Here is a 57,671-nt window from a genome sequence, read left to right on the forward strand (position 1 = left end):
CAACAATTAATCCTAAACCTTGTACTGTAATTGCAGAAGCAATCGCTGCAAAAACTGCTATAGGTGCAAATTTCATGACGTAATCAGTAATACGGAACATAATTTTACTGAGTTCATCTGTTAGACGAATAATAACGGAGTCTTTTTCTTTACCCTGATTGACATATGCGAGTGCTGAACCAAAGAAAATAGCAAAAACAAGCACTTGTAAAATATCATTGTTCGCCATGGCTTCTGCAATACTGCGTGGAAAAACATGGCTTAAAAATGACTGTAGTGTAAAGCCAGTAGTCGCTGGGAGAGAGGCGCTACTGAGTTCTTGAGCTGTTGGTAATACTAAATTTAATGCCGCGCCAGGTTGAAAAAAATTGACTAAACCCATACCGATTGCAAGCGATACAAATGACGCAGTAATAAACCAAGTCATTGACTTAAGCGTGATACTACCAATAGAAGTTGATTTACCCATAGATACAATGCCAGACACAATTGTGGCAAATACCAGTGGTGCAATAATCATTTTGATGAGACGTAAAAAGATATCTGTGACGATATTGAAATAAGAAGCGATTTGCTTCAGTTGCTCACCTTCATTAAAGAAGTGGTGACAGATCCAACCTGTCAATACTCCTAATAAAATAGCAACCACAATATACTTGAGCAATTTCTTTTGCTTCATATGAACCTCTATCCTTTGGGTTCAATCATCTTTTAGATGGGCTAGAGATGATTGAAAAGCTTTCCTTGTAAGTTCAGTTCGGTCCGTTAACTGATTTCATCTTCCTAAATCTGCATCAGTGTTAACCGAATCGAATATGGTGATGTTGTTATGGAAAGGGATTGTTGCTCGATTTTGAAGCAGTGTGAAATGCAAAAAAATATCAACTCATGCATTTTTTGCATAATAGCGAGAAGAGAAATACAGGAAAAATATAAGAATTTAATCGAATGGTAAAAAATATTATTTTCTTTTTAAGAAAAGACTAGAATGAATTTGTTTTATAAAAAACATATTTGAATCAACATACTAAGTTGTTTTTCAAGTATGCTTAAAATGAAGTGGTTAAGTTTTTAACTACCTGCATAAATGGTATAAAAATAAAAAAGGCATCTAATTGAGATGCCTTTTTTAATTATGCATTTTTTAACGGCGATTTGCTAAGAAACGACCTAAGCGACCAATTGCTTCGCGTAATTCATTTTCTGCAGGTAAGAAAACAACCCGGAAATGATCTGGTGTTGGCCAGTTAAATCCCGTTCCTTGTACCAAAAGTACTTTTTCGGCACGAAGTAAATCTAACATTAGCTTTTCGTCGTCTTCGATTGGGTAAATGTTAGGATCAAGTCGTGGGAAACAATACATTGCACCTTCTGGTTTTACACAGCTTACCCCAGGAATTTCATTTAACATTTCCCATGCGATATTGCGCTGTTCATATAGACGACCACCCGGGCGGATTAAGTCATTAATGGATTGATAGCCGCCAAGCGCAGTTTGAATTGCATATTGAGCTTGTACGTTTGCGCATAAACGCATAGAAGCTAACATATCTAAGCCTTCAATATAGTCTGCCGCACGACTTCTATCGCCTGTGATTGCCATCCAACCTGAGCGGAAACCAGCAATACGATAAGCTTTTGATAAACCATTGAACGAAATACATAACTGATCGCCAGCTAAAGAGGCAACCGAAACGTGCTCAATTCCGTCATAAACAATTTTGTCGTAAATTTCGTCAGCAAATAAAATCAAATCGTATTTCTTGGCAAGAGCCACAATTTGTTCAAGCACGTGGCGTGGATATACCGAGCCAGTTGGGTTGTTCGGGTTAATAATCACAATACCACGGGTATTTGAAGTAATTTTACTTTCAATATCGGCAATATCTGGATACCAACTATTTTCTTCATCACATTTATAGTGAATAGCAGTACCACCCGAAAGATTAACGGCTGCTGTCCAAAGCGGATAGTCCGGCATTGGAATTAGCATTTCATCGCCATCATCAAGTAGACCTTGCATAGCCATTACAATAAGTTCAGACACGCCGTTACCGATATACACGTCATTAACGTGCATATTTAAGATACCTTTTTGTTGGTAGTACTGGCAGATCGCTTTACGTGCAGGGAAGATACCTTTTGAGTCAACATAGCCAATTGCATTTGGTAGGTTTAAAGCAACGTCATTAATAATTTCTTGTGGTGCTTCAAAACCAAATGGAGCAGGGTTGCCGATATTTAGCTTAATGATTTTATGTCCTTGCTCTTCCATTTCATTGGCGGCTCGTAATACAGGTCCGCGAATGTCATAGCAAACATGCTCAAGCTTCGATGATTTCTTAATTTCCCGAGAAGTTGGCATGGATTGGAGAGTAGCAGTATTTTTAGACATAGCTGGGTTCACTTTTGCATATCGGTATAAATAACTTTTAAATGTTTTAACCGTTACCAAATTTAGATCATGTTGATCTTTTAGTAATTCAACAATTTTTTCATGGGTAAAACCCGATTGCTGATACTCTTTGATAACTGGTAATAGTTGCTGGAAAAGCACACTTTTTTTCTGAGACATGTTTTGTCCTATACAACCGTGCCAAACAAGAATAGCACCATCTTTGCTTCCTTGAAAGAAAATAAAGCATAAATATGCTTACTTTTGTTTTTGTAATTTGCTTACTTTTTGCTTTCTATTGCTTAGATGATTAAATTCCAACAAATTTTACGTTCAGAGACTAGTGTTTTTTTGATGAATGGCGTAAATATAAAATACGATTATCAATTTATGTTTACATCAGAATAAAAGGTGCATGTCATGGGAAAAGTTAATAAAACAGACCGGGAATGGCAAAGAGAGTTATCACCAGAAGAATATCGGATAACACGACAAAAGGGCACTGAACCAGCTTTTACGGGGCAATACTGGAATACTAAGCAGCACGGTACTTATGTTTGTCGTTGTTGTGGCGCGGAATTGTTCTCGTCAGATGCAAAATACGATAGCGGTTGCGGTTGGCCAAGCTTCTTTCGCCCAGTAAATGGAACTGTTATTGATGAACATGAAGATTTAACACATGGTATGGTCAGAACTGAAATTGTTTGTCATGATTGCGAAGCCCATCTTGGGCATGTTTTTGAAGATGGACCACAGCCGACAGGTTTACGCTACTGTGTGAACTCGGCATCATTACAACTTAAAACACAAGAAAAAAATGACGAGGAAACTTATCCATGAGTAACATTTATCAGTTTGAAGCTGAATTGTTAGAAGGTGATATTAAGCAATTTGCTGATTACAAAGGTAAAGTTTTATTAATTGTAAATACTGCCAGTAAATGTGGTTTTACTCCACAGTTTGCGGGCCTCGAAAAACTTTATGAAAAATATAAAGATCAAGGTTTGGAAGTTTTAGGTTTTCCCTGCAACCAGTTTGGTGGGCAAGATCCAGGAAATAATAAAGAAATCGGGGCTTTCTGCCAGCGAAATTATGGGGTGAAATTCCCTATGTTTGCCAAAGTCGATGTGAAAGGGCCTGAAGCTCATGTGATTTTTAGATATTTAACACGTGAAGCAAAAGGAATTTTGGGAAGTAGTAGTATTAAATGGAACTTTACCAAGTTTTTGGTTGGCAAAGATGGTTCAGTTTTAAATCGTTATGCACCTACAACTAAACCAGAGGCATTGGAAGCCGATATTGAAAAAGCATTAGCGGGCTAATCGATTCAATGAACGCTATTCCTCAACCTTTCGAGTTTTGGCAAGATCGGCGAATGCCATATGTTGAAACTCGAAGGTCGTGTTTTAGCCGAACATGTTATAAGTCTCATAGCCATCCAACATTTTCAATTGGTGCTGTAGACGAAGGGAATAGTATTTTTAAAAGTTCTTTTAGCACTGCGCAAGAGATCTCCGCGGGTACTTTAGTTATTGTACCCGCCCATATTGAGCATTCTTGTAATCCTAAGCCAAATATGGCTTGGAGTTACCAAATGTTGCATTTAGATCTGACTTGGTTAAGCCAGTTATATTCAGAGTTTCAACAGCAAGGTTTTGATTTGCATCTGCCACAGCATAAGCCGATCATTATAAAAGATGAAACTTTATACAAAGCTTTTACTGAAATGAATAAGACACTTTTTGATACGCAAAAGCTAATTCTTGAAAAGGAACAGGCGCTTTTTGATTGTCTTATAGATTTATTATTGCCTCATTTTATTTTAGAAGAAATACAAAAACCGCAGTACTTATATAGAGATTTTCTAGATTTAATTAATGTAATTACCTCTTCTGAGGATTTTATTTCTTTAGAGGTACTTGCCCAGCAGATTGGTCTGAGCCGTTATGCGATCATACGGTTATTTAAAGCAAATGTCGGTCTAACACCCCATGCTTTTCAAATAAATTTAAAAATTAACCAAGCTCGAGAACTCCTTAAACAGGGAATTTCACTCGCAGAGCTGGCCGTCAACTTAGGTTTTAGTGATCAAAGCCATTTTCATAAAGCTTTCAAAGCGCATACAGGGGTAACTCCTCGGCAGTTCCAGCTCGCAGCCGCGCAATAATTTACAAGAAATTGTTTAGCTCTATTTCTAAGATTTTCCAGACTGTTTTATAGATGAAGCCGTTATGGAAGTTTTTTTAGTTATTGCATTTACTCATTTTTTGGCACTGTTATCACCGGGTCCGGATTTCTTTTTAATTCTCACTAGTCTTTTGCAAAAAGGGCGCCGTTATACCTATGGTGTTGTTTTGGGCATTACTTTCGGAAATGCTTTAATTTTAGCTGCATGTTTATTTGGTTTTATGCTGCTTGGAGATTTGAGCAGTAGCATTCTTACATTATTGAAATGGCTTGGTGCAGCGTATTTAGTTTATTTGAGTGTTCTTTGCTTTAAGGCAGCCAGATCTAGTGTTTTATCTTTTTCACCTGAAGACAATAATTTAAGTGATCAAGCCAACCTTAAGAAAAACAAAATTAAAAGTTTAATGTTAGGTGTGCAGTCTAGTCTTCTAAATCCTAAAAATATTATGTTTTATAGTAGTTTGATGCTGCTTATACAATATAAGTTTAGCTTAATTCAAAAACTGCTCATGAGTGTATGGATGGTTGGAGTTGTTCTTGGTTGGAATATTCTGCTGATTGGATTACTTGCTCAGGGGCGGGTTTTAGACAAAATTAAGCGCTCTGCGACAGGTTTATACTATTGTTCTAGTATTGCTTTTATTATTTTTGCTGTGCTTTTGATTACATATAAATAGCTTTATAGCCTAGTTGTACAACCTGAGTAAAGGCTGTACAACTAAGTAAGAAGAAGCTTACAGAATCGCTTTTAAACGTTTAACCACTTCTTCACATTGTGCCAAGTCTGCCACTAAAGCCATACGTACATGGTTGGCTCCTGGGTTACCTTGTTCAGTGTCACGAGATAAATAACGACCCGGTAAAACTTTAATGTGTGCTTTTTCCATGAGCATCTTGGCAAAAGTTTCATCATTATCAACTTTTAGCCAATAGTAAAAACCAGCATCAGGTTTTTGTAATGGAAGCAAATGGCCTAGTTCAGATTGGAATAAGTCAAATTTTGCACGATATTGCTTACGGTTTTCTTCAACATGATTTTCATCATTCCATGCAGCAATTGAAGCAAGCTGATGTTGTACGGGCATTGCTGCACCGTGATAGGTTCGGTATTGCAAATATGGTTTTAACAAATCAGCATCACCAGCTACAAAACCTGAACGCATGCCCGGTAAATTTGAGCGTTTTGAAAGTGAATGGAAGACGATACAGTTTTTGTAGTCATCACGGCCAAGTTCAGCACAAACTTCTAATAAACCTGTAGGGGCTTGGTCAAACCAAAGTTCTGAATAGCATTCATCAGAAGCAATAACAAAATTATATTGATCAGATAGGGCAATCAGCTTTTTAAATTGCTCTTTAGAAAGTACAGTACCTGTTGGGTTGCCCGGTGTACATACAAAAAGAAGCGCTGTCTTTTCCCAAACCTCTGCTGGTACTGCGTCAAAGTCACCTAAATAACCATTTTCTTCTGTGCAATTAATAAAGTATGGCTTAGCACCTGCGAGTAAAGCAGCACCTTCATAAATTTGATAAAACGGATTTGGCATCACCACATAGGGTGCATCTTCACGGTTAATCAAAGCTTGAACAAAAGAGAAAATACCTTCACGTGTACCAGATACAGGCAAAATATGGTTTTCAGCACTAATACTATTAAGTTTAAAGCGCTTAGTTAACCACTCTGCAATACTTTGGCGAAGCTCAGGTAAGCCTTTGCTGTTTGGATAAGTGGATAGATGATTAAAGTTATCAATAATAGCCTGTTTAACAAACTCTGGTGCTGGATGCTTAGGTTCACCAATTGATAGTGGAATCAAGGGAAGGTTAGCAGGAGTAGTATCCTTAAAAAGTTGGTTTAACTTTTCAAATGGATACGGATGTAATAACGACAAGCTAGAGTTCATTAAACAGTTACCAAGTAGTTGAGTTTCAGTGCTGACAAATTTGATTAGATGCTTCATCTAATGCAGCTTTCAGTTTTTCCGAGAAGAGTTTGACCTCTTCGTTATTCAGCGGTTTTCCATCTTTTTTGGTGACAAAGAAAATATCTTCGGCACGTTCACCTAAAGTTGCGATTCGGGCTGAATGGATGTCTAAACCTTGCATCATAAATAAACCACCTACACGTGCAAGTAGGCCAGGATGGTCAAGTGTTGAAATTTCGACCATGTTTTGCTGTAGAGCTTCATTCAATGTAACGTCGACTGTATTTTCAATATCGAAGTGACGTAATTGACGTGGAATACGGCGTTGCATTAGCCCAGGGTATTGGTCTGGTTGGCTAAGTGCCTTCACTAATGCATTTTTAACAGTTTCTTCGCGTTCTGGGTCGGTAAGTAATGTACCGAAACGATCGAGTACAACATAAGTGTCTAAGCTAAATGCTGTACTTGCCGTGATAATTTTTGCGTCCTGAACGTCTAGGTTCATTCGGTCTAAAACAGCAACGGTTGTGGCAAAGAGATTAGGTTGATCGCGTGTATAAATAAAGATTTGCACAGCATCCTGAGCTGCTTTACGGTGGGCACGCAAGAGGACTAATGGCTCCGGATTATCACCATGTTTTAAAATTGCTTGTGTGTGCCATGCAATTTCGTCTGCTGACTCTTTAATGAAGTATTCATCACCAAGTTCTTGCCATACTTTTTCGACATCAGCTAATGCAAAGTTATTTACCAGTAATTCACTTGCTGCAAACTTAGTGTCTTCAATCAGCATTTGATAGTCAACAGGACGACCTAAACCAGTACGGATTACATCACGGGCATGGGTATAAAGCTGACGCATAAGTGATGCGCGCCATGTATTCCAGAGTTTTGGATTTGTCGCATTAATATCGGCAACCGTCAAAGTATAGAGATAATCAAGATGCTCCATATCACCAAGTTTTTCAGCGAAATCTTTAACAACATCCGGATCGGAAATATCTTTTTTCTGAGCTGTCAAAGACATGAGTAAATGATTTTGAATGAGCCATGCGATTAATTTGCATTCACGCTCTGTAAAGCCATGTGCACGTCCAAACTCAATCGCGTCTTCTGCACCAAGTTCGCTGTGGTCACCACCACGGCCTTTTGCAATGTCATGGAATAATGCAGCAATAAAGACAATATCTTGACGGGCAAGACGTTGGAAAACTGAGCTTACCACAGGGAACTCTTTGGCAAATTCAGGTTCTCTAAAACGATTTAAATTACGTAGTAGTAATAAGGTGTGAGCATCGACCGTATAGATATGGAATAGGTCATATTGCATAAGACCCATAATTTGCCCAAAAGCAGGAATATAGTTTCCTAAAACACCATAACGTTTCATCGCAACTAAGGTATCGTATAGACGATACGGTGAGCGAATAATCGACATAAACAGTGCTTGGTTTTCTGGGTTATTACGGTAACTTTGGTTAATTCTTTTTGCTGCAAGAATAAGTAAGCGCAAAGTTCGAGCACGAATACCTTCGATATCTGGTCGATTCGCTAAAATATAGAACAACTCTAAAATCGCACTTGGATGTTCTGCAAATATTTTATGATGCTGTACGGCAAGTTTATTATCGACAATCTTAAAGTGATCGTTAACAACTTCAATTTTGCGTTCATAGTTGGGGAGTCGAGGAGTAATGACAGACTCACTAAAATACGCCAGCAACATTTCATTCAGTGTTGAAACCTGTTGTGCCGTACGATAGTAGCGTTTCATGAATTGCTCAACGCCATAATTTACAGGTTGGCCTTCTTGGCGCACATATCCAAATTTAGCGGCAATTTCCCTTTGGTGATCGAAAAGCAAACGGTTTTCATCACGTTTGGCTAAACGGTGTAAGTGGTGACGGATTTCCCAAAGAAAACTTTCTGCTTCTTCTAAAACACCCAATTCAAATTCTGAAATAAAGCCTAAATGTACTAAGTCATAAATACGGTTTACACGGAAGTGGCGTTTAGCAATCCAACCAATCTGGTTAATATCACGAATACCACCTGGTGCATTTTTAATGTCAGGTTCTAAATTACTTTCAGTATTGTTGTGTTGGTGGTAACGCTTGGCTTGTTCTGCCATTTTTGCGTCATAAAAGGTTTTATCTGTCCATGTTTGTGAAACAATGCGGCGAGGCCATCTTGCAAGTTGAGTATTACCTGTTATTAAACGCGCTTCAATTAAAGTGGTTGCAACCGTTAAATCGGTAGCGGCTTGTTCAACACAGCTTTGAATGGTACGAACGCTAATGCCGGGTTTAAAGTTTCCAACGTCCCATAATGAAGAAATAAAAGTAGAGATGCGTTTTCCATTTTCTTCGTTAATTTCATGTTCCGATAGGATCATGATATCGACGTCGGAATAGGGCAGCATTTCACGGCGCCCATAACCACCTACAGCAAAAAGACCCAATTCAGTCTGATCAAGTTCAGCATGTTTCCATAAAAAGATCAGTGCTTCATCAACTAAATCTGAACGAGCTTTAATAATTTCACGAATAGATTGCCCATTTTCATATGAATCTTGCAACTGTTTTTCTACATCCGTTCGCCACTGATTAATGGCTTTAATATCATGATGACTTGAGACATAGTTCAACAATGGCGATGTATTGATCATGAAAATGGGTCTACCAATAAGTAAAAATTAAGAGTTTGTTTGAACGCTTACTTGATCAGCGGTTTCTTTCGCTAAAGTACGGGCAATATCAGTATTTTCAGCACGAGCCGTTGCGACACCCATACGGCGACGCTTGAAACCTTCAGGTTTGCCAAATAAACGTAAGTCAGTATCTGGGTGAGCTAAGGCTACATTCAGATTGCTATAACTTAAATTATTAGCATCGACTCCAGCATAAATTACGGCACTTGCGGCCACACTGTGACGTGCTGTATTTACAGGTAAACCTAAAATGGCGCGTGCATGTAATTCAAATTCACTTTGATACTGAGACGCTAAAGTTACAAGTCCTGTGTCGTGTGGACGAGGAGAAACTTCACTGAACCAAACTTTATCACCCTTGATAAACAGTTCTACACCAAAAATACCACAGCCACCAAGTGCTGTTGTCACTTTATTTGCAATACGTTTTGCTTCTTCAAGTGCAGCAGGTGTCATTGGTTGAGGTTGCCAGCTTTCTACATAGTCGCCTGCATCTTGGCGGTGACCAATTGGGTCACAGTAGTGAGTTTCAATTTCACCGGTTTCAGGGTTTTTAGCACGAACAGTAAGTAAGGTAATTTCAAAATCAAAATCAATTTGAGATTCAATAATGACAGTGCCTTGGTTAACACGACCACCTTGCATTGCATATTCCCAAGCCGCGTCGACTTCATCGAAACTTTTTACGCGAGACTGACCTTTACCTGAAGATGACATGACTGGTTTTACAAAGTTCGGATAACCAATATCATCACAAGCTGCGCGGAAACTTTCTAAAGAGTCAGCAAAACGATAAGCAGAAGTAGGTAAACCAAGCTCTTCAGCAGCAAGTCGGCGAATACCTTCACGGTTCATGGTGAGGTTTACAGCTTTAGCAGAAGGAATGACAGTTGCTGTTTGGTTAGCTTCAATCTCAAGCAAAACTTCTGTCGCAATCGCTTCAATTTCTGGAACAATTAAATTCGGTTTAACTTTTTCAATGAGCTGTTTTAATTGAGTAGGGTCAGCCATGTTTAACACATAAGAAAAATGTGCAACTTGCATAGCTGGTGCGTGATCATAACGGTCGGCTGCATGTACTTCTACACCAAGGCGTTGTAGGGAAATTACAACTTCTTTGCCAAGCTCTCCTGAACCTAACAATAAAACTTTAAATGCAGAAGATTGAAGTGGGGTACCGAGTGTCACGCTCATGCGAATCATCCTGACAAAATTATTTTTTTAAGCATAGCAGAACTTATGGTGGAGTTAAGCCTTATAACGCATAAAAAGATGAATTTTGTCAGACAATGAGGTAAGTCGTTTTTAAACGTTAACTTGATAATTTAAATGTAATTCATCTGCGTTTTGACCACGGATACCCCAATTTTCTTTAGGGGTTTCGAAAATTGTGATTTCAATGTCTTGAGGATTAATTCGGCAATACTGTTGAATATTACGAAATAAGGTTTGGATTAATCTTTTCTTGGCTTCGGTGCTTCGGCCAGTAAACATTGAAAGTTCAATAATAACGTAGCGCTGGCTTCGATCTGAAGGATAGATAAAGTTTTCTGGTTTAAGGCTAATAAACCTTTGAAATCTTTTCTCGATTGGGTATTTCAACTCTTCAATGAGCGCTTGATGAATCGCATGAGAAAGCATTTCTCGATATTGCATGATCGTTTGTTCATTTGCATAAATTTTAACTTGTGACATTTTTATCTCTAATCGCTAGATGGTGTTATCTTTTAATAAATTTCAAAAATGAGTTTTTCATGCTAGAAGTCATTATTTTTAATCACTTCTAGCATTTATATATTATATAATGTTGATAAGTTTATCTATTTATAAAGGTAAATAAGTGTAGATCAAGCCATAAACGAGTGCAGCAGTTAACGTCGCAGGAACAATTTTCTTAAATTTAAAATAAAGACCTGCTAAAACCAGAAAGCCGATGAGCATTGCTAAACTTTTATCTGGATTTTTAAGAAGTGGGGGCAGGGTGGCAACCACAAGCATTGCACTAATTGCAGATATACCAATACTTCCTAAAGCAATTTTTATCCAGACAGCCCCACGTTTTTGATGAGTAACTTGTAGTTTCTGTATAACAAAAAATGGTCCGAAGCGGGAAGCAAAATTAGCAATACCAACAATAATGCCGACCAAAATAATTTCTAAGTTCATATTAGGCTTCAACCTCATCAAACTGTTTCAGCACATAATGTTTAAATAGACCCGCTAAAATGCCTGAAAAAATACCAATAAAAATAGCAGCAGATAAGTTAATCCAATAACAGGCCAAGGCTGAAACGATTAAGGATACACCGACGACTAAAGTATGTTTACGTTCAAAAGCCGCGAGTAAAAAACTTAAAAATAAAGCAGGTAATAAGAAATCTAAAGCTGCTTGTAAAAACTTTGGAAGATGAGCGACTTGATCTGCAAATAGCCCACCTAACAATGAACCACTTGCCCAAGACATCCAGCTGAACAGACTTAAGCCTAACATCCAAGATTCAGACCATTGCTGCTTGCGCTGTGAAAGCTGAATCATTCCACTCGCAAAAACCTCATCTGTAAGGCCCCAAGCCCAAACAGCCGTCTTTTTTAAGTTCAGTTTATTTGGAATTAGGTTATATAGTGCTGGACCATAAAGTACATGGCGAATATCAAGTGCAATAACCGTTAGGGCAGTTAGCCAAATAGAGGAGCCGCTTGCTAAAAGAGCCACCACTAAAAATTGGCTAGCACCTGCATACATTGAACATGAAAGAAAAAATGCTTCCCATGGGCTAAAACCAAATTGAGATGCAGAAACGCCAAAGGCAAAAGAAACCGGTAAATAAGTAAGTACGATGGCTTGACTATCTTTGGCACCCTGCCAAAAAGTTGCTGTTTGAGCAGCCATCTGTTGTTGATTTGACACAAGACACCTTGGCAGTAAACCAATTATAATAACTTGAAAGATTGAGTATTGTAGCCGAATTTAATAGCATAGTGCCGAAATGTTTAATTCGGCAGTTTGATATGTTCAAGTCAAAAACTCGTTTAGTTTATATCGCCATCCTGAGTGCGAGCGTATTTATATTGCAAGGCTGTGATAATGGAAATCAGAGCACGGATAAAAAAGTTGAAATTAAACCAGCGCCGAAATTAACCAATGATGCAACGGCCTATGCAAACAAAGCATGGACACTCATTAATACCGTTGATCCTTTAGTCTATGGAAAACAGCTTAGTCAGATAAATGATAAAGTTCGTAAACCACTGCGTCAGCTCAGTACGGATTGGCGTATTAATGTGAAAATGACGGATTCGGTCACTGAAGGAAAATATGCGCTTTGCCGCAAAGCCTTAACCAGTTTAGATGTGTGGGCGAGAGAAACTGTGGAAAATGCAAATTCTGTTGCTCAAAAACAGGCTGATTATGAGCGTGATAAGCAGCAATGTAAGGACGCGATTGATAATCCTAATTTAGGAAATACATCTCCGAAATAAAGAGACTACATATAAAAAAGCGAGATTTTAAATCTCGCCTTTTTATATCCATAAATTAATCAATATTAATTATGGTTTTGTTGCGGTTTTAGCAGTGTTCGCAGTTTTTACAGCATCTTGTTTCATTTGATGAGTAGCTTGATTTGCTTCTTGTTTAGCGTGAGTTGCGCTAGTCATTGCAGCATGTTTCTGCTCATTCATATCTTTTTTAACATCTGTTTTTGTTTTTTCAGCTTCTTTTTTTGCTTTTTGAGCAGTAGTCTTGCCGCTTACAGCAACACATTTACCGCCTTTATGATGTGGTCCAGTTCCTCCTTGGAGTTGAGTTCCTTTTGGACATGCAAATGCCGAAACACTTAACATTGCCAATACGCCAGCTGTAAGAATTGTTGATAATTTTTTCATGTTAATCAGCGCCTTGTTGAGTATTATTGCTCAGTTTGAGTGTAAGATGAAAATTTCTGTTTTGGAATACTTATTTTGTGAAATAGAGTTTGAACAATGTTTTATTTTGCAGTGTTATCTGATTTTTTAATTTAATTTTAAGTTTTTATTATATAGCACCTTTAAGTATGCGATTTTGCAATTAAATTTAATTTTTCAATATCTAAAATCTCAATTTTTCTAAACGAAATTTTAATAATATTTTGTTTTTCTAAAAGGTTTAATTCATGATTAATGGTTTGTCTTGAGACGGTTAGCATATTAGCTAATTGGTCTTGAGAAATATGAATTTGTCTTTCTTGGACAATAAGATGATTGCCGTAACCCTCTAAAATAAATAAAAGACGTTGAGCAAGTCTTTGAGAAAGACTGCGTGTTTGTATGGCAATCTGTTCTAAAAAAACGTACCTGAGTTTTTGGCTGGTTAAGCGTGCAAAATAGTACCAATAATACGGATTATCTTTGAGTAAGTCATTTAATGGTTTTGCAGGAATATGTAGAACTGTACTTTTTTTCAAAGCAATCGCATCGTGCGAACGTGGTTCATGGTCAATTAAAGATATTTCACCGAACCACATAATCGGCTCAGCAATTGCAGAAAGTGCTTCATTACCATTTACATCGACATAACCCAAGCTAATTGAGCCTTCAAGGACGGTATAAATACCATCAAACTCATCTTGAGCGTGGAAAACGTAGCTATTTTTCTCAAAAGTAATTTGCTTGCCATATTCTAGAATAAACTTTTGGAATGTTTCCGGCAGCACACTAAACCATGTGTTTTCTTTTAATCGGTTAATATAAATAAGATCCAATATCAGCCCATCCATGAAAAAATTCATTACTTTGTCAAATAGCTGACAACTTTAAATTTTCCTTATTTGTACAGTATGGCTATAGTTAGGTGAATAGGGAATAACTTATGTCAAATCTGGAACAGAAACTGAGCCAATATGCGGCTTATCATTTAAATCATCAAAATATTTTGACGCACTTTGTTGGTATTCCGCTTATTGTATTTTCAATTTTATGTTTAACAGCAAGAGCTGGACTAGACATTTACAGTTTTAAACTCACTTTAGCCATAGTGTTGATTGCAATAAGCTCAATTTACTATTTATTTTTAGATAAAGTTTTTGGCTTAATCATGCTCATTATATTGGTGGCTGTGTATCCATTGGCGAGTCAAATTGCCGAGCTTTCTTTAGGACAATGGTTGGCTGCAAGTATTGGTTTCTTTGTAGTGGGATGGGTGTTTCAGTTTGTAGGTCATTATTTTGAAAAGAAAAAACCTGCTTTTGTTGATGATGTAATAGGACTTGCGATAGGTCCATTATTTGTATTGGCAGAATTTATATTTATGCTAGGTTTTAGAAAGCCTTTGCATGCGCGTATTCTACAAGAGGCCCGTAGTAAACGAGAGGCGATGGATTTAAGTCATTAAATATAAAAAAAGCCCCAATATATTGGGGCTTTTTTAGCTTTAACTTAAACGTTAAAACGGAAGTGCATAACATCGCCGTCTTGAACGACGTAAGTTTTACCTTCTAAACGCCATTTACCAGCTTCTTTAGCGCCGTTCTCACCGTTGTATTGTACGAAGTCATCGTATGCAACAACTTCAGCACGGATAAAGCCTTTTTCAAAGTCGGTATGAATCACACCAGCTGCTTGAGGAGCGGTTGCACCAACTTTTACTGTCCAAGCACGTACTTCTTGTACACCGGCAGTGAAATAAGTTTGTAAACCTAAAAGCGCATAACCTGCACGGATAACCACGTTTAAGCCAGGTTCTTCCATACCCATTGCTTCTAAGAACTCAGCACGATCTTCATCTTCTAATAATGAAATTTCAGCTTCAATCTGGTTGCAAAGAGGAACAACGATAGCGTTTTCTTCAGCCGCAAGTTTTTTAACTGCTTCTAAGTGTGGGTTGTTTTCAAAACCATCTTCTGCAACGTTTGCAATATACATAGTTGGTTTTAAAGTCATTAAACCAAAACCACGAACTAATTTACGCTCGTCATCAGACAAATCAGCTGCACGAGCTGGTTTACCTTCGTCAAGCAACGGTTGAATTTTTTCTAAAACTGCTTTAGTTGCTACAGCTTCTTTGTCACCGCCTTTAGCTACTTTAGTTAAGCGTAAAATTGCTTTAGCAACAGTTTCAAGGTCTGCAAGTGCAAGTTCAGTATTAATAGTTGCGATGTCGTCTAACGGATCAATTTTGCCATTTACGTGTATGACGTTTTCATCTTCGAAACAACGTACAACGTGAGCAATCGCATCAGTTTCACGAATGTTAGCAAGGAACTGGTTACCCAAACCTTCACCTTTTGAGGCACCAGCAACAAGACCTGCAATGTCCACAAATTCCATTGTGGTTGGCAAAATACGCTGTGGTTTAACAATCGCAGCAAGTTTGTCTAAACGTGGATCTGGTACAGGAACAATACCTGTGTTTGGTTCAATGGTACAGAAAGGGAAGTTTTCCGCTGCAATCGCTGCTTTCGTTAATGCATTGAAAAGGGTAGATTTCCCTACGTTTGGCAGACCAACAATACCGCAATTAAAACCCATGAAAACCACTCACAAATGTGTAAATTAAAAATTGTCGCTGATTTTACATGAAAGCCATGACAAAGTCATGGCTAGAGCAGGGGTGTATTACTTTTAAACTTTACGTTTATCAAGTTGCTGGGCTAATGCATCGCCAGTCGCTTGTACTAACATGACTAAAATAATGAGCACTAAAATTACAGCCAACATAATTTGCATATCAAAACGTTGATAACCGTATCGATAAGCAATGTCTCCTAAGCCACCCGCACCAATAGCACCAGCAATCGCAGATGAGTTAATCATGGTCACAATAGTCACTGTAAAGCCTGCCACAATACCCGGCAAAGCCTCTGGTAAAAGTACATGCCAAATAATTTGTTTACGGTTACAACCCATGGCTTGTGCTGCTTCAATTAAGCCTTGATCGACTTCACGTAAGCTGACTTCTGCAATACGCGCAAAAAATGGAATGGCGGCAATAGTTAGTGGAACCACCGCTGCCCATACGCCATAACTTGTGCCGACAATCCAGCGAGTAAGAGGAATAAGTGCAACCATTAAAATAAGAAAAGGTACAGAACGAGTAATGTTGATGACCCAACCCAAAGACTGATTAATCTTTTGCGACGGGTGAATGCCATGTTCAGAAGTACTGACTAAAACAACAGCAATAGGTAAGCCAATTAAAAAAGCAATAAATGCAGATGCACCTACCATGAGTAAGGTATCTACAGTTCCAGTAATTAATAAATCAATGAGCTGGTCTTGCATAGCCAAGTACCTCAAATTGTGCATTTGCTGTTAATGCATCTTGTTGTATAGATGAAAGATCAATTTCTACGTTAGGAATACCAACTAAAAGCGAGCCAATAATATGCCCTTGAATGGTATCCACCTGACTTTGATATAAATTGACTGGTGCTTTAAATCTAGCAAGGAGTTCTTGAATATCCGGAACCTGATGTGCTTCCGCCTCATATTTCAGTTTTAGGATTATATGCGTCGAATTTTCATCGGGTAGAGGGCTGATTTTAAAAGGCAGGGTAATTTGCTCAAGGTTTAACAGTTCTTGAGTAATTTGTTGTTCTGGTCGTGAAAATACCGACCAAACTTGTCCAGCCTCTACAATCTCACCTTGATCAATCACAACGACTTGATCACAAATTTCTCGAATGACCTGCATTTCGTGAGTAATTAATACAATGGTGAGGCCAAGTTCCTGATTAATCTTTTTAAGTAAAGCCAAAATAGTGGCAGTACTTTCAGGGTCGAGTGCTGATGTCGCCTCGTCACATAGTAAAATTTCAGGGTGGTGAACAAGTGCACGTGCAATACCAACACGTTGCTTTTGTCCGCCAGAAAGTTGTGATGGATAATAGTTAGATTTATCTGCAAGACCTACGAGTGCCAGAACTTCATTTACACGTTGGTCGATATCTGCTTTGTTGTAATTGGAAACTTTTAAGGGCAATGCCACATTTTCCCAGACCGTTTTTGCAGACATCAAATTGAAATGTTGAAAAATCATTCCAATGCGCTGGCGGGTTTGAATGAGTTCAGCATGACTCAATTCAGCAATATTTTGTTGATGAATATGAATGCTGCCAGTATTTACTTGTTCTAAGCCATTTAAAGTGCGGAGTAGGGAAGATTTTCCCGCACCACTTTTACCAATAATGCCTAAAATCTTACCTTGTGGGATATCAAGGTTAATCTCTTTTAACGCATGCAGTTTTTGACCTTGAGATTGGTAAAACTTATTTAAACCACGAATTTTGATATGAGGTAGAGAAAAATCAACTTGTGATCCAAAACTCACCATTGCCATTCTCCTTATTTCCAGCCTTGAAACCACAAACCTTTACCAAAGTCTTTATCCAGAATGTCTTGTGCTTGTTTTGAGTTCTGGAATGCTTTAACAAAGGTTGCAAGTTTTTGGTTTTTGTCTTGGTAATCGCGACGGGTCACAAACAAAATTGCATATTTTTTATCGATTGGATCTAAAAATAATGCGCTATGTGGGTCGGTTACCTTTGCCATTTTTAAGTAGTGGGGGAAGCCGAAAATTAAATCGACATCATTATATGCATGTGCAGTTTGAGGGCCTTCAACTTCAACAAAGCTCAGTTGTTTAGGATTTGCAATAATGTCTTGGGTTGTTGAGAGTTCATTATTTATGTCTTTAAGCTGAATTAAACCTGCACGGTGCAATAAAATTAAAGCACGAGCTAAATTGACTGGATCATTTGGAATAGCCACACGTGCTTTTGAAGGTAATTCTTCAAGTGATTTATATTTTTTTGAATATAAACCGACATGACTTCCTGAGCCCACACCAAATGCATGTAAGTCATAGCCCGTTTCTTTAACAGCATTACGTAGAAATACGCTTTGCTGGAAAAAGTTTGCATCAATATCACCGTTTTGTACGGCAACGTTTGGTGCCCGCCAATCAGAAAATTCAACAAGCTTGACATGAACGCCTTGCTTTTCTACTTCATTGGCAACGCTTTGTAATAGCTCAGCATAAGGCGGGCTAATGCCAATCGTTAAAACATCATCGGTTTGTTTATTTTTAATATAACGGTAACCGACGAGGCCCAGAACTACGATTAAAATCGTAATTCCGAGTAACCAAGGCTTATGCTGTTTGAACTGAATCGCCATAATCTTTCCGTTATTACTTCCAGCCAGGGAACCAAAGTTTTGGCCCAATTTCAGCGTCTAACACAGCTTTAACTTTTGGCGAGTTTTGATAGATCTCAACAAATTTCTTTAGTTTGTCGCCCTTATCTTGATAGTCATCACGCACTACAAACAAAATGGCATAACGCTTATTGGTATTGTCATCAAGTAAAAGCGCACTATTAGGGTCAGCTGTTTTTGCTAAGCGTAAGTAATGTGGATAGCCAAAAGCCAAGTCAACATCATCAATCGCACGGGCAGTCTGTGGCCCTTCAACCTCTACGAATTGCAAATTTTTAGGGTTTGAAACTACATCTTTAAGTGCAGATAAATGATTGTTTGAATCTTTAAGCGTAATTAATTTAGCTTGCTGTAAAAGTAGTAGTGCACGACCTTGATTCACTGGATCATTTGGAATGACTACACGTGCGTTTTGTGGCACTTCATCAAGGCTTTTATATTTCTTTGAATAAAGTCCTACATGTGACGCTGCACCTACTGCAAATGCCTTTAATTTAAAGCCTGTTTCTTTAATTGCATTGTCTAAGAAAGGTTGATGCTGGAAAAAGTTCGCATCAATATCCCCATGATTTAAGGTAATGTTTGGGGTATTCCAGTCAGAAAACTCAACCAGTTTTACATTTAAACCTTGTTTTTTTGCTTCATCGGCAGCAGCTTGTAAAGGTTTTGCAAATGGTGGACTAATGCCAATCACAAGTTCATTTGAGCCACTTTGACGATGTTTATTCCATAAGAATAAAGCAACAAAAAGGACTACAACGACTAAGCCTACGCCTAGCCATTTTTTAGAGGCTGTTTGAGCCATGTCTATCTCCAAATTTAAGCGGTTATTTCTTCAATTTTTGTTAGGTTTTTGCTGTTGTTATAGGGACTACATCGGAACGCTTGAACAGGGTGTTGTTCTGGTAATTGATCACCCCGATTAAAAATTTTGTTCCGTAGTGAACCCGTTTTATATGCAGTTTTATAGCGACCACGTTGCTGTAGTTCAGGAATAACCAAGCGAATAAAGTCGTGGTGAGACTCAGGCGCAACTGTACGTGTCAAATTAAAGCCATCAATATCAGTCTCATCTAAAAGATGAATTAAGTATTCAGCAACTTCTTCGCCACTACCCACGATAAGGGGATAACGGCCACCTAAAACATGTTGAGCTTTTAAGTCATTTTTTGTGATTTGCTGTTCTTTAAATTTTTCGGTAATCGAAACAATGCTGTTACTTTTTTGGTAAGGAATTGCTTCATCGTCAGCAAATTTACTTAAGTCAATGCCTGTTGAACTCGCATAATGTGCGAGGCCTGCTTCAGGACTTGCATATTGACGATATTCATTAAGTTTTTGTACGGCCAGATCATGTGTTTCGGCCACAACAACGGTTATACCGACAAAGACTTTAATGTCATCCGCTGAACGGCCTTGTTGTTCTGCAAGATCACGAATCTTTTTCACTTGTTCACGTATTTTTTCGGGTTTGTCGCCGCCAATAAATACACACTCAGCATGACGAGTCGCAAACTGCATGCCTTTTGGTGAAGCACCTGCTTGAAACAGTGTCGGGGTGCGTTGCACAGAAGGAGACACCTGAAACACACCTTCACTTTGGTAATATTTTCCGTGGTGGTGAATAGTGTGAACTTTAGATGGATCTGTAAAAACACGCTGTACTTTATCTTTTTTAACGGCGTCGTTTTCCCAAGATCCTTCCCAATATTTATAGCAGAGCTCTAAAAACTCTTCGGCTTGTTCATAGCGAGCATCGTGGTCTTTTAAACCTTTTTGACCAATTAACCGTTCGGCACTATCTAAATAACCTGTCACGATATTCCAGCCAATACGACCTTGAGTTAAATGGTCGAGACTCGCAAAGCGGCGTGCAAACTGATACGGATGCTCATAGCTCAAATTCACAGTGACACCAAAACTTAAGTTTTGTGTAACTGTTGCCATAGCTGAAATAAGTGTAGACGGGTCATGGCTCGGAAGCTGAATGGACTCTTTTAAAGTGAGATCTATACCATTTTGATAGACGTCATACACACCTGTAATGTCCGCAATAAACAAACCGTCAAATAAACCACTTTCTAAGGTTTTGGCTTGTTCTGTCCAGTAGCTCAATTCGTTAAAACGATGTGATTCATCACGTGGATGTGTCCATAAGCCATGATTGATATGACCAACACAGTTCATATCAAAGGCATTTAGTAGAATTTCTTTTGCTTTAAAGTCTGCCATTACAATGTCCCCCGACGAGGTGGTAGAACACCGTTAAGAACATAGTTCCCAATAAAGTAATATTTCCATCGTGCAGCATCATGTAAGGTATGTACTCGCGCATTACGCCAGAAACGGTCTAGGCCATCTTGAGACTGACTACCACGGCTACCAGCAAGTTCAATCAGCTTAGACGATGCTTTGAGTGCGATATCGGTACTATGAGCACGTACTTTTGCAACATCGATGGATGCTTTAGCAATGCTTTCAGGTGTGGTTTCAATTTTTGCAGCATCAATTGATTGAGCTGCCTGTTTTAATAGGACTTCACTAGCTCGTACATCTACCGCAATGCGTCCTAATTCATAAATCGTTAAAGGATCTTGGTTTGCAGTTTCTACATTTGAATCAATCCATGGGCGAGCTTGATGCACTCTTTGCAAACTTTCTTCAAAGGCTGCACGTGCAATGCCTACCTCAATAGATGCATGCATAATTTGGGCAAAAGGACCGACTAAGGTTGGTTGTAAAAATGCAGTATCAAAAGGAATGACATCATCTGCATCTACAAAAACCTGATCAAATTTAACCGTTCCGCTACCTGTGGTTTTCTGTCCAAAACCAGACCAGTCATCAACAAGTTTCAATCCTTGTGAACCACTTTTTACAAAGGCTAGATACTCTCGACCTGCATCATCTAAAACTAAGGTTGGAATACGGTGAGCAAATAAACTTCCTGTGCAGTAAAACGTTTCACCCTGAATGAGATATCCATTTTCATGCGGACGAATATTGGTTTGTTTATGGGTTGAAGTTTTGGTTTTAAACTCAGCAAGTGCATTACCAAAGCGAGTGCCATTTAGCACTTCGCCATATAAACGTTGTTTCTGAGCTTCTGTGCCCGTATTACGTAACACTTCTAATGCATAGAAATGGTTTTGTGGAATTTGTCCGATTGAACCATCGGCACCACTTAAAAGCGCAATTACTTTGGCAACGGTATGGCTTGAAACTTCCGCACCTCCATATTGCTTGGGTACTGTAATTGCCCAAAGTCCAGACTGGCTCAATGCATCAATTTCGGTATACGGTAAAATTCGTTTAGCGTCTCGCTCAACTGCGGTTTTTTTAAATTGTTCGGCAAATTGTTTGGCTACTTCTAAAGCTTCAGCATCATTTTGAATAATATGTGCTTGACCAGATACCGATGTTTGTTTGGTTTGAACTGATTGATATGAAGTCATGACAATTGCTCCTTAAATCCAGGCATGGCGGGCAGGGAAATGACCATTAAGGTAATAATTGCCAATGGCATGTAATTTCCAGCGAACAGGGTCGTGTAAGGTATGTACACGGGCATTTCGCCAATGTTGATCTAAATTGTGTTGGCTTAAGCTTGAACGGCTACCACCTAGCTCTAGTAGTTTTTCAGAGATTTGTAGAGCCGCATCATTGGCGTAGACTTTTGCTTCAGCAACCAAAATTGAAGCTTTAGCTACTTGTTCATCAGTCACATTTTCAAGTTGGTCAAGTTCATCTAAATATTCAGCAGCTTCATCAAGCAGTAAAATTGCTGCGTCGAGTAAAATATTTAACTTACCCATTTCTTGCAGTGTGTAATGTTCAAAGCTGGCTTTTTCAACATTTGCATCAATAATTGGGCGTGCTTTGTGTATAGTCGATAAAGTATCTTCAAAAGCAGCTTCCGCAATACCGACATCAATTGCCACTTGTAATAACTGCGAATACGCACCGCGATAGGTAGGAACTTGTGTTAATAAGCGTTCATCAAAAATAAGATCAGGATTAACTTCAACTTGATTTAATTTAACCGTACCACTCGCTGTAGTACGCTGACCAAACCCATTCCAGTCATTAATGACTTCAATGCCTTGAGCATCTCGGTTAACAATCACTAAAACAACATGACCTTCAGGATGAACCGCTTTAATTGCGAGCCAATGCGCAAAGCTTGTTCCTGTCGAATAAAACTTTTCGCCGTTTAAAATATATTTTCCATTTTCAATGGTAAGGGTAGTTTTTAGTGTTTTTGAGTCATGTGTATTACGCTCTGGACCACCGTTGGCAAGACGTTTACCAGCTAATATTTCTGAAAAGATAAATTGTTTTTGTTGTTCTGTACCCATGATTTCAATCAGGTTCAACAGGCTAATCTGATTTTGTGGAATTTGACCAACATTTGCATCGCCTTTACTTAAAATACGGAAAACTTGTGCCAGTGTTTTATTGGAAACAAATGCACCGCCATATTTTTTTGCAATGCGAATTCCACCTAAACCTTTTTGGCTAAAACTTTCAATTTGCTCATAAGGAAGTTGGCGTTGTTGATCACGTGTATTACGACCCTCTAAAGCAAAATCAGCCACTTGATAAGCAGCATTAATCGCTTGTTGATCATTTTGAATGACTTGGACGTATGCCGTCGTTTTAGATAGAGAATTAGACATAATGACACCTTGTATTGCTGTCATTACCTTACAAAAGAAATATTTTTCCACTAAACGAAGACTTATGCTCAGCTTATGAATAAAAATGCAAAGCACTTTTTTTGATTTTTAATAGATAAATAGAGATATAGAAACATATTAAAAATCAAAGAATTATAATTTTTATTTGCAAAATGAATTACTAAAGCCTTTTTAATATGAAAAAGAGCTATAAGTACGGTAAAAAAAGATATAAAAAATATAGACCTAACTGTCAGTGAAAAATGAGCACAATATCCATTGTTTTCATTAAAAATAGCTTCTAAAGTATCTATTTACCGAAGACGATTTTTGTACGAATAGTCAAATAAAAATAAACGTGGAGATTTTATGCGGGTTTTGTATCAGTTTCCTTTATCTCATTATTGTGAAAAAGCTCGCTGGTTGTTAGACCATAAAGAACTTGATTACGTTGCACATAATTTGATTCCTGGCTTTCATCGTGCTTTTGCACAACTCAAAACAGGGCAAAACTTATTGCCGATTTTGAAAGATGACCATCGCTGGATTGCTGAATCAACTAAAATTGCGCTTTATCTGGATGATACTTATCCAGAACATGCACTTTTACGCCGTGATGAGCAACTTAGGCAGCAAACACTTAAGATTGATAGTTTGGCAGATGAACTGGGTGTGCATGTACGTCGTTGGGCACTAGCGCATACTTTAGCCCATGGCGACCATGCTCTCGAGATTATGATGGGCGAACAAGGTTACTTGCGTCAGTTTGAAAAAATATCAAAACCTTTCCTCAAAACTTTAGTAAAAAAGAACTATAAGCTTGAAGGGGAAGTGGTGAGCCAGTCAAAAGAGCGTATGGATGAACTCATCAATGAACTGAATCAGTATCTTATTGAAAATCAAGGACGTTATATGGTTGGAGACCGATTAAGCCTCGCTGATATTTCAGTATGTTCTATGCTTGCACCTTTATTAGAAATAAAAGGTACGCCATGGGAACCCGAAGAGGATGAAGAGGTGTCTCCAGAGTGGAGCAATTATCAAAAAAGTTTACTTGATTTGCCACTTGGACAATATGTTTTAAGAATCTATCAAACTGAAAGAAATGCCCGCGTTGATTGGAGAGGCATTTAATCTATAGGTTTTATAAAAAGGCTCGAAATAAATCGGGCCTTTTTTTCATATTTCTAAAAGCATTTTAATTGTAAAAAATATTACTATCAATTTTATAAATGGATTTTATTAAAACATTTATAAATATTATTTTGATGATTTATCTTATTTTGAGAAAATTAATCCACGTTGTTCTAACTATTTAATAAGTTTGCTTTTTCTTTTTATTAAAAAATAATCTTTTTCTAAAAACTGTTTTTAGAAAAATTTAAGCGACTTTATTGTGCATATGTTTACATTGTAATCAATATTTGCCACATTTAAGTGTAAATAGATGAGCTTAATAATAGACAGAAGATTAAAACATAGATTAAAGTAGAAACATGTGAGCAGTTTTAAAGGTATTAATTCTGCGAAACAGATGAATAATAAGTGAAGCAAATGGATGGAGTCCTGCTTGGAAAAGTTGGCTCGATAATTGCAATTTAATAATAAATCGCTCTATTTCTCTACAAGAATGATTCTGTAGACAAATAGAGAGAATGATCATCAAGGAGTTCTTATGAAACGTTCTGCAACCTCTCTCATTGTTTCAACAATTATGCTTTGTACGGTTGGTGCTACTTCTCAAATTCAGGCAGCAGATACATTAGCTAAAATTAAAAGTACTGGAAAAATCGTTATTGGTCACCGAGAATCATCCGACCCGATTTCATACGTTGTTGGAGGTAAACCGGTAGGTTATGCAGTCGACATTTGTAACCAGTTCGCAAATGATATTAAAAAAGAATTGAAAATGCCTGGTTTAAAAGTTGAATACAAGGCAGTAACTTCATCAACACGTATTCCTGAGCTTTTAGCCGGCAATATTGATATGGAATGTGGTACAACTACAAACTCTAAACAACGTCAGCAGCAAGTTGGTTTTTCAACAAACTACTATGCAACAGAAGTGCGTATGGCTGTTAAAGCCAACTCTGGTATTAAGAGTCTAGCTGATTTAAATGGTAAAGCGGTCGTTACGACTCAAGGTACAACATCAGACAAGTACATTAAAATGAATGAAAAAGGTCAGTCACTTAATGTACAAAACATTTATGGTAAAGACCATTCTGACTCGTTTGCCATGATGGCATCTGGTCGTGCCGCAGCATTTGTTATGGATGACAATATCTTAGCTGGACTAATTGCTAAGTCATCTACACCAAAAGCGTTCGCAATTGTAGGGCCAGTACTTTCATCAGAACCTTATGGCATCATGATTGCAAAAGATGATCCAAAATTTAAAGCAATTGCCGACCGTACCGTAAATAATTTATGGAAAACTGGTCAAATGGACGCTTTATATAAGAAATGGTTCTTATCGCCAATCCCACCAAAAAATACTAATTTGAACATGCAACCAAGTTCATCTTACAAAAAACTTAAAGCTCACCCAACAGATGCAGGAATCTAACCAGATCCTTTTGTCCTAAATTTACTTGTGCAAGTGTAAAACCTCATTTGCACAAGTGGTCTATTTTCTAAGATATTCATTTAAGGGGCAAACATGTCAGTCGGCTCGCTAAACTGGACTATATTCTGTGCGGAGTCTAATGAATATGGTGTCGATAAAGCCGCATGGGCAGAATCAGTTTGTAAAGTCATTGGTAGCTCTAGCTACAATGCCTATTCTGAGGCGCCCACATGGTTACAAATGTTAGGTTCTGGTGTCTTTACTATGGTATGGACTGCCGTTGTAGCCTTTCTTATCGCATTTTTATTAGGTTCTCTCCTCGGGGTAATTCGTACTTTACCCAATAAACCGCTTGCTTTTATCGGCAACTGTTATGTCGAAATATTCCGTAATATTCCTTTAATTGTACAGTTATTCTTCTGGGCTTTTGTATTCCCGGAGTTCTTACCAGATAGTTTAAGTGCCGGAAGTGGGGACGTCGTAGCAGGTGGCTGGTGGAAAAATATTTTAAATCATCATCCTGCTGTTATTGGCGTTTTTGCTTTGGGTCTATATACCGCAGCACGTGTTTCTGAGCATGTAAGAGCGGGGATTAACACGGTTTCTCGTGGACAAAAATTTGCCGCTTCTGCAATGGGTTTTACAACAGCGCAAAGTTATCGTTATGTGATTTTACCAGTTGCATATCGTACGGTATGGCCAACCATTACTTCAGAAGCAATGAATGTCTTCAAGAACTCTGCTGTTCTATATGCATTAAGTGTTTTGAACTTCTTTGCTTACACCAAAACCATGCGAGAAGAAACTTCTCAGGACATTATCATTCTTATTCTGTCTACGCCGGTTTATTTAATCATTACCTACACCATTAAATTTGTGATGGCATGGATTGAAAAACGTATGGCTGTACCAGGTTTAGGTTCGGGAGGAAAATAATTATGGATTTTTCTCTACTACATAACCCTGATGTTATTGCTGCATTAAAAGAAGGTTTTATCTTCACGCTTACGGTAACGGTGCTTGCGATGATGGGGGGGATCCTGATTGGAACTCCATTAGCAATGATGCGTTTATCTAACAGCACCATTGCAAGTAACTTTGCAAAGTTCTATGTAGATCTATTTCGTGGTATTCCATTAATTCAGGTCATCTTTATTTTCTATTTTTTGTTACCAAAAATATTTGAGTTTCAATCAGATACTTATTGGGGGCCATTATTTTCGAGTGTTGTAACCTTTGCTATTTTTGAAGCTGCATTTTTCTCGGAAATTGTACGTTCTGGTATTCAGTCTATTTCAAAAGGTCAGGTCAATGCAGGCTACGCTTTAGGGTTTACCTATGGGCAATCTATGCGTTATGTAGTGTTACCGCAGGCCTTCCGTAATATGCTCCCAGTATTACTCACTCAAACTATTATTCTGTTTCAGGACGTGTCATTAGTTTATGTTATTAGTGCTCCGGACTTCTTAGGTCGTGCAGATACATTGGCTAATACATATGGCCCTGAAACGAAAGCAACATTCTACTTAATCGTCGCTGTGGTGTATTTCTGTAGCTCGTTTGTGCTATCGCAATTAGTCAAACGTTTACAGAAAAAAATTGCCATCATTCGCTAATTGGAGATTTTAAATGCCAATGATAGACATCCAACATATCTCTAAATGGTATGGTGATTTTCAGGTTTTAACAGATTGCACGACGAGTATTGAAAAAGGTGATGTCGTTGTTGTTTGTGGGCCATCTGGTTCAGGAAAATCAACGCTCATTAAAACTGTAAATGCTTTAGAACCATTTCAGCAAGGTGACATTATTGTTGACGGGGTTTCATTAAAAGATCCAAAAACTGATCTGGCGAAATTCCGTTCTCGTGTAGGAATGGTGTTCCAGCATTTTGAACTTTTTCCGCACATGACTGTTTTGGAAAATTTAACCATTGCTCAAGTGAAGGTGTTAAAACGTTCAGTTGCCGAAGCGCGTGAAAAGGGGCTTAAGTATTTAGAACGAGTTGGGTTACTTGCTCACAAAGATAAATTTCCAGGACAACTCTCTGGTGGTCAGCAGCAACGTGTTGCAATTGCTCGCGGTTTATCTATGGACCCAGTCTGTATGTTGTTTGATGAACCTACTTCGGCACTCGACCCTGAAATGGTAGGTGAAGTGCTTGAAGTTATGGTGCAACTTGCTCATGAAGGTATGACCATGATGTGTGTTACCCATGAAATGGGCTTTGCTAAACGCGTATCTAACCGTTTAATTTTCATGGATGAAGGTAAAATTCTTGAAGATTGTCCAACCAATGAATTTTTTGATAATTTAGAAGCTCGTCATGAGCGTGCTAAACTTTTCTTGCAGAAAATTCAGGCAATGCATTAAATACAACAATAAAAAAGAGCCTATAAAGGCTCTTTTTTATTTCTAAGTTTTTAGAAATTATATTTTGCTAATAAATTTATGCGTGAGTAATCGCCTTTATCATCTGCAAATGTTTTGCGCTGGCCATAGGTATATTCTGCACCTAAGTCAATATTCTTGACAGGGTTCCAGATTAGGTTTACCAGTGCATTATAAATTTCCTTGTTATAACTGGTATTAGTCAAATTACTATTTGCGTATGTGTTGTCATCTTTATATTGAACTCCGCCAATTGCGAAAGTAGAGCGTAATATTGGATTCCATTTACGTTGATAGCCGATCACTGCGCTATCAAATTCACCTAATTGGATGTCTTGAGCCGCCGTGTCATATGCATAGGCAGAGTTGCTATAAGACAAATATCGTCCATCACCTTTAACATGATAATAGTTGGCAACTACGCTATCTTGAGGGGTAATATCATATTTTCCACCTATGCCGACACCCCAACCAAATTTTTCTTCAGACGTACTATCCTTAGGTGCTACTCGGTTTTCATGAACAAGTCCATGAAGTTGTAATAAGCCTTTATTATCAGCAGTTTTAAAATCATATCGAGTGGTTAGAGCAGGGAAGCGGCTTCCACCCGCCACATTTCCTACTTTTTCAACATCACCACCTTCTAAAGCAAATAATATTTTTTGTTGTGCATCAATAGGCTGTGTATAACGAACTTGTACTGTACGCGTTGTTCCTGTACCAACTGCGCCAGTAAAGTCTAATGTTTCTGGGGATGTGTCCGTATTTACAAAGGGTGAAGTGGTTTGACCTGCTAACCATTTACCTAAAGACATATAGGCATGGCGTACACGGAAAGTTCCACTACCATTGTCACCATTACCGCCCATAAAGTCGGCTTCAATTTTTCCGGTTAAATCGCCATATTGCGTAGGTCGGGTGATATCTAAACCAATACGTGTGGTTGCTGCAGATACATTTAGCGAGTCCTGTCTTGGATCATCTTTGTTTAAAGGATAGTTGGCTGCATTTGAAATGCTTCCATTTGAACCTTTAAAGTCATAAGTGGCATCTACTCGTACATTTCCATAAAGCTTAACTTGAGTCTGTCCATCAGGCATTTGCATCCAATCTGGTTTGCTCTGAGGAGCTGGTGAGCTAGCTACGGTTGTCGTTTGTGAAACTGTTGGAGTATTTACTGCTGATGCTGTTTTTTGCTGATTTGATAATTGCTGCACAAGTTGTTTTAACTCACCAACCTCTTTGCGTAAAGCATCTACTTCTGCGTCAGTAGCTGCATGGGCTGGCATAACTACACCTGTTAGGCTAATAGTAGTCATTGCTAGAACTAAAGTTTTGATATTTTTCACAAGCATTCCCCACATCGGATAAAGTTTTCCCGTATGTGCATAACAAAAACAGTGCCAACTTTTTAAAAAATTTTAAAACTACTGATTTTATTAAATAAAGCTTGAGATTTTTGAAATAAGATATACTTTTGCTGATGTGCTAAGTGAAACATTAAAAAAATATAACGCTATAGCGATTTCAAATGCGCTATAAATGCCAGGCTACTGCACAGTTAACAGGCACAGACTTGATTCAAGATATTAAAGTAAAGCTTATTCCTATTTTTAATCTGGTTTGATTTTTAAAGTGGGCTTGGCTTTAGGATATACTGTTAAGTTATATAAAATGCTATTTGGAGAAAAGGATGGAGCTTGACCGTTTTGATAAACAAATTCTGGAAATTTTGTCTCATGAAGACCTGAATTTGAATGAGCTTTCAGAACGGATTAATCTTTCAGTTAGCTCTGTCCATCGCCGTATTAAGCATTTGATTGAAGCTAATATCATGGGGCAGCTTAAAAGAGAAATTAACTTTAGCAAACTAGGGTTTACTTTGCATATTTTGCTACAAGTCTCTTTAAGTAAACATGATAGTGAAACCTTCGATAAATTTCTTTCTGAAATTGAAGCTATTCCTGAAGTTACAAATGCATTTTTAGTTACGGGTCAAAGTGCTGACTTCATTCTTGAATTAGTGGCGCGCAATATGGATGACTATAGCGAAATTTTATTAAGACGCATTGGTAAAATTGACAATGTAGTCGCTCTACATTCGAGCTTTGTCATCAAAAAGTACAATGTATTTAACTGTTATAACTTATTAAATAAACTATAGAAAAACGCACCAATTGGTGCGTTTTTAATTTCAATGTTTGGTTTAAGCATCTAATTGAGCTAAAACTTCTTCCGAGAATTCAACGTTTGTATAAACGTTTTGTACATCATCAAGATCTTCAAACATATCAATCATTTTAAGAATTTGTTTTGCTTGGTCAATATCTGTAATTTCAGCTTTTGTTGATGGACTCATCACAACTTCTGCATTATCAGATTTTAAACCTGCGGCAGCAAGAGCATCTTGAACTTCACCAAAAGTCTCTGGTGAAGTAATTACTAAAATTTCATCTTCTGAAACTTCAATATCTTCTGCACCTGCTTCTAAAGCTACTTCCATGATTTTGTCTTCTAAAGAAACATCTTCAAAAGTAATTTCACCACGTTTAGTAAATAGATAAGATACAGAACCCGCAGTTCCTAAGTTACCATTTGTTTTACTGAAACAGTGACGTACATCTGGAACTGTACGGTTGAGGTTATCTGTCATTGTTTCAATAAGGACAGCAACACCACCAACGCCATAACCTTCGTAAGTTACTTCTTTTAAATCATCATTATCTTCACCACCCACACCACGTTGGATTGCACGGTTAATGGTGTCACGTGTCATGTTGACTGAAAGTGCTTTTTCGACAACAGCACGAAGGCGAGGGTTGCTAGCAGCATCTCCACCACCAAGTCTGGCAGCAGTCACAATTTCACGAATATATTTAGTAAAAACTTTACCGCGACTTGCATCTTGTTTAGCTTTACGATGCTTAATATTGGCCCATTTAGAATGACCCGCCATGGAAGTGAACTCCAAAAATTAAAAAATGCAAAAGTGACAGAATATTATCATAGGCATGGTTTTCTTGAAAACTGTTGTCCTATGTTTTGTTAACCAATTAGCAACGCTTAGAAGGCCTAAATTTAAGTAAAAAATTAGTCTTAAAAGCGCTTACAGAACAAATTAGTTAATCTTCACATCAATATCATATTGCGCATAAAGTTCTTTAATTGTTTCAAGATCTTTTTGCAAATCTGAAGGGTAAATTTTACCTAAAATGCCACCTTTCTTTGTTCTTGCATTTGCATACATCAGTACAATTGGAACATTCGCAGCTTTTGCAATATGCCAGAAACCTGTACGAATAGGTTTGCGCTCAGATCCATCTTTTGCACGAGTTGCTTCAGGGGCAATGACTAGATTGAAGGTATCATTACTTTGAAATTTTTCGACCATTTGAGAAACAATATCTTTACTTGCTTTACGGTCTACCGGAATACCGCCTAGATTTTCAAGTATGGGCTTCATTGGGCCTTTAAAAAGCTCTTTTTTAATTAGCGTATGAATTTTTAAATCTAAGATTTGAAACAGAGCGATTGATAAGATCGCATCAAGGTTAGAAGTGTGCTCGAACCCAATAATTACTTGTTTTTTTTCAAGAATTGTAGGATCTACATCATAGGTCCAACCAACTGCTTTGAAGATAGAATTGCCTAAAAACTTTTTCATAGAGACGTGGGAGACAATAAGGTTGCGGAATTCTAATATGAGTTGGTCTAAAAGGGTAGAAAATTATCAACATGTTAAACTTTATTTATTTTAATTTTTAAATTGAAATATTTAATAAAATTTATATTTATTAATATTATATTTTAAATCCGTAATAGAAAAATATATAATAAATCAATTTAAAGTAATTTTTTATATATTAAAAATACTATGAATTCTCGGTTTTAATTAAATACTCGATATATCTCCATTTTTTTACAGGATCAATCAATTCTTTATCAATGGTTCCATCAATAATAATCCCATCAATAATCGAGATGATGATATGAGTAAGTGGAGTAGGGTCTTTAATATCTAACTCTACTAATAAACTATTGAGTAAATTGATAAGCCAATTTGTATATTCTTGAAATGGTTCACGAATTGAAGTGTATTGTTTAGATACTTCAATAAATGCCTTCTTAAACAAGCAACCGTTAAAGTTTTCGCTATTAATCCAGTCAATATACCAGTTAAAAATAAGATGTATTCTTTCAAGCGGCTCAGCATCTGGATGTAAATTTAATTTTTCATAAATTGAATTTTGTATATTAATATTTCGATGATGCAGACACTCCATAATTAAACTTTCTTTAGAGGGAAAGTATTTATAAAAAGTCATCTTCGCGACGTTTGATTCAGCAATAATTTTATCTACGCCTGTAGCGTTATAACCAATTTGGTTAAAAAGATCCAAAGCAGTATTTATAATATCTTCTTTTTTTGACATTACTATTCCATTTAGTTAAAACTAATATTACTTTACATAGATTTTAAATTTTTAATCAATTTGATCATAATCAAAAACATAATTTGATTCAAGTTAATATTATAAAAATAATAGACATTATTTTTAACTTTTTTTAAATATTCTATTTGATTTCGTATGATTTTAATTCTAATATGGATTTTTGATAAAAGGAGTTTTATTTTTGGTATAACTCTTTGTTTTTAAAATAAAATATGGAAAAACAAAAAACTTTAATAAGTTTAACGAGAGTGGATTATGCCTAAAAAATTTGAGAACTTTAATAATCCTAGGAAAAAGGCACTCGCAGGGATGAAACAAAGCATTTCAGCTGAACTTTGGGATAAAAATCTTAACTTTTTAACTCAATTAAGAGCGAAGATTGCGCAGCATCCTGTATCTCATCATCCTGCAATTGAAACTTTAAATAACGGAGAAATTAATAAAGAAAATTTAAAGCGTATTCATTTAGAGTATCGTCATGCAATCGTACAAACATTTACAGATGCTTTATTAATGGCTCAGTATCAAACTAAGCAGTTAGAGCCGAGATTGCATGCCGGTGCAAAGATGTTCCCGCGTTTTCTTTTAAGCCTGAATATATTTGATGAGTTTGGATTCCGTCCTGGAGCCGATCGAGATGGTTACTATCAGGGAAACCCTGAATATGCCCATTATCCATTATTCGAAGATGTGCTTAATGATTTTGGCGTAACAGAGGAAGAACGCCGAAGTTATAAACCGACCAGCATTGCACATCAAGTGAGAGAGTTTTTAGAAAACTCTTATAACGACTATAAAGCTGTTTCAGCTTTATTGGCAGTAGCTGAAGAAGAAGTCATTTTATATAGTCCACCTTTACGTAGAGCAACAAGTGCTGTTGGTATAGAGGTTGAGGGTGGTGGATATTACCATGTTCATGGCGTCTCTGAAGACAAAACTGCTGAGGCAGCAGATGATGACCATGAAGAAGACCTTTGGTTTATTTTGATGCAAGCTTGTACAGAAGAAGACTATATTCGTTTAGAAAACTTATGTCTCGAATACTGTGATTTATGGAAAAAGTTTTGGGATGTTCAAATGGAAAACTCGAAATCAATGCCTCAACAAAATTTAGCCTAAAAATAGATCAAATAATTAAGTTAATAATTAATAATAATCAAAATATTAAAAGGAACGTTTAAAAATATGGAAATAGGAAAAGATTTTTTTAAGTTTAATCGAACAATTTTTGAATAATGTAGTGATATTCGACTGTATGTCTAAAATTAAAGAACCCCAAAAACTTATAGTTTTTGGGGTTTGTATTTGGTGGGCCCACACAGACTTGAACTGTGGACCAACGGATTATGAGTCCGCTGCTCTAACCAACTGAGCTATAGGCCCTATAAATAAGAAAAGCTTTTAATCTCAAGGCTTTTCAGTGCCTGCAATACTAATCAATTTTTTTATTAAACACAAGTATTTTTCAAAAGTAGGTGTGCAGTAGACCTGAAAAATATTTTGCTATATTGTTAATTATCACAAGCGCTAGGGATTCTAGCTTATGAGCACTTCACGAGTAAAGCTAACTAAGTCATTTATCGATCAACTTAAACTCATTCCAGCAATTTATAGAGACAGTGAGATTATTGGTTTTGCTATTCGTGTAAATAATTCATATAAAACCTATATTGTAGAAAAGAAAGTAAAAGGTAGATCGATACGTTGTAAATTAGGAGATTACGAAAAAATTACTCTTGAAGAAGCTCGTATACTTGCACAGCAGAAGTTAAAAGATTTAACTGAAAACAATTATTTAATTAGCAAAAATAATAAAATATTAAAAAATAATTTAGATAAGAAAATTAACCAGCCTAGTCTCGATGAAGCTTTTCAAGCATATATCAATCAACACAAACTAAAAGACAGAACACTAGTTGATTATAGAGATGTCATAGAAAAATACTTAATGGATTGGAGGGAGCTTAAACTTACTGATATTACTGAACAGATGGTTGAAGATAAGTATATTCAATTATCTAAAATTAGTTATGCCAAAGCGAACTTATCTATGCGAGTACTTCGAGCTATTTATCGTTTTTCGGTTAAGTATTATCAAGACAGAAGTAAAGAACTCATCATATCTGCGATGAACCCAGTTAATTTTTTAAATTCAAAACAACGTTGGCGAGCAGTTTCAAGTCGAAGTAACTATATTCATAGAGAAAATTTAGAAAAATGGGTACACGCAATTATTGAATATGAAGGTCGGGGCCAAGAAAATGAAACAAATAAGGACTTTTTATTAACACTTGTTTTAACAGGACTTTTTAGAAATGAGTGTGAAAGCTTACGTTGGGAAGATCTAGACTTAGATGAAGGAAGTCTTTCCTTTATAAATACTTATAATAATGAGCGCTATAAACTTTATATGGGTGATTTCCTTTGGCATCTAATGAAAAATCGTAAAATGAAAATTAATGAAGAATGGGTGTTTCCATCTGTGAAGTCTAAAACTGGCCATATTGTTAATATTTCAAAATTCCGAAAAAAAATAGAAGGGCAGTGTAATATCTCTTTTACTTTTCAAGATTTACGGAGAACATTTAAATTTTTTGAAGATAACTTAAGTGATAAACCACTATTTATTAGAAAGGCAGATGACAAAGAGAAAATATTAGAATCTAACAATGTGGTTCACTTTCAAGATATGCGTAATAGAATGAATAGAATAGAACAAGTTATTCTGGGTTCATATAGAGATAAATTTATTAAATCTATTACTATCAATCTATAAAAATTTTGAAGTTCGCAAATTAAAAAATAAGACTACGACCGGTTCTAAAATCAGTATAACTTTACAGTAAGTTTTATCAGTAAAACACAGAATGAATATTCTTTCACACTTCCTACAACTATTTGTAATTGATGAATTTTATACTTGACTAAAACACTTGGAATTTATACAGTAGTGGAGTATTTTTGATAATTATTATTATTGCTTAGTCCTGAAATACAGTAAGAAGCCTATTCACCATGAATAGGCTTTTTGCTTTGTTTTAATTGATAACTCAAGTCTAAATCTCTTAAAAAATTAATCTAATAGAATCAAATAAATAGTTTTTTTGGTTTTTTTTAATAAATTGAAAAAGATTGACACGTAAATTTTCATTATGAACAAAATTGATTTAAATAGTAGTCAAAGTGAAACACACCTAAATGCTAAGTTTAATTTTCACTAAACGAGGCATAGGAGTGTCATCATGTTAAAAGCAATGTTTTTCTTCAGCGCAGGTGCAATGTTTGGCTATTGTTATAAGCATAAGAATGATAAAGCTGAAGCTGATAAATCTAAATAAGCACTAAAAACCGCCTATAGGGCGGTTTTTAATAAGCAGCATGAGATAAATTTGCTCGAATCATTTGAACAAGTTCTCTTGCTGCTTTTGATAATGGTTTATCTTGGAGCCAGATGAGATAGATAGATAGAGGTAAATGATTTTTTGTATTTTTAAAATCTAGTTGAACTAAATGTCCTTGTTCAATTTTTTCTTTTACCAAAGATAAAGGAAAATTTCCCCATCCTAAACCAGCCTCAACCATATTAATCGCGGTCTGTAAACTATTGGTTTTCCAGTACATTGCTCCAACAATTGAACGTGAATCCTGTATGTTTAATTCACTACTTGCAACTACAATTTGTCGAACATTAATTAATTCTTCAATAGAGATTAACTTATCATTTTGTTTTAAAAGTGGGTGATGAACAGAAATTGTAGCAACTAGAGTTTCATTCATCACTAATTGTAAGCTTTCACGCATTTTTATATTGAGATCAGAACCTGCCAGACAAAGGTTAATATTTTCTGTATAGAGCAAATTTAGAATATCGTCTTGGGGGGCTGTAATAATCTCTACATTAAGTAAGGGAAATTTATCAGCCAGTTTTTTTATCGCTTTAAAAAGTAAATTGGTATTTGCATCTGAAACAACACCAATTTTTAATTTACTTTCAAGTCCTAGCGAAAGCTCATAGGCATGGGTACTTAATAACCTAAGCTGCTCAGCAATAATACGTGCTTGGGGCTCTAATGCTAAAGCCGCTGAAGTAGGAATGACTTTACGGTGAGTACGTTCAAACAAAAGGTAACCAAGTTCTGCCTCAATATTGGCAACAGCCATGCTCACGGCGGAGGGTACTCGATTTAACTTACGTGCCGCTGCCGAGAAAGATCCAGTATCAAGTACACTTAAGAAAAGCTCTATATTTTCGCTATTAAAATTCATTTTGATATCAGTGAAACTGAAAGCTGTTAACTTTATATGTGATTTTAACTGAAACTAAAATAAAAAGAAGTAAGAAAAGATGATTGGTTATGCAAGGTTTAAAGCGTCGTATTGTTTATGTGTCCTCATATGAAATTATTGGAATGGTGATTTCATCAGTAGGTTTAGCTCTTTTGGCCGGAGATAGTGTAGAGCACACGGGACCGCTCTCAGTCATGATTACGACAATTGCGGTAACATGGAATTTTATTTACAACATTCTTTACGAAAAATGGGAAGCACGACAAGAGAATAAGTCACGCACTGTTAAACGTAGAATCGCGCATGCGATCGGTTTTCAAATCACTTTAGTAATGTTCTTAATTCCGCTTATTGCATGGTGGATGGATATTTCTCTTGTTGCTGCATTTTGGTTAGATGTTGCATTTATTATTATCATTCCAATTTATACATTCATATTTAATTGGATATTCGATAAGTTATTTGGATTGCCTGCCTCTGCACAACCAACTACTGCTCAACAGTAGAAAAATATTAATGAGATATCAAAGCGTTATTTAGACTTTGATATCTCGTCTTCACATTATTTTACTCGTTCAAGTTCAAGAGCTTTTGAAATTTTTATTTGAGCTCTTTTGGCAAGTACATAATATAAAACTGCAGTGGATAACAATCCCACTAACCAGGATAAATCGACTCCACCCAACATTTCGGCAATTTGTCCTTTATAGAATTTACTATCAATAAAGGGCAACTGAAGTAAGATACCAATACAATAACAAGCGATTCCAATCGTGTTCCAGCGGCCATATTTACCATTTGGGTCATATAAGGCATCTACATCGCATTCTTCTTTAGAAATAAAATAGTAATCAACTAAATTAATTGCACTCCAAGGAATGAAAAATGTCAGAAGAAATAAAATAAAAGATTTGAATGCGCTTAAAAAAGTATGTTCACCTACAACTGCAATAAATGTTGAGATAATTACCATTGCAAGAACAATTGTAAGTCGCGTTAATTTTGAAATTTGAGCACTTGGTTTAAAGCTGTTCCAAATGGTCGCAATACACATAAAACTGCCATAAGCATTGAGTGTAGATAAAGTGACCTTTCCAAATGCAATACTAAAATATAAAAAAGTAATCACAAGAGCGATTGGATTCATGCCTACAACGTACTGAACTTCATTGCCAACAAAACCACCATTCGAGACTTGAGCAATGAATACACCAAGCATCATTGAAATTTGAGAACCTACTAAAGACCCAAGGCCAACTGCCCAAAACACCCGATTTGAAGAGGTCTTTGTAGGTAAATAACGAGAATAATCTGCTACATAAGGTCCGAATGAAATTTGCCAAGAAGCAGAAAGAGAAACTGCCAATAAAAAAGATGGCCAGCTAAAATGGCGTACAGCAAGCAATTCTGAAATATTCGAGAGAGCTAAAATTTGAGTAAGGATAATAATAAAAGCTATTAAACCTATGACACTTGCGACTTTTCCTACCCAGTGAATTAAGCGATAGCCAATAGTTGCAAATAAAATAATAAAACAAGCATAGATTAAAATACCTGTTGTATTACTGACTTGTGCAAGGTGTGCAATTGCTTTACCAGCGAGTACTTCACCAGTTGCGGTAAAGCCAATATACATCAGGCAAACCAGAATAATGGGAATACATGCACCATACACTCCAAATTGAACCCGACTGGAAATCATTTGGGGAAGGCCAAGTTTGGGTCCCTGAGCTGCATGCAAGGCCATGACAGCAGCACCAAAGCATTGTCCAATAAATAAGCCAATGATTGACCAAAATACATCACCACCTAATACGACAGCTAATGCACCCGTGACAATAGCTGTAATCTGTAAATTGGCACCAAACCAAAGTGTAAATTGGGCGAATATACTGCCATGCCTTTCATTTTCAGGAATAAAGTCAATACTTCGGTTTTCAACAAACCCACTTTTCGATGTTCCAGTTGATGAGTCCATAACACTCTCCTTATCCTTTAAGAGCTTTTCTTTTATTAGAATCCATTTTGTACAAACAAATATAAACATGTATATACAAGCTATTTCAAAAAGAAGCAATGGTTTCGGTAAATCATTGCTTTAATTTTTTGTACTCATAAATTTAGATGTGGTGAGAACAGTAGACTGGTGAGGTGAGTGTTTTTATAAAGATGAGAAAGTGAGCGGTAAATAAAATCTATAAAAAAAGCCCTCTAATGAGGGCAGATAATTAGACTTCAGCATCAAGAATGGCTTGAAAAAATACGGGTAACTCCGAAAATTTAACTAATTGGGTTTTATCATCGTGCTTATAGTAGTACTGATAATGCGGTGTTTGAAATGCACTATCTAGATATTGCGTCGCATCGGAAAATTGAGCTTTGGCAACTGGTTTATCTTTCTTAAATTTAACGATAATTGGGTTCACAGAGTTTAATTTAACGGGCACACCATTTTCAAATTTGGCTGTTTCAATTAATAAAGAAATTTTAAAATCACCAAATATGACACAAAATTGACCTCCTTTTTCTGTTTTAATTTCTCGATCGTGAAATAGTTCTTTAAATAAGTCTTTTAATGCTTCTCGGTGCTTGTCTAAAGCTAACTGAAAATCATGATCTTTCTGTTCTAATTTCTCTTGCTCTTCTTTGAGCAATTGGGCCTGTTTTTCGATTGTTGTAAAATCCAAATTCATCTTAATTTCTCCTTGTTGTGTTTTTAAAACTATATATGGCAGCCATTTGTTAAGTTTTAAAGAAACATACATTGTTTGTTACAACGCAATAATTAAGATGAATTTGTGTGATCACTATTTAGTACAAGGCTTGGTTATAAGTGCAGGACGGCGTTTAATTTGAATAAAGCCGCTACTACTTAGCACGCCTAGCATAACTAAAGCAGTACCTATAATTTGCCAGATATTAAGTGTTTGACCAGCTAACATTGCAACTAACATACTAAAAACTGGAACAAAGTTAAAAAAGATTGATGCTCTACCTGCGCCTAGTTTTTGAATGCCGTTAAACCAAAATAAATAAGCAATCATAGTAGAGCAAATAATGACGTATCCCATAGCTAAGTGTGCAGTAATAGGCGCCATAACAACTGCTTTAAATGGGTGCTCGAAAATTAGACTTAGTATGATTAGAGTCAAAGCACCGAACAGAGGTGGTCCCACATGTTTGAACAACTAAAAGCTTATTTATAAGTGATACTCTGCTCTAGTTAAGCTACCTTATTTTGTTGTGGTAGCTGGTCATAGTAAAACTCATCTGGAGTCATTTTGTCCAGACTCGAATGAGGTCGTTTCAAATTATAAAATTCAAAATATGCGTTTAATTGCTTCTTCGCATCCAAAACATTGCTGTAGGCTTTGAGATACACCTCTTCATATTTAACGCTCCGCCATAATCGTTCAACCATCACATTATCAACCCATCGACCTTTACCATCCATGCTGATTTGGATGTCATTTGATTTCAATACATCAATAAATGCATCACTGGTAAACTGACTGCCTTGGTCTGTATTAAATATTTCAGGTCGACCATATTTTTCAATAGCTTCATTTAATGTTTCTATGCAAAATGTAACCTCCATACTAATCGATACTCTATGCGCAAGTACCTTGCGGCTATGCCAATCAATCACAGCACATAAATAAACAAAGCCTTTTGCCATAGGGATATACGTTATATCCGTAGACCACACTTGATTACTGCGCTGAATAGCCAATCCTTTGAGCAGATATGGATATTTGCGGTGAGCTTGATTAGCCTGGCTTAAATTTGGTTTGCAATATAACGCATTAATGCCCATTTTCTTCATTAAAGTACGTGTATGACGTCGTCCTATATGATGTCCTTGACGATTCAACAAATCACGCATCATACGGCTACCTGCAAAAGGGTATTGCATATGTAACTCATCCATACACCGCATCAGCTTCAGATCTGATGCACTCACAGGTTTTGGGCGATAGTAATAACAACCACGGGAGACTTTCAGCAGCTGAGCTTGCTTAGATACTGAAATCTGAAGTGAGTCATCGATTAACTTTTGTGGTTGAAGCGGCCCAGTTTCTTCAACACACCTTCTAAAAAATCAATTTCTAATGCCTGCTCACCGATTTTTGCATGTAGTTTTTTTAGATCGATGGGTGGTTCTGTTGGAGCTTTTGATTGATCGAAAGCTTGCGAGGAAGCTGAAATCAGTTGATTTTTCCAGTCGATAATTTGGTTTTGATGAACATCAAATTCAGCACTCAATTCAGCAAGTGTTTTTTCTGCTTTAATCGCAGCAAGTGCTACCTTAGCTTTAAAATCATTTGAATGATTTCTTCTTGGTCTACGTGCCATAAAATACTCCATATATTGATGTTTATAACATCATTTGGGGAGCAAAATATCACTTATAAGTGTTGTTCAAATTTCCTGATCCACCTCTGAACAGCATAGAGAACGTTGTAGTTTCTAGAGGCGTAGCATTTTTTACATACCGGCGTGATAACACATTGGCTAAACAAAAACTGATACCACCAAGTAAGATATAAAAGTCACCAATTGCTATTTTTAAATGAAGTAACGTGGAAATATGCCCATGGCTAATAACGAAAAGCACACCACTTAAACCAAATACAACTCCGATAAATTTAGGAAGTGTTAATTTTTCTCCATCAAGTAAAATTGCTAGCAGTAGAGTGATCAATGGTGTGGTTGCCATGATTAAGGCACCATTGACTGCTGATGTTGTTTGCAAGCCATAGAAACAACCTATATTAAAACCAGCAATCCCTATAATTCCAATAATAAGATAGATAAATAAATTCTGCTGAAAAGTAGCCCAACGTAATTTTCCCATGGCCGCAAAAATAATAAATAGAGCAAGGCTTGCAAGCGTAAAACGCTCAGCTGCTGCCGAAAGAGGAGGCATCGATTGGATAATATAAGACATCGCATTAAATGCTGAGCCCCAAAAAAGCATCGTTATTACAACACCTGTGTAGGCATAAACCACCGTTTTATTCATGATAGGGCTCCGAAAAAGAATGTCTCTATTCTGAGTAATCACTTAAAGGTGTACAATTCCATATTAATTCATCTCTAATGTGAAAATTTGCACAATGATAGATTGGGAAAATTTACATTATTTTTCAGTTTTTTCTGAAGAAAAATCACTTTCAGCTGCGGCAAGAAAGTTAAGGGTTGACCATGCCACTGTTGCAAGAAGAATTGCTCAGTTAGAACAGAGCTTAAAATTAAAATTAGTTGATCGTAGACCCCGCACTTACGTTTTAACATCTGAAGGCGAGCAGCTTGCCCAAGTAGTGGCACGTATGATGGAAGAGACATTTTCAATTGAGCGACTTGCTCTGGCTGGACAGCAGGAGGTTACGGGGACTGTTTCTATTAGTATGCCTCCGTTAACTGCTGCTCATCTAATCATGCCTCATCTCGGAAAGTTTTATCGTCATTATCCACAATTAAAACTGCGTGTACTTGGAGATGTTCATTATGTATCTTTGCAGCATAGAGAGGCTGACATTGCCGTAAGATTTGGGCGACCTAAAGATGAATATTTAGTTGCTCGTAAAGTCGGAGAAATCCCTTTTGGAATATATGCTACTCCAAGTTATTTGGCTTCAACGAATCAAGAAAATTATGAGTGGATTAGTGTGGAGGTCGGTGGTGTACATGGACAGAAACAACAAAAATTAAAAGAAAAATTGAATAATAAAGACCCGCTCATGGTTACTAATCATCCTGAGTTGCAATGGAGAGCTGCATGCGGCGGAGTAGGTTTAGCCGTTCTACCTGACTTTTTAGGCCAACAAGGCAATTTGATAAAATTACCAGATAATGACCCGATGAGCGCTGAAATTTGGTTGGTCATCCATGAAGATCTAAGGAGTAGTCCTGTGGTAAGAGTAGTGATGGATTTTCTTTTGAATTGTTTTGAACCATTTAGAGTTTAATTTTAAATTTTGTTTAACTCTGTTTTTCCTTATGTACCTATTAAATTAAATGATCCTAGCCAAAATAATGGACAGTACTTCCCTCTAAAGATAACGTAACGTTAACTTTGGAGATCCAAGAAATGGCCAAACGTTTTAGTGCTGAATTTAAACAGCAAGCAATTGATTATGCACTTTCAAACTCACACGAGCCTATAGCTGCAATCGCCCAGAAATTAGGTGTGGGTTATTCAACTTTAGACAAATGGATTCGTGAAACCAATCCAGTGGGTTCAAGCAAACGTCAACTTTCACCAGAACAACAGCGGATCTTGGAATTAGAGAAAGAAGTCAAACAGCTCAAGGAAGCCAATGACATCTTAAAAAAAGCGCATGTGTACTTTCTAACAGATCATGCCAAGAAAAGTACACGGTAATTCAAGATCTAGATATGAATGAAGTCACGGTATCTTCTGCCTGTAAATACCTAGGTGTCAGCACTTCAGGCTATTATGCCTGGCGAAAACGTCAGGCCAATACGGTAGAGAAATATAATGATTTAAAAGCCGTATATTGGCAGCATCATGCACGATTGGGTGCACCTTCATTGGTACATGACATGCATGATTTAGGTTACAGCATGAGTGAACGCACTGTTGGAAGAATGCTGAAAAATCTGGGTTTACGCAGCAGGATTGCGCGTAAATACAAGCATACGACTGATTCAAACCATCGTTTGCCTACAGCACCCAATCTGTTAGAGCGTCAATTTACAGTCATTCAGCCTAACAAGGTTTGGACAACGGATATTACCTATATCCGTACCAAGCAAGGTTGGCTGTATTTATGTGTGATGCTGGATCTATTTAGTCGTCGTATCGTGGGGTGGCAAACCAGCCATCGAATAGACCGCCAGTTGGTGTGTGATACGTTTAACTATGCAATGGCTCGTCAGGGTTATCCAACTGGTGTTATGGTTCATTCGGACCAAGGTTCACAGTACTGTAGTCGTGATTTTAGAGCGCTGTTACTGACAAATGATTGTACTCAGAGTATGTCTAGACGTGGAAACTGTTGGGATAATGCAGTGACTGAAAGCTTCTTTCATACATTGAAAGGTCATGTGGTCCATGGCAGTGTGTTTGCCACTCGAAAAGAAGCGAATGCTGTCTTGTTTGACTATATTGAGATTTATTACAATCGGGTCAGAAGACATTCTGCAAATGGCTGGTTAAGCCCTGAAGCCTTTGAGAAGAAATATTTTAAGAATTTAGAGGGATTTGTTGTCCACGATACTGTCTAGGATCAAAAGAAATTTTTATTCATCCGGGAAAATCCCTGCATCTTCACGCGCTTGCTTTAGGGCTAGAAAAAAACACAATAGAAAAAGTATCCCAATAAAAAATAAGAAAAAGTCTAAATGACTAATACCTAAACCAACTCCGAAAGCCCCTAAACTTAATAATAAAATACAAAAGATTTTCCAAAAAATAAGCATGCTGTTTTGTAATAAAAACTGGGATTTAGGCTGTAATTGAAGAATATTTCCCGATTTGTTTATGTTTTTTTTCTTATAGGTTATGTAAAGCTTTATAGTTCAGAGAATTACATAATTTGAAGTTAGGGCTTTAACTCAAACATTCTACCTAAACCACTTTTTAATTTTACTGCACATTAATCTCTATAAAATTCATATTTTCTTAATTAATCGAATGATAATTCTTTAGAAAGTCTGTAGAATAGGGATTCTAAATTTTATTTTTAATTAATTTTTGTTTAAAATTAACTGGTTAAATAGTTTTATCAAACTTTTGTTAAAAAAAAGACTTGATATTTAAGCTAAATTTTGAAATTATAGTCATGCAAATTGTGATCTATTTCCCACAATTTGTATTTCAGGTTAAGTGGTTATCACTAATGCTCATTGGCTTTATTCGCTTATGAGCATTTTTTTAATTTATTTGTTAGTAAAATTTAAAAAATAATTTATATCAAAAAATGATTCTTTTAGTATTAGTTAAAAATTAGTCAAAATAACTTTATTCTTCAACGTATCTAACTACCTCTTCTTAAGATTCAGTAGTCAGAAAGAATGAAATTGCCTCTAATCATATTGAATCGTGACGGTGGCATTAGCTTTGACTTCTCCCGCCGTTACATTGGCAGCAGTTTGGTAGTAACGTGCAGTTAATGGCACATCATATTGAACTGTTTGGTTGGAGCCTATAGTACCAATACCTAGTTTATTTCCTTTTTGAATCGTACTATTTGCACCATTCATATTCCATAGAAGTTCTACACCAACACCGTTCGCTTTAGTTGATTCAGCAGCACTATTACTAATAACCTGACTGTTTGCAGCATCGGAATTGTAGTCAAAGCTTAAACTCAATGTGTTACTTGTAGGTATACCGGAGTTATTCTCGCCACCATTACAAAGAATGGATAGGTTAAAGTTTTTCTCACCTTGAGTTGTTCCGATAGCTCGAAAGCCTGATTTTGTCACAGTCGGAAGTTCAACAACCGTATCTACACCATTTTGAATTTCACAAGATGATGATGCAATGAGAATAGGTGAACTACCTAATACTGTAGTTGTTAAGAAGGGGCGATTTTGTTGACCTGTTACATAGTAAGTACTATAACGGCCAGCCACTAATGCACCAGAACCAGTAGTGGTAGCAGTTTTAATCACTTCCAAAACAATATAGCCTGGCGAAAGTGTATATGCTGTATGAGGTGTCAATGTAAGCTTATAAGGGTAATAAACAGAAGAGTTTGAAGAGTCAGTTGCCTCACGGTAAATTCGAATACCTATACCCGGTATATTTGTGGCGTAAACATTATTGCCTATTGGACTAATTGGATAATTTAGAGGTAGAGCCGCTATAATTTGGTCACCAGGGCGGTTACACGTTGCAGTAGAATTATTGGGTGAAATGGTAAAAGTATTCTTTTGTAAAACTGTGCCTACAGGATCATTTGGACGAACCACAATGGTGCCAATCGTTATTGGAATATCAACTGTAGTAAAACCTTTACTTAAAGTACAGTTTGCATTTGCTTGGTTGTAAATAAAGAAATTAGTGATTAATAAACCACTTTGAATAAGTATTTTTTTCATTTGCAGATTGCCTCTGTCATAATAATTGATTGTTTTTCCTGTGAGATTTTTGATTGAATGTCATATTCAAGTTGACATTCTTCGGTATTACTTTCTCCCCACTTCACATAAAGATGATCATGAGACAGGGGCGTACGTAAATAAATACGACTACCTTGGGCTACCATTCCAACTACTTCGTTATTCTGGTTAAACACTTGTGCAGCAAATGGTAGGTGACCACCATTAGGAGTTTGAGTACTAATAAAAAGTGCATAGCCCGTTTTTGTGGAGAAATTGACTCTGGTTATTGATCCTGCATAAGGTGCAATACGGTGACTTGTTTCTGAAAGTTCAACATTTGATGGCATCCCTTGAGGGTCAAGGCTAATGTCATTTAAGCGATAGGGCGTAACATAAGGGATTACAGCATAACCATGTTTATTAATGTTTAGTCCAGATGTATTGCCGACTCGGGCACCTGTGGCTTCGGGGGCATAGACCAATACCATGGTTTGCACTTGATCTGGTCCAAATAAAAGCCCTTGAGAATGAGCAACCACACTTCCATTTAAATTGATCATTTCCTGCTGATATGCATCGGATTGGCTAAATGACGCACCTATAGTTGTGTAATTACTACGGTAGGTACCATTAATATTTACACTGCTTTGTCCTTGATCTAGGTATGAAACGGACGTGCCATAATCAAAGCGGTTTCCGATATAACCACTCATCCCTACAGTTTTGCTATCTTCAGAAATAGAGCTATTAAAATTAATTGTGTTTTTCTTAAATTTGAGTGGAAAAGACAAAGACAATAAATACTGCGTTTCGTGACTAGTCTGTTGATCTTCGAGATCAAGCTCATGAGTAATTGCAGAAATGCTGTAAGTCAAATCTTTAAATTGATTACTATAACCAAATTGAAATTGTTGATTGCGATTAGGCTGATTCCAGTAATTAATCCATGAACCCACTAAATAAAAATTGCCCCATTGATTTGGAAGACTTTGATTTAATGTGATCTGAAATTCACTTTTTTGTTTTCCTACAGAAAAACTATCAATATTTCGTTGTTGTAAATCTTGAATTAAAATTGAATCTCTTAATTTCAAATAATTTTCGGTCGAGTATCTGTAGGTTGCTAAAGTTAAATTTGTATTCGTTGGCGTAAATAGTCGATTATAACTTAAACGGTAACTTTGCCCTTTTAGTGTTGGTTTTTGATCAAAATTAGCTTTCGATTGAGTTGCATCAACTGCAATTGCACCAATTGGAGTTGCAAATGCGCTACCTATCAGAAAAGACTGGTAGTGTTCGGTTGCCTGAAACCCAGTATAACTTGTTAAATAGTTATTAATGCCTCGTTGATATTTACCTTGTACTAGCCATGGATTTAAATTGATATTAGCATCTCTAAATTGTCCTAGAGTAAAAGAATAACGACTCATCTTTGGGCGAAGCATCTCTACTACAGAAGCATAGGGAATAGAGAACTTTTGAATCTCTCCATTCGTCTCGTATATAGAAACTTGTAGTTCACCACCAAAACCTGTCGGATAAAGATCATTAATTTCAAAACTTCCAGGAGTAACAGTAGTTTGATAAATTAAATTTCCCTGTTGGCGCACTTCAACTTTTGCATTAGTCTTTGCATAACCCCGAATTTGTGGCGCATATCCAAGCATGCTGTTAGGCAGCATGCGATCATCACTTGCTACGTTAATTCCGCGATAAGGTAAGGCATCAAAAAAATTACTATTGGTAAAGTAATCACCTAAAGTAACGACACTATTAAACTTAGGAAATGCTTTTTGGGCATATGTATTGTTTGATGTATAGAAAGAAGTCTTTTTTGGAATTTCGTTATGATCTTGCCATTTCCACTGCCCACTATGGCGTAATTGCCAGTCATAGAGATTTATCCCGACGTTTGTACCCATAAAAGCATGATTTGTTTCATGGTCATTACTTACAATACGATATGCAGAAGCATTGTATGCAAAAAAAGCAGCGTTTATACCCCGATCCCATAAACGTGGGTCGACGTATCCTTGAGCATTTTTTTGCAAAGCAACCTGAGGGATCGAAATATCAAGTCTCAGACGCGAGGTATCAAATTGATAAAAAGCATCATTAACCCATTTTTCTAGATCATTACAGGTAGGTAAATTATTGGCTTCCCGATGAATAATTTCTGTTTTAACGCCATATTCTAAAAGCATATCTGCTGTAAAACAGGTTTTTGCATTTTCATTCGAATTTGTAGTTTTAAAAAGAAACTTTCGTTTACCTAGCCATTGGCCATTAATATATACATCCAGACTATATTCACCAGGTAAAATAGGGTTGCCGTATTTAAATCGACCAATGTCAATTTTCTGTGCATTTCCTACTAAAAAGTTAGTATCAAAGTCAGCTTTTAGTATATTTTGCCCACTCATATTGTCTGATGCATATACAGTTAATGGCACATTAATCGCTATACTTAATACTAGATAATAACTAGTGCGCTTTTTAAAGCATGTACTGGGTATGAACCATTCTGACATAGTCTTTGTGCCTATTCATAAATAGGTGTTTAAATTTCAAAAAAGGTAAATAAGCTTAGAACTTTATTGTTTGTTCAATTCGCCCGCCGTAATCATTTATATAAACAAAGCTCATATTCGTTATATTGCTATTTTTAAGTTTTATCTGGTCTTCTGAAAAAGGAGAAAGCATTAAACCTTGTTTTAATAAATCTATTTTTTGATGATTTACTTCTTGAAAAATTGAGCTCATTGTAATGTAGAAGGGAGTAGGGTTCTTAATAAGCAATATTTCCCCATTTTTCACCCAATGAATTTTTTCACTAAATGTATCAATATTTTCTTTTAAATTTGCTGGCCGATAAAAAAATTTAATTTGTGATCGAATCGCTAATTGAAGAAAATTATTAGGTAGTGGTTCATTATTTACTTGTTTTTTCCCTTCTGGTTTTGGTGGAATATCTAATACGTTAAGCCAGAAAATACTTTCTTTATTTTGATTTAATTGAGAAGCACTTGGTAGTGCAGTAATTCGTAAGGTTTGGCCTTTAGTGGGTTCGACTCTGGAAATAGGAGGTGTAATAATAAAGGGTACATTCGACTCATCGGGAGTCGATTTTGAATTTCCATCATCAATCCAAGCTTGAACAAGTGAGGGTGTTGTACCATTGTTGCTTAGTTGTAAGCTAACTTCTCGAGCATCCGATGGATATATTACGCGTGTACCATGCAGTATTATTTCAGCATGTCCTATACTAGCAAGTACTGCTTGAAGGCAAGCCATTCCCCAAAAAAATTTACGACCACGAAAAAGCATGAGTCATATTCTCAATAATAAATAATAGATGAAATAGAGCTTCTATTTAATAATAGAAGCTGGCTTTAAATTATTGATAAATAATCGTGTATTTTACTTGCGAAGTTACAGTACCCGCAGTAGATACACCAGTAGCATAATATTCAGCATAATAATTAAGATCCGCATTACCACCAGCAGAAACATTTACCCATTGAGAGTTATCTTGTGCACCGGAAACCCCTTTAGCAAGTACAGGAATTACTGCGTTATTGCTTCCTAATAGTTGAATATTGACATTAGCAGCTGCACCAGAAGTGGCTTGGTTTAATAAACGTCCAGTATTAAAATCAACCGTTGCTCCTGGTTCAAAATAAGTCGCAACTTTTCCAGCAGAAGCGCAATTTGTTAGATTAATTTGAAAAGGTGTACGACCAGCAACATCTCCTACATTTTTTAAAGATTGAGATGATACTGTTGGTAAATTCACTGTAAGGTTTTTATCACCTGTTTCAATCGTACAAGTATTATCAGTTACTAGACCATTAATAGTAATCGTACCATCAGCTGCTTGTACTGTTGTAATATTAAAAAGTGAAGCTACCGCTATAAAAATAAATTTTTTCATGAATTCCCCGAAATATCCTATAAATATAGATTAATTACTTTTCAGTGCTTTTATTCTGATCAAGTAACGCGGTGGAAATATAGCACCTTTAAATTAAAAAACAAGAATTACATTATATTTTTATGTATTTTGTTTGGTTATTTTTTAATGAATAATTGATTTGTAATTTAGATTTATACCACATGGTAAAATATATTAAATTTATTTTATTTAAAATAAATTGATAATAAGTTTAATTTAAGTTATTGAATTTAATTGAGTTAAGTTTTTCTTTATAAAATGTGTATATATTGTTTGATTAACTTTTTGTTTTTATTAATAAATTTATTTTGTGTATCTTATATAAACATAATTATTTTTTTAAGAATTTTTTAAGGTTTAATTCCTAGTGTTTTAGTTGTGATTCAATAAAAGATCTTCTGGAGTTTGTTTCCATGAACAGCATGAAATACAGTTATAAACCGAATTATTTTTTCTTTGCTCATAAATTAGTCTTATTCTTAAAGGACTATTTACTTAAACATCCTACAGAACAGAACACGACGTTTAACTTACAAACAATTTATGACGTCTTTAGTCATGACTTAGCATCTAGCACAACGAATTTGGAAGGTATTTTGAATATTGTTGATGAGTATGTTTTAGAAACTGAAGAAGGGCTTTTGCCATTGATTAGTAGACACTCGATTAATTTAAAGAGCCATGTACTTTCTTTAGAGTTTTCACCTAAAGCGTTAAATAGCTTATTGTCAGGTCACTCATTAGTGAACCCTAAAGCGGCCTAAGGAAATTTCTTTTAAGCTTTGAATATCTCAGATAAAATTTGCTTGTTTTTTTTATTTGAGTTATTCATGAGCAAAGACTACAAAGCTTTGACTTATATCGCAGATGAAAATATTTCAGATACCATTCTATGGCTTTTAAACCATCAAGATGTTTTTGAATCTTTTCAGTTTGATGTATTGAGCCAAGAATTATCGGTTACACATGCAGCAGGTAGGGATATTATTCGAGTTGGAACTTTCCTGAATGCTACTTATGGAATATTAGTAACTTCTGTATGAATAAAAAAGCCCTGAATGATCAGGGCTTTTTTATTCTTGATGCTGTTAAGCACTCATTGCATCTACTGATAAATCAGAAACAGTTGGCTTTGGCTTTTCAGCAGTTAAACCAAGTTTGTTAAATAATGCTTGGTCTTTACCTTCACCTGCATTTGGAGTGGTAAGCAATTTATCACCCGAAAACAGTGAGTTCGCACCTGCCATAAATGCTAAAGCTTGATCTGAATCACTTAAAGATTCACGACCAGCAGATAAACGAATATAACTATGCGGCATAACAATACGTGCTACCGCAATGGTGCGGATCCATTCAATAACATCTAGTTTTTCAACATCAGCTAGAGGTGTACCTTCAATTGGTACAAGCATGTTAATTGGCACAGATTCTGGGTGAATAGGTAAGGTTGCTAACTCGTGTAATAAACCGATTCGATCTTCACGGCTTTCACCCAAACCAACAATACCACCACTACATACTTTCATACCTGCTTGGCGTACATAATCCAGAGTATTCAAACGGTCATCAAAAGTACGTGTGCTAATAATGTGAGAATAGTATTCACGAGAAGTATCTAGGTTATGGTTGTAATAATCTAAACCAGCATCTTTTAGGCGTTCTGCTTGTGATTGGTTAAGCATACCTAATGTCATACAGGTTTCCATACCTAATGCTTTAACTTCACGTACCATTTCTAAAACATATGGCATATCGCGTTCATGTGGGTTACGCCAAGCAGCACCCATACAAAAACGAGATGAACCTGAATCTTTTGCAGCTTTTGCTTCGCTAATTACTTTTTCAACAGCAATACGTTTTTCTGCTTCTAATTTTGAATCGTAATGTGCAGATTGAGAGCAATATTTGCAATCTTCAGGACATTTACCCGTTTTAATCGATAAAAGGGTGCTGACCTGAATTGTATTGGCAGTGAAGTGCTCACGGTGTACTTGCTGAGCCTTAAAAACTAAATCCAAAAAAGGTTGTTCATATAGAGCTTGGATTTCTTCACGAGTCCAATCATTACGTAGAGTCATTGTCATATCCATGATGATGGCATTAATTCACTGTACATAATCATACAGAATTCGTATTAAAGCTATAGGGCAAAAAACATCATTTTTTTAATTTGAGAGCTGAAGTTGATTAAGTTGCTGTTCAATTGCCCAATCAATATGCACATTGACGATTTCGTCATGTAAATTTTTGCCTTTGTGTAGCTGATCTACAATTTCTTTTGAGTACGGTGCATTGCCTAAACCGATAGCAATATTGCGCTTAAATGACTGATAACCTGTGCGTCGTATTGGGCTACCTTCTGTATTGGCTAAAAAAGTAGCTTCATCCCACTGCCAGATATCAAGCAGACTAATATTATCTAAACCATGTCTAGGGTTAAAGTCAGTAATAGAAGCTGTCTTAGCAAAGCTATTCCACGGGCAAATTAATTGACAGTCATCACAACCAAATATTCGGTTACCAATACCTGCACGTAATTCTTCATCAATAATTCCCTTATATTCGATTGTTAAATAAGCAATACAGCGTCTAGCATCTAACATATAAGGTTCGACAATCGCTTGAGTTGGGCAAATATCAATACAAGCACTACAAGAACCACAGTGAGATGTTGCAGGTTTATCAAAAGGTAAGTCGAGTGATGTAAATAGTTCACCTAAGACAAAGAAAGAACCTGACTTTTTATGAATGAGCAAAGTATGTTTACCTGTCCAGCCCATTCCAGCACTTTCAGCTAATGATTTTTCAAATATCGGTGCGGAGTCTGCAAAAGGGCGAGATTCAAAATCTCCCACTTTTTCACGGATACGTGTAGCTAATGTTTTTAATCTGCCTCGCATCACCTTATGGTAATCACGACCACGAGCATAACGGGCGATAATCGCAGAGTTGGGTTCAAAAGGTACATATCTTGGCTTTGGTGATTCCACCAAATAATTCATACGCACGCAAATAATACTTTTTGTACCAGGAACTAATAGAGTCGGATCAGCCCGCTTTTCCAAATTTTCTTCTAGGTATGTCATATCTGCATGATAACCACGTTCAAGGTACTCTAAAAAACGTGGCATTTGCTCTTGAGCATCTGGTTTTGCAATGACACAATCAGCAAAACCCAAGTCTAATGCTTGAGCTTTGATCCATGCTTTTAATTCATGTGGATCAATTTGTTGCACTGCAATGCGTGATGTGTTGGAAGATGTCATAAAACCGAAAAATGCAAGAGGATAAGAATATGCAGGCAGTAGTTTACCATAGCCAAGATATCCAGGCATGGGAGCAACGTTGGTTTGCTGCGCAAAACTCATCATTAGGCTTAATGCAACAAGCAGCTTGGTCAATCACTCAACAACTCATTGTACTTTTTCAAAACCAAGATATTAAGAATATTGCTGTTTGGTGTGGACAAGGTAATAACGCTGGTGATGGCTACTTTATAGCAAGTTATCTCAAGGAAGCAGGGTTATATGTTGAAATATTTGCGGCCGAATTGGGCGAGTCAGCCGATTTACACCATGCTGCCCATTTTGCTAAGGCAAATCATGTCCAAATACATCAAGGTTTTGAGGTACACAGAACATTTGATTGTCATATTGATGCGTTATTTGGGATTGGTTTAAATCGAGAGTTAAATGATTATTGGCAACATTCTATTCAACAGTTTAACGAGCAAGCTGGGTTAAAAATTTCAATTGATATACCAAGTGGCTTACATGCAAATACAGGACGAGTCTTACCTTGTGCTGTAAGGGTTGATCATACATTTACTGTTTTAGGGCTTAAAGCTGGATTATTTACAGGCCAAGGTAAAGAGTATGCGGGGAAAATTCATTTAATTAATTTAATTCCAGTAGACCAAGACCTGAAACCTCTTGCTTACTTGACGCCAACACATATCAGACTTCCTAAACGTTTGGCTTTTGGTCATAAGGGAAGTTATGGACATGTTTTGGTGATAGGTGGTCATGAGCAAATGGGCGGGGCTGTCATTATGGCTGCTGAAGCTGCCTTTCATGCAGGAGCAGGCAAAGTTACGGTAGTTTGTCACCGAAACCATCATCAGGCTATTTTGTCGAGAGCTCCAAATATTATGCTTCGTGACATTAATAATTTCGATGAAAACAGTATTAAAGAGATTTTATCTCAGGTTGATGCAGTATGTTTTGGCATGGGCTTAGGGCGTGATGAATGGGCACAGCAAATCTATCAACAGTGGTTCGATTATTTAAATCATGACTCACATTTGGAGGTTGTATTAGATGCAGATGCACTATGGTTTCTTGCCAAACAACCTAAAAAATTGGGTGCACATATTTATGCAACTCCACATCCCGGAGAAGCCGCTACTTTATTGGATTGTTCTACAGCGAAAATTGAAAATGACCGAATTACTGCTATTTATGCGTTGCAACAAAAATATGCGGCTCAATGGGTGCTGAAAGGTGCTGGCAGCTTAATTTTAGAGAATAAGTTATATATTTGTACCCAAGGTAATGCTGGTATGGGAACGGGCGGCATGGGAGACATATTAGCGGGTATGATCACAAGCTTAAAAGCCCAGTTCCACAAAGGTATTGCATTACATGAGATTGTAACTCTTCATGCTCAGGCAGGGGACCAACTGGCAAAAAACGGAATACGTGGTTTACAAGCTTATGAAATGAATCAGGCAATTACTCGAGTAGTAAATAATCAATAAAGCTTTAACGTCTACGGCTACTCGAACGGCTGCGTCCACGTGCCATACCACCTAAAGCATTCAAGACAGAAAGTTTACTCATACTTCCTGAAGCATGGGCATGGCAAATCGCAGCAGCAAGAGCATCAGCTGCATCGGCTTGAGGTTTAATAGTTAGGTTGAGTAAACGCATGACCATCATTTGTACTTGCTCTTTATCGGCAGCACCATAACCCACTACGGATTGTTTTATTTGACGGGCTGTATATTCTGCAACTTGTAAATCTAAATTAACTAAGGCGGCTATTGCAGCTCCTCGGGCTTGCCCTAGTTTTAAAGCAGAGTCCGGATTTTGTGCCATAAAAACTTGTTCAACCGCAGCTTCAGTTGGGCCATGAAATTTCACAATTCGCTCAACGCCAGCGAAAATACGCTTTAAGCGCTCTGGCATTTCTTGAGTTTCTGTTCGGATTGTACCAGCATCGACAAAACGTAGTTTACTACCATCTTTTTCAATGATTCCGTAACCTGTTAAGCGTGAACCTGGGTCAATTCCAATAATCAATGCCATGTGTAGACTTACATAAATAGTTTAGAGAGTATTGTTGCATAGCCAAAAAGGTTCTGCATAAGTAATTTAACCAATGCTGATATAAATGGTTATTTTTCGATTTCTAACCCTACTGATGTATATTTTGTTAGGTACTTTTTGGACCTTAATCGTAATTGGTCTAAGATCACTTGATACAATTCTAGTTTAATGGAATGCTTATCTATAAATATGGAATTGAGTCTGGTCGATGGATGATATCAACATCAGGATTGCACATCGAATACGAGAGCTGCGTTTAGCACGTGGATATACTTTGGATGTGCTAGCTGCCCGATGCCAAGTTAGCCGTTCAGCTATTTCTTTAATTGAAAGAGGGGAAACGAGTCCAACGGCAGTTGTTCTTGAAAAACTAGCCAATGGTCTAGAAGTACCTTTAACTAAAATTTTTACGAACGAAACAACTAGTCCATCTCCTCAACCATTTATTTGCCGAAATGAACAAGCTGAGTGGCAAGATCCGGAAACTGGATATGTTCGCCGTACTGTCTCACCACCAAATTTAAAACTACCATTTCAAATTGTTGAAATTGAATTCCCTCCTCATGCTCGAATTACGTATGAAATTAGTGAAAGCTCTAAAGTAGTACAACAGCAAATTTGGGTAGTTGAAGGGCAAATTGATATTCAACTGGGCAAAAACTCTTATGCATTGGGCGAAGGGGATTGCTTAGCTATGCAATTAGATCAACCTGTCATATATAGCAATAATTCATCACAAGTCGCTCGCTATATTTTAGTCGTCTCTAATCAACTCGTGTCTGCTCTTAAGGAATCTTCATGAACTATTCCCTCGATTCTAATTTTCGTTTAATTGATTGTAATGAAGCAGAACATGCGGCAGCTATATTAGAGATTTTAAATGAGGCAATTGTTAATTCTACAGCATTGTATGACTATGTACCGCGTTCGCTTGATTCAATGAAAACTTGGTTTTCGGTAAAAACCGGAAATAGTTTTCCTGTAATCGGGGCTGTAGATGAGTCAGGTAAGTTATTAGGATTTGCTAGTTGGGGAGCTTTCAGAGCTTTTCCGGCTTATAAGTATACGGTTGAGCATAGTATCTATATTCATCATGAACATCGGGGCTGTGGTTTAAGTAAAGTTTTAATGCAAGCGTTAATTCAGCGGGCTCAAGAGGCTCAGATTCATGTATTGATTGGTTGTATTGATGCGACAAATCAAGCCAGTATTGGACTCCACGAAAAACTCGGGTTCACACATGCAGGTACTTTTAAACAGGTAGGCTTTAAATTTGGACAATGGTTAGATGCTGCATTTTATCAGCTAATTTTAAATACACCATTTGAACCAGTGGATGGATAAATTATTGAATTTTTGGGTAGACAACGGCTCAGTTCAAAGTAAGAAAATTTGAACTGAGTCATAGCATGGATTTATAAAATACCTAATAGTTCTAATCTCTTTTCATGTAAAACCACTTATTTCATATAATAAAAGAGCTCAATTTATGAAAAAATTACAATCTTGTAGAAAAAACACTTGATAAAGTTGTTATAGCACTCATTAATAATAAAGTATGGCTATTTTATTAATTTAAATCAGTCTTATTAATAGTATTGCAGCATTTGGGTTTAGCCATGTTTTTAGGTTAAAAGAAAACATTGCCTAAGCTTCACTACAAGCTCTTTAATCCGTATTTTCAACTGAAAATGGTTCATGGATTAGATAGCTAAAACTGCAATGAATTTTCTTTTTGAGATAGATAAAGTTTTACATGAATTTACTTCTTATTGTGGTTCTGGGCGCGATTGTTGAAATTGCCGTATGGATTGGCGTAGCACAGTTCATCAGTGGATGGTATGTGTTTTTCTGGTTCATTATTGCTTTCTTTATTGGTCTTACGCTTATTCGCAAAAGTACGGCTGGTATTATGCCGCAATTACAACAAATGCAGATGACCGGGCAATTAGGCAGTGATCCGACAGTAACTAAAAAACTAGCATATGCTTTTGCAGGTTTTTTATTGATGGTGCCTGGTGTGGTATCTGATGTGTTAGCGCTTTTAATTCTAATTCCAGGCGTGCAAACTGCGTTTCGTAATATCGCAATGAGAACACTTGCAAAGCGTCAGCAAGCAATGATGGAAAAAATGATGGGTGGCATGGGCGGAGCAGGTGCTGGTCAAAACCCATTTGCTGATTTAATGCGTCAAATGCAGGATATGCAGAACTCACAAGGTGGCAATCAATACCGTGGTGACTCCAGCATTATCGATGGCGAAGCGAGAGAAGTTACCCCAGACCATAAGAAAATTGAACATAAAAATAAGGATTGATTAATTCCTTATATAAAAATAAAAGGCCTAAATCTTAAATGATTAGGCCTTTTTTAATATTCTATCGATTATTAATTTGAACAATCAGCATTATCTGTTCCAGCTTGAGCTATTACAGTTGAATTTTCTTCTGACTTCGTCTGAGGTTGATACTTGTTTGAAGGTAGAGCTGTCTGCTTGTTTTCAGATTGTTGATATTTCC

58 protein-coding genes, 1 tRNA gene and 2 pseudogenes (2 of these 61 running past the window's edge) are annotated in these 57,671 nt (G+C 36.7%); 23 read left to right on the top strand and 38 right to left on the bottom strand.

Annotated features, from left to right (window positions below):
- Both CSB87_RS17755 and CSB87_RS17760 read right to left on the bottom strand, forming a co-directional pair.
- On the bottom strand, positions 1-679 hold the 5' portion of the coding sequence (locus CSB87_RS17755; RefSeq protein WP_002049955.1) for a dicarboxylate/amino acid:cation symporter. 629 nt of this gene lie to the left of the window's left edge; 679 of the gene's 1,308 nt are visible here — the first part of the coding sequence; it begins with the start codon at positions 677-679; the stop codon falls past the left edge of the window.
- Between the two features lie 465 nt (positions 680-1,144).
- Positions 1,145-2,575 (bottom strand): pyridoxal phosphate-dependent aminotransferase, encoded by a 1,431-nt coding sequence (locus CSB87_RS17760; RefSeq protein ID WP_004709244.1) that lies wholly within the window; start codon positions 2,573-2,575, stop codon positions 1,145-1,147.
- Positions 2,576-2,815: 240 nt separating this feature from the next.
- Between CSB87_RS17760 and msrB the strand changes: the two genes are divergently transcribed.
- From msrB to CSB87_RS17780, 4 genes are all read left to right on the top strand, one after another.
- Entirely contained in the window at positions 2,816-3,235 is a 420-nt protein-coding gene (gene msrB, locus CSB87_RS17765) for a peptide-methionine (R)-S-oxide reductase MsrB (protein ID WP_002050224.1), read from the top strand.
- Positions 3,232-3,717 (top strand): glutathione peroxidase, encoded by a 486-nt coding sequence (locus CSB87_RS17770; protein WP_002050111.1) that lies wholly within the window; start codon positions 3,232-3,234, stop codon positions 3,715-3,717. The genes msrB and CSB87_RS17770 overlap by 4 nt, the downstream gene beginning before the upstream one ends.
- Entirely contained in the window at positions 3,717-4,562 is an 846-nt protein-coding gene (locus tag CSB87_RS17775) for an AraC family transcriptional regulator (protein WP_025466842.1), read from the top strand. The genes CSB87_RS17770 and CSB87_RS17775 overlap by 1 nt, the downstream gene beginning before the upstream one ends.
- 64 nt (positions 4,563-4,626) lie before the next feature.
- Positions 4,627-5,259: a LysE family translocator gene (locus CSB87_RS17780; RefSeq protein ID WP_004887582.1), complete on the top strand. Its 633-nt coding sequence runs from the start codon at positions 4,627-4,629 to the stop codon at positions 5,257-5,259.
- A 57-nt stretch (positions 5,260-5,316) separates the two neighbouring features.
- On the opposite strand, the gene dapC is transcribed toward CSB87_RS17780, so the two are convergent.
- The 6 genes from dapC to CSB87_RS17810 form a co-directional block, all read right to left on the bottom strand.
- Positions 5,317-6,486: a succinyldiaminopimelate transaminase gene (gene dapC / locus CSB87_RS17785; protein ID WP_006580992.1), complete on the bottom strand. Its 1,170-nt coding sequence runs from the start codon at positions 6,484-6,486 to the stop codon at positions 5,317-5,319.
- A gap of 25 nt (positions 6,487-6,511) precedes the next feature.
- Positions 6,512-9,175, bottom strand: coding sequence for a [protein-PII] uridylyltransferase (gene glnD, locus CSB87_RS17790; protein ID WP_106105121.1), 2,664 nt, complete (start codon positions 9,173-9,175; stop codon positions 6,512-6,514).
- Between the two features lie 27 nt (positions 9,176-9,202).
- Positions 9,203-10,420: a formate-dependent phosphoribosylglycinamide formyltransferase gene (purT, locus tag CSB87_RS17795; RefSeq protein ID WP_079377083.1), complete on the bottom strand. Its 1,218-nt coding sequence runs from the start codon at positions 10,418-10,420 to the stop codon at positions 9,203-9,205.
- Positions 10,421-10,522: 102 nt separating this feature from the next.
- A complete protein-coding gene (locus tag CSB87_RS17800; RefSeq protein ID WP_106105122.1) occupies positions 10,523-10,912 on the bottom strand; it encodes a tautomerase family protein in 390 nt (129 codons plus the stop codon).
- A 129-nt stretch (positions 10,913-11,041) separates the two neighbouring features.
- Positions 11,042-11,383: an L-valine transporter subunit YgaH gene (gene ygaH, locus CSB87_RS17805; protein WP_106105123.1), complete on the bottom strand. Its 342-nt coding sequence runs from the start codon at positions 11,381-11,383 to the stop codon at positions 11,042-11,044.
- Position 11,384: 1 nt separating this feature from the next.
- The gene (locus CSB87_RS17810) at positions 11,385-12,107 is read right to left on the bottom strand and encodes an AzlC family ABC transporter permease (protein WP_023188365.1); all 723 of its coding nucleotides are present in this window, start codon (positions 12,105-12,107) and stop codon (positions 11,385-11,387) included.
- 119 nt (positions 12,108-12,226) lie between these two features.
- Between CSB87_RS17810 and CSB87_RS17815 the strand changes: the two genes are divergently transcribed.
- A complete protein-coding gene (locus CSB87_RS17815; protein ID WP_002050258.1) occupies positions 12,227-12,697 on the top strand; it encodes a hypothetical protein in 471 nt (156 codons plus the stop codon).
- Positions 12,698-12,766: 69 nt separating this feature from the next.
- Here CSB87_RS17815 and CSB87_RS17820 read toward each other — a convergent pair whose 3' ends face one another.
- Both CSB87_RS17820 and CSB87_RS17825 read right to left on the bottom strand, forming a co-directional pair.
- Positions 12,767-13,102, bottom strand: coding sequence for a hypothetical protein (locus CSB87_RS17820; protein WP_002050113.1), 336 nt, complete (start codon positions 13,100-13,102; stop codon positions 12,767-12,769).
- Positions 13,103-13,263: 161 nt separating this feature from the next.
- Positions 13,264-13,971 (bottom strand): Crp/Fnr family transcriptional regulator, encoded by a 708-nt coding sequence (locus tag CSB87_RS17825; protein WP_004887577.1) that lies wholly within the window; start codon positions 13,969-13,971, stop codon positions 13,264-13,266.
- Between the two features lie 92 nt (positions 13,972-14,063).
- Here CSB87_RS17825 and CSB87_RS17830 point away from each other — a divergent pair, with 92 nt between their 5' ends.
- Entirely contained in the window at positions 14,064-14,585 is a 522-nt protein-coding gene (locus CSB87_RS17830) for a DUF962 domain-containing protein (RefSeq protein ID WP_004887576.1), read from the top strand.
- A gap of 44 nt (positions 14,586-14,629) precedes the next feature.
- On the opposite strand, the gene ychF is transcribed toward CSB87_RS17830, so the two are convergent.
- The 8 genes from ychF to CSB87_RS17870 all read right to left on the bottom strand — a co-directional run bounded on the left by ychF (position 14,630) and on the right by CSB87_RS17870 (position 23,112).
- Positions 14,630-15,721, bottom strand: a complete 1,092-nt coding sequence (gene ychF, locus CSB87_RS17835) for a redox-regulated ATPase YchF (RefSeq protein WP_002050104.1) — start codon at positions 15,719-15,721, stop codon at positions 14,630-14,632.
- 93 nt (positions 15,722-15,814) lie between these two features.
- Positions 15,815-16,474 (bottom strand): methionine ABC transporter permease, encoded by a 660-nt coding sequence (locus tag CSB87_RS17840; RefSeq protein WP_004887575.1) that lies wholly within the window; start codon positions 16,472-16,474, stop codon positions 15,815-15,817.
- Entirely contained in the window at positions 16,455-17,531 is a 1,077-nt protein-coding gene (locus CSB87_RS17845; protein WP_079377084.1) for a methionine ABC transporter ATP-binding protein, read from the bottom strand. The genes CSB87_RS17840 and CSB87_RS17845 overlap by 20 nt, the downstream gene beginning before the upstream one ends.
- A 5-nt stretch (positions 17,532-17,536) precedes the next feature.
- Positions 17,537-18,370 carry a MetQ/NlpA family ABC transporter substrate-binding protein gene (locus CSB87_RS17850; protein ID WP_004887572.1) on the bottom strand — a complete coding sequence of 278 codons (834 nt, stop codon included), beginning with the start codon at positions 18,368-18,370 and terminating at the stop codon, positions 17,537-17,539.
- Positions 18,371-18,383: 13 nt separating this feature from the next.
- Positions 18,384-19,214 (bottom strand): MetQ/NlpA family ABC transporter substrate-binding protein, encoded by an 831-nt coding sequence (locus tag CSB87_RS17855; protein ID WP_004887570.1) that lies wholly within the window; start codon positions 19,212-19,214, stop codon positions 18,384-18,386.
- A gap of 14 nt (positions 19,215-19,228) precedes the next feature.
- Positions 19,229-20,641, bottom strand: a complete 1,413-nt coding sequence (locus tag CSB87_RS17860) for an LLM class flavin-dependent oxidoreductase (RefSeq protein WP_004887569.1) — start codon at positions 20,639-20,641, stop codon at positions 19,229-19,231.
- Positions 20,641-21,864, bottom strand: a complete 1,224-nt coding sequence (locus tag CSB87_RS17865) for an SfnB family sulfur acquisition oxidoreductase (protein ID WP_106105124.1) — start codon at positions 21,862-21,864, stop codon at positions 20,641-20,643. Before CSB87_RS17865 ends, CSB87_RS17860 begins: the two co-directional genes overlap by 1 nt.
- Positions 21,865-21,876: 12 nt before the next feature.
- Positions 21,877-23,112 (bottom strand): SfnB family sulfur acquisition oxidoreductase, encoded by a 1,236-nt coding sequence (locus tag CSB87_RS17870; RefSeq protein ID WP_023188367.1) that lies wholly within the window; start codon positions 23,110-23,112, stop codon positions 21,877-21,879.
- A gap of 345 nt (positions 23,113-23,457) precedes the next feature.
- Here CSB87_RS17870 and CSB87_RS17875 point away from each other — a divergent pair, with 345 nt between their 5' ends.
- From CSB87_RS17875 to CSB87_RS17895, 5 genes are all read left to right on the top strand, one after another.
- Entirely contained in the window at positions 23,458-24,222 is a 765-nt protein-coding gene (locus tag CSB87_RS17875; protein WP_004887559.1) for a glutathione S-transferase family protein, read from the top strand.
- Positions 24,223-24,763: 541 nt separating this feature from the next.
- Positions 24,764-25,657, top strand: a complete 894-nt coding sequence (locus CSB87_RS17880; protein WP_004709208.1) for an amino acid ABC transporter substrate-binding protein — start codon at positions 24,764-24,766, stop codon at positions 25,655-25,657.
- A gap of 93 nt (positions 25,658-25,750) precedes the next feature.
- The gene (locus CSB87_RS17885; protein ID WP_004709206.1) at positions 25,751-26,593 is read left to right on the top strand and encodes an amino acid ABC transporter permease; all 843 of its coding nucleotides are present in this window, start codon (positions 25,751-25,753) and stop codon (positions 26,591-26,593) included.
- A gap of 2 nt (positions 26,594-26,595) precedes the next feature.
- On the top strand, positions 26,596-27,273 hold the full coding sequence (locus CSB87_RS17890; protein ID WP_002049960.1) for an amino acid ABC transporter permease: 678 nt from the start codon (positions 26,596-26,598) through the stop codon (positions 27,271-27,273).
- 13 nt (positions 27,274-27,286) lie between these two features.
- Positions 27,287-28,030 (top strand): amino acid ABC transporter ATP-binding protein, encoded by a 744-nt coding sequence (locus CSB87_RS17895; RefSeq protein ID WP_002049786.1) that lies wholly within the window; start codon positions 27,287-27,289, stop codon positions 28,028-28,030.
- A gap of 50 nt (positions 28,031-28,080) precedes the next feature.
- Here CSB87_RS17895 and CSB87_RS17900 read toward each other — a convergent pair whose 3' ends face one another.
- Complete coding sequence (locus CSB87_RS17900) at positions 28,081-29,397, bottom strand: DcaP family trimeric outer membrane transporter (protein ID WP_193786244.1); 1,317 nt, start codon at positions 29,395-29,397, stop codon at positions 28,081-28,083.
- 344 nt (positions 29,398-29,741) lie between these two features.
- On the opposite strand from CSB87_RS17900, the gene CSB87_RS17905 reads away from it, so the two are divergent.
- Positions 29,742-30,212, top strand: coding sequence for an Lrp/AsnC family transcriptional regulator (locus CSB87_RS17905; RefSeq protein WP_004887554.1), 471 nt, complete (start codon positions 29,742-29,744; stop codon positions 30,210-30,212).
- Between the two features lie 42 nt (positions 30,213-30,254).
- Here CSB87_RS17905 and CSB87_RS17910 read toward each other — a convergent pair whose 3' ends face one another.
- The 3 genes from CSB87_RS17910 to CSB87_RS17920 form a co-directional block, all read right to left on the bottom strand.
- Positions 30,255-31,004 carry a YebC/PmpR family DNA-binding transcriptional regulator gene (locus CSB87_RS17910; protein ID WP_002050219.1) on the bottom strand — a complete coding sequence of 250 codons (750 nt, stop codon included), beginning with the start codon at positions 31,002-31,004 and terminating at the stop codon, positions 30,255-30,257.
- A 162-nt stretch (positions 31,005-31,166) separates the two neighbouring features.
- On the bottom strand, positions 31,167-31,712 hold the full coding sequence (locus tag CSB87_RS17915; protein WP_004887551.1) for a 1-acyl-sn-glycerol-3-phosphate acyltransferase: 546 nt from the start codon (positions 31,710-31,712) through the stop codon (positions 31,167-31,169).
- 208 nt (positions 31,713-31,920) lie between these two features.
- Positions 31,921-32,481 (bottom strand): TetR/AcrR family transcriptional regulator, encoded by a 561-nt coding sequence (locus tag CSB87_RS17920; RefSeq protein ID WP_004709201.1) that lies wholly within the window; start codon positions 32,479-32,481, stop codon positions 31,921-31,923.
- A 276-nt stretch (positions 32,482-32,757) separates the two neighbouring features.
- On the opposite strand from CSB87_RS17920, the gene CSB87_RS17925 reads away from it, so the two are divergent.
- A complete protein-coding gene (locus CSB87_RS17925; RefSeq protein WP_004887549.1) occupies positions 32,758-33,621 on the top strand; it encodes a hypothetical protein in 864 nt (287 codons plus the stop codon).
- 187 nt (positions 33,622-33,808) lie between these two features.
- Here the strand turns inward: CSB87_RS17925 and CSB87_RS17930 are convergent.
- Positions 33,809-33,885, bottom strand: a tRNA-Ile gene (locus tag CSB87_RS17930).
- 160 nt (positions 33,886-34,045) lie between these two features.
- On the opposite strand from CSB87_RS17930, the gene CSB87_RS17935 reads away from it, so the two are divergent.
- Positions 34,046-35,278 (top strand): integrase family protein, encoded by a 1,233-nt coding sequence (locus CSB87_RS17935; protein ID WP_004887547.1) that lies wholly within the window; start codon positions 34,046-34,048, stop codon positions 35,276-35,278.
- A 590-nt stretch (positions 35,279-35,868) separates the two neighbouring features.
- On the opposite strand, the gene CSB87_RS17940 is transcribed toward CSB87_RS17935, so the two are convergent.
- Entirely contained in the window at positions 35,869-36,768 is a 900-nt protein-coding gene (locus CSB87_RS17940) for a LysR family transcriptional regulator (RefSeq protein ID WP_004709197.1), read from the bottom strand.
- A gap of 89 nt (positions 36,769-36,857) precedes the next feature.
- Here CSB87_RS17940 and CSB87_RS17945 point away from each other — a divergent pair, with 89 nt between their 5' ends.
- Positions 36,858-37,295, top strand: coding sequence for a PACE efflux transporter (locus tag CSB87_RS17945; RefSeq protein WP_004887544.1), 438 nt, complete (start codon positions 36,858-36,860; stop codon positions 37,293-37,295).
- A 56-nt stretch (positions 37,296-37,351) separates the two neighbouring features.
- Here the strand turns inward: CSB87_RS17945 and CSB87_RS17950 are convergent, their stop codons facing one another.
- The 5 genes and pseudogenes from CSB87_RS17950 to CSB87_RS17970 all read right to left on the bottom strand — a co-directional run.
- Positions 37,352-38,767: a purine-cytosine permease family protein gene (locus CSB87_RS17950; RefSeq protein WP_004887543.1), complete on the bottom strand. Its 1,416-nt coding sequence runs from the start codon at positions 38,765-38,767 to the stop codon at positions 37,352-37,354.
- Between the two features lie 250 nt (positions 38,768-39,017).
- Entirely contained in the window at positions 39,018-39,482 is a 465-nt protein-coding gene (locus CSB87_RS17955; protein ID WP_004887541.1) for a hypothetical protein, read from the bottom strand.
- Positions 39,483-39,596: 114 nt separating this feature from the next.
- Positions 39,597-39,947 (bottom strand): annotated as a pseudogene (locus CSB87_RS17960) (EamA family transporter); the annotation flags it as partial.
- A 65-nt stretch (positions 39,948-40,012) separates the two neighbouring features.
- Positions 40,013-41,157 (bottom strand): IS3 family transposase gene (locus CSB87_RS17965; RefSeq protein ID WP_085944219.1). Its coding sequence is split into 2 segments (ribosomal slippage): positions 40,013-40,893 and positions 40,893-41,157, totalling 1,146 coding nucleotides; the frame shifts between segments, so codons are not numbered across the junction.
- Positions 41,158-41,233: 76 nt separating this feature from the next.
- A pseudogene (locus CSB87_RS17970) lies at positions 41,234-41,815 on the bottom strand (DMT family transporter); the annotation flags it as partial.
- Between the two features lie 94 nt (positions 41,816-41,909).
- Between CSB87_RS17970 and CSB87_RS17975 the strand changes: the two are divergent.
- Positions 41,910-42,761, top strand: coding sequence for a LysR family transcriptional regulator (locus CSB87_RS17975; RefSeq protein ID WP_002050142.1), 852 nt, complete (start codon positions 41,910-41,912; stop codon positions 42,759-42,761).
- 122 nt (positions 42,762-42,883) lie between these two features.
- Positions 42,884-44,043 (top strand): IS3 family transposase gene (locus tag CSB87_RS17980; RefSeq protein WP_085945698.1). Its coding sequence is split into 2 segments (ribosomal slippage): positions 42,884-43,118 and positions 43,118-44,043, totalling 1,161 coding nucleotides; the frame shifts between segments, so codons are not numbered across the junction.
- 15 nt (positions 44,044-44,058) lie between these two features.
- On the opposite strand, the gene CSB87_RS17985 is transcribed toward CSB87_RS17980, so the two are convergent.
- The 5 genes from CSB87_RS17985 to CSB87_RS18010 all read right to left on the bottom strand — a co-directional run bounded on the left by CSB87_RS17985 (position 44,059) and on the right by CSB87_RS18010 (position 49,801).
- Entirely contained in the window at positions 44,059-44,238 is a 180-nt protein-coding gene (locus CSB87_RS17985; protein WP_002049890.1) for a hypothetical protein, read from the bottom strand.
- Between the two features lie 606 nt (positions 44,239-44,844).
- Entirely contained in the window at positions 44,845-45,864 is a 1,020-nt protein-coding gene (locus tag CSB87_RS17995) for a fimbrial protein (protein WP_004887537.1), read from the bottom strand.
- A complete protein-coding gene (locus CSB87_RS18000) occupies positions 45,861-48,398 on the bottom strand; it encodes a fimbria/pilus outer membrane usher protein (protein WP_020992220.1) in 2,538 nt (845 codons plus the stop codon). Before CSB87_RS18000 ends, CSB87_RS17995 begins: the two co-directional genes overlap by 4 nt.
- Before the next feature lie 55 nt (positions 48,399-48,453).
- Entirely contained in the window at positions 48,454-49,194 is a 741-nt protein-coding gene (locus CSB87_RS18005) for a molecular chaperone (protein ID WP_106105125.1), read from the bottom strand.
- Between the two features lie 70 nt (positions 49,195-49,264).
- Complete coding sequence (locus CSB87_RS18010; protein WP_006580773.1) at positions 49,265-49,801, bottom strand: fimbrial protein; 537 nt, start codon at positions 49,799-49,801, stop codon at positions 49,265-49,267.
- A gap of 434 nt (positions 49,802-50,235) precedes the next feature.
- Here CSB87_RS18010 and CSB87_RS18015 point away from each other — a divergent pair, with 434 nt between their 5' ends.
- Both CSB87_RS18015 and CSB87_RS18020 read left to right on the top strand, forming a co-directional pair.
- A complete protein-coding gene (locus tag CSB87_RS18015) occupies positions 50,236-50,586 on the top strand; it encodes a hypothetical protein (protein ID WP_002049957.1) in 351 nt (116 codons plus the stop codon).
- 66 nt (positions 50,587-50,652) lie between these two features.
- A complete protein-coding gene (locus CSB87_RS18020; protein WP_002050123.1) occupies positions 50,653-50,865 on the top strand; it encodes a hypothetical protein in 213 nt (70 codons plus the stop codon).
- Between the two features lie 45 nt (positions 50,866-50,910).
- Here the strand turns inward: CSB87_RS18020 and bioB are convergent, their stop codons facing one another.
- Both bioB and queG read right to left on the bottom strand, forming a co-directional pair.
- Entirely contained in the window at positions 50,911-51,900 is a 990-nt protein-coding gene (bioB, locus tag CSB87_RS18025) for a biotin synthase BioB (protein WP_002049782.1), read from the bottom strand.
- A gap of 87 nt (positions 51,901-51,987) precedes the next feature.
- Positions 51,988-53,088 (bottom strand): tRNA epoxyqueuosine(34) reductase QueG, encoded by a 1,101-nt coding sequence (gene queG / locus CSB87_RS18030; RefSeq protein ID WP_004887528.1) that lies wholly within the window; start codon positions 53,086-53,088, stop codon positions 51,988-51,990.
- A 29-nt stretch (positions 53,089-53,117) separates the two neighbouring features.
- Here queG and CSB87_RS18035 point away from each other — a divergent pair, with 29 nt between their 5' ends.
- Positions 53,118-54,581 (top strand): bifunctional ADP-dependent NAD(P)H-hydrate dehydratase/NAD(P)H-hydrate epimerase, encoded by a 1,464-nt coding sequence (locus tag CSB87_RS18035; RefSeq protein WP_004887526.1) that lies wholly within the window; start codon positions 53,118-53,120, stop codon positions 54,579-54,581.
- Positions 54,582-54,585: 4 nt separating this feature from the next.
- Here the strand turns inward: CSB87_RS18035 and ruvC are convergent, their stop codons facing one another.
- Positions 54,586-55,131, bottom strand: coding sequence for a crossover junction endodeoxyribonuclease RuvC (ruvC, locus tag CSB87_RS18040; protein ID WP_002050094.1), 546 nt, complete (start codon positions 55,129-55,131; stop codon positions 54,586-54,588).
- 229 nt (positions 55,132-55,360) lie between these two features.
- Between ruvC and CSB87_RS18045 the strand changes: the two genes are divergently transcribed.
- The 3 genes from CSB87_RS18045 (at position 55,361) to CSB87_RS18055 (ending at position 57,469) form a co-directional block, all read left to right on the top strand.
- On the top strand, positions 55,361-55,954 hold the full coding sequence (locus CSB87_RS18045) for a helix-turn-helix domain-containing protein (protein ID WP_004887524.1): 594 nt from the start codon (positions 55,361-55,363) through the stop codon (positions 55,952-55,954).
- On the top strand, positions 55,951-56,496 hold the full coding sequence (locus tag CSB87_RS18050; RefSeq protein WP_004709178.1) for a GNAT family N-acetyltransferase: 546 nt from the start codon (positions 55,951-55,953) through the stop codon (positions 56,494-56,496). The genes CSB87_RS18045 and CSB87_RS18050 overlap by 4 nt, the downstream gene beginning before the upstream one ends.
- A 412-nt stretch (positions 56,497-56,908) precedes the next feature.
- Complete coding sequence (locus CSB87_RS18055) at positions 56,909-57,469, top strand: FxsA family protein (protein WP_004887522.1); 561 nt, start codon at positions 56,909-56,911, stop codon at positions 57,467-57,469.
- 71 nt (positions 57,470-57,540) lie between these two features.
- Here the strand turns inward: CSB87_RS18055 and CSB87_RS18060 are convergent, their stop codons facing one another.
- Positions 57,541-57,671 carry the 3' portion of a hypothetical protein gene (locus CSB87_RS18060; protein WP_002050045.1) on the bottom strand. 58 nt of this gene lie beyond the right edge of the window, so 131 of the gene's 189 nt are visible here — the last part of the coding sequence; its start codon lies off the right edge, out of view; the stop codon is at positions 57,541-57,543.

It is taken from the genome of Acinetobacter sp. AR_0276, from assembly GCF_003000705.1.
GTDB classification, from domain to species: Bacteria; Pseudomonadota; Gammaproteobacteria; order Pseudomonadales; family Moraxellaceae; genus Acinetobacter; species Acinetobacter nosocomialis.

What these genes read in the sequence shown, in the direction of transcription:
- CSB87_RS17760 (WP_004709244.1), bottom strand. Translation starts at nt 2,575, where the DNA reads ATGTCTCAGAAAAAAAGTGTGCTTTTCCAGCAACTATTACCAGTTATC.
- msrB (WP_002050224.1), top strand. Translation starts at nt 2,816, where the DNA reads ATGGGAAAAGTTAATAAAACAGACCGGGAATGGCAAAGAGAGTTATCA.
- CSB87_RS17770 (WP_002050111.1), top strand. Translation starts at nt 3,232, where the DNA reads ATGAGTAACATTTATCAGTTTGAAGCTGAATTGTTAGAAGGTGATATT.
- CSB87_RS17780 (WP_004887582.1), top strand. Translation starts at nt 4,627, where the DNA reads ATGGAAGTTTTTTTAGTTATTGCATTTACTCATTTTTTGGCACTGTTA.
- dapC (WP_006580992.1), bottom strand. Translation starts at nt 6,486, where the DNA reads ATGAACTCTAGCTTGTCGTTATTACATCCGTATCCATTTGAAAAGTTA.
- glnD (WP_106105121.1), bottom strand. Translation starts at nt 9,175, where the DNA reads ATGATCAATACATCGCCATTGTTGAACTATGTCTCAAGTCATCATGAT.
- purT (WP_079377083.1), bottom strand. Translation starts at nt 10,420, where the DNA reads ATGATTCGCATGAGCGTGACACTCGGTACCCCACTTCAATCTTCTGCA.
- CSB87_RS17800 (WP_106105122.1), bottom strand. Translation starts at nt 10,912, where the DNA reads ATGTCACAAGTTAAAATTTATGCAAATGAACAAACGATCATGCAATAT.
- ygaH (WP_106105123.1), bottom strand. Translation starts at nt 11,383, where the DNA reads ATGAACTTAGAAATTATTTTGGTCGGCATTATTGTTGGTATTGCTAAT.
- CSB87_RS17810 (WP_023188365.1), bottom strand. Translation starts at nt 12,107, where the DNA reads ATGGCTGCTCAAACAGCAACTTTTTGGCAGGGTGCCAAAGATAGTCAA.
- CSB87_RS17815 (WP_002050258.1), top strand. Translation starts at nt 12,227, where the DNA reads ATGTTCAAGTCAAAAACTCGTTTAGTTTATATCGCCATCCTGAGTGCG.
- CSB87_RS17820 (WP_002050113.1), bottom strand. Translation starts at nt 13,102, where the DNA reads ATGAAAAAATTATCAACAATTCTTACAGCTGGCGTATTGGCAATGTTA.
- CSB87_RS17825 (WP_004887577.1), bottom strand. Translation starts at nt 13,971, where the DNA reads ATGGATGGGCTGATATTGGATCTTATTTATATTAACCGATTAAAAGAA.
- CSB87_RS17830 (WP_004887576.1), top strand. Translation starts at nt 14,064, where the DNA reads ATGTCAAATCTGGAACAGAAACTGAGCCAATATGCGGCTTATCATTTA.
- ychF (WP_002050104.1), bottom strand. Translation starts at nt 15,721, where the DNA reads ATGGGTTTTAATTGCGGTATTGTTGGTCTGCCAAACGTAGGGAAATCT.
- CSB87_RS17840 (WP_004887575.1), bottom strand. Translation starts at nt 16,474, where the DNA reads ATGCAAGACCAGCTCATTGATTTATTAATTACTGGAACTGTAGATACC.
- CSB87_RS17845 (WP_079377084.1), bottom strand. Translation starts at nt 17,531, where the DNA reads ATGGCAATGGTGAGTTTTGGATCACAAGTTGATTTTTCTCTACCTCAT.
- CSB87_RS17850 (WP_004887572.1), bottom strand. Translation starts at nt 18,370, where the DNA reads ATGGCGATTCAGTTCAAACAGCATAAGCCTTGGTTACTCGGAATTACG.
- CSB87_RS17855 (WP_004887570.1), bottom strand. Translation starts at nt 19,214, where the DNA reads ATGGCTCAAACAGCCTCTAAAAAATGGCTAGGCGTAGGCTTAGTCGTT.
- CSB87_RS17860 (WP_004887569.1), bottom strand. Translation starts at nt 20,641, where the DNA reads ATGGCAGACTTTAAAGCAAAAGAAATTCTACTAAATGCCTTTGATATG.
- CSB87_RS17865 (WP_106105124.1), bottom strand. Translation starts at nt 21,864, where the DNA reads ATGACTTCATATCAATCAGTTCAAACCAAACAAACATCGGTATCTGGT.
- CSB87_RS17870 (WP_023188367.1), bottom strand. Translation starts at nt 23,112, where the DNA reads ATGACAGCAATACAAGGTGTCATTATGTCTAATTCTCTATCTAAAACG.
- CSB87_RS17875 (WP_004887559.1), top strand. Translation starts at nt 23,458, where the DNA reads ATGCGGGTTTTGTATCAGTTTCCTTTATCTCATTATTGTGAAAAAGCT.
- CSB87_RS17880 (WP_004709208.1), top strand. Translation starts at nt 24,764, where the DNA reads ATGAAACGTTCTGCAACCTCTCTCATTGTTTCAACAATTATGCTTTGT.
- CSB87_RS17885 (WP_004709206.1), top strand. Translation starts at nt 25,751, where the DNA reads ATGTCAGTCGGCTCGCTAAACTGGACTATATTCTGTGCGGAGTCTAAT.
- CSB87_RS17890 (WP_002049960.1), top strand. Translation starts at nt 26,596, where the DNA reads ATGGATTTTTCTCTACTACATAACCCTGATGTTATTGCTGCATTAAAA.
- CSB87_RS17895 (WP_002049786.1), top strand. Translation starts at nt 27,287, where the DNA reads ATGCCAATGATAGACATCCAACATATCTCTAAATGGTATGGTGATTTT.
- CSB87_RS17905 (WP_004887554.1), top strand. Translation starts at nt 29,742, where the DNA reads ATGGAGCTTGACCGTTTTGATAAACAAATTCTGGAAATTTTGTCTCAT.
- CSB87_RS17910 (WP_002050219.1), bottom strand. Translation starts at nt 31,004, where the DNA reads ATGGCGGGTCATTCTAAATGGGCCAATATTAAGCATCGTAAAGCTAAA.
- CSB87_RS17915 (WP_004887551.1), bottom strand. Translation starts at nt 31,712, where the DNA reads ATGAAAAAGTTTTTAGGCAATTCTATCTTCAAAGCAGTTGGTTGGACC.
- CSB87_RS17920 (WP_004709201.1), bottom strand. Translation starts at nt 32,481, where the DNA reads ATGTCAAAAAAAGAAGATATTATAAATACTGCTTTGGATCTTTTTAAC.
- CSB87_RS17925 (WP_004887549.1), top strand. Translation starts at nt 32,758, where the DNA reads ATGCCTAAAAAATTTGAGAACTTTAATAATCCTAGGAAAAAGGCACTC.
- CSB87_RS17935 (WP_004887547.1), top strand. Translation starts at nt 34,046, where the DNA reads ATGAGCACTTCACGAGTAAAGCTAACTAAGTCATTTATCGATCAACTT.
- CSB87_RS17940 (WP_004709197.1), bottom strand. Translation starts at nt 36,768, where the DNA reads ATGAATTTTAATAGCGAAAATATAGAGCTTTTCTTAAGTGTACTTGAT.
- CSB87_RS17945 (WP_004887544.1), top strand. Translation starts at nt 36,858, where the DNA reads ATGCAAGGTTTAAAGCGTCGTATTGTTTATGTGTCCTCATATGAAATT.
- CSB87_RS17950 (WP_004887543.1), bottom strand. Translation starts at nt 38,767, where the DNA reads ATGGACTCATCAACTGGAACATCGAAAAGTGGGTTTGTTGAAAACCGA.
- CSB87_RS17955 (WP_004887541.1), bottom strand. Translation starts at nt 39,482, where the DNA reads ATGAATTTGGATTTTACAACAATCGAAAAACAGGCCCAATTGCTCAAA.
- CSB87_RS17975 (WP_002050142.1), top strand. Translation starts at nt 41,910, where the DNA reads ATGATAGATTGGGAAAATTTACATTATTTTTCAGTTTTTTCTGAAGAA.
- CSB87_RS17985 (WP_002049890.1), bottom strand. Translation starts at nt 44,238, where the DNA reads ATGCTTATTTTTTGGAAAATCTTTTGTATTTTATTATTAAGTTTAGGG.
- CSB87_RS17995 (WP_004887537.1), bottom strand. Translation starts at nt 45,864, where the DNA reads ATGAAAAAAATACTTATTCAAAGTGGTTTATTAATCACTAATTTCTTT.
- CSB87_RS18000 (WP_020992220.1), bottom strand. Translation starts at nt 48,398, where the DNA reads ATGTCAGAATGGTTCATACCCAGTACATGCTTTAAAAAGCGCACTAGT.
- CSB87_RS18005 (WP_106105125.1), bottom strand. Translation starts at nt 49,194, where the DNA reads ATGCTTTTTCGTGGTCGTAAATTTTTTTGGGGAATGGCTTGCCTTCAA.
- CSB87_RS18010 (WP_006580773.1), bottom strand. Translation starts at nt 49,801, where the DNA reads ATGAAAAAATTTATTTTTATAGCGGTAGCTTCACTTTTTAATATTACA.
- CSB87_RS18015 (WP_002049957.1), top strand. Translation starts at nt 50,236, where the DNA reads ATGAACAGCATGAAATACAGTTATAAACCGAATTATTTTTTCTTTGCT.
- CSB87_RS18020 (WP_002050123.1), top strand. Translation starts at nt 50,653, where the DNA reads ATGAGCAAAGACTACAAAGCTTTGACTTATATCGCAGATGAAAATATT.
- bioB (WP_002049782.1), bottom strand. Translation starts at nt 51,900, where the DNA reads ATGACTCTACGTAATGATTGGACTCGTGAAGAAATCCAAGCTCTATAT.
- queG (WP_004887528.1), bottom strand. Translation starts at nt 53,088, where the DNA reads ATGACATCTTCCAACACATCACGCATTGCAGTGCAACAAATTGATCCA.
- CSB87_RS18035 (WP_004887526.1), top strand. Translation starts at nt 53,118, where the DNA reads ATGCAGGCAGTAGTTTACCATAGCCAAGATATCCAGGCATGGGAGCAA.
- ruvC (WP_002050094.1), bottom strand. Translation starts at nt 55,131, where the DNA reads ATGGCATTGATTATTGGAATTGACCCAGGTTCACGCTTAACAGGTTAC.
- CSB87_RS18045 (WP_004887524.1), top strand. Translation starts at nt 55,361, where the DNA reads ATGGATGATATCAACATCAGGATTGCACATCGAATACGAGAGCTGCGT.
- CSB87_RS18050 (WP_004709178.1), top strand. Translation starts at nt 55,951, where the DNA reads ATGAACTATTCCCTCGATTCTAATTTTCGTTTAATTGATTGTAATGAA.
- CSB87_RS18055 (WP_004887522.1), top strand. Translation starts at nt 56,909, where the DNA reads ATGAATTTACTTCTTATTGTGGTTCTGGGCGCGATTGTTGAAATTGCC.